50 protein-coding genes (2 of these 50 cut by a window edge) are annotated in these 57,086 nt (G+C 69.9%); 29 read left to right on the top strand and 21 right to left on the bottom strand.

The genetic code is table 11. The annotated features are described in order from the left end of the window. Positions 1-1,516, bottom strand: the beginning of a protein-coding gene (locus ACFWV8_RS10470; protein ID WP_384199559.1) for a tetratricopeptide repeat protein. 1,697 nt of this gene lie to the left of the window's left edge; 1,516 of the gene's 3,213 nt are visible here — the first part of the coding sequence; it begins with the start codon at positions 1,514-1,516; its stop codon lies off the left edge, out of view. Positions 1,517-1,971: 455 nt separating this feature from the next. On the opposite strand from ACFWV8_RS10470, the gene ACFWV8_RS10465 reads away from it, so the two are divergent. Further along, positions 1,972-2,490 (top strand): hypothetical protein, encoded by a 519-nt coding sequence (locus ACFWV8_RS10465; protein ID WP_384199635.1) that lies wholly within the window; start codon positions 1,972-1,974, stop codon positions 2,488-2,490. 77 nt (positions 2,491-2,567) lie between these two features. On the opposite strand, the gene ACFWV8_RS10460 is transcribed toward ACFWV8_RS10465, so the two are convergent. The 3 genes from ACFWV8_RS10460 to ACFWV8_RS10450 all read right to left on the bottom strand — a co-directional run bounded on the left by ACFWV8_RS10460 (position 2,568) and on the right by ACFWV8_RS10450 (position 6,377). Continuing rightward, complete coding sequence (locus tag ACFWV8_RS10460) at positions 2,568-4,595, bottom strand: SpoIIE family protein phosphatase (protein WP_384199557.1); 2,028 nt, start codon at positions 4,593-4,595, stop codon at positions 2,568-2,570. Between the two features lie 150 nt (positions 4,596-4,745). After that, positions 4,746-5,444: a GntR family transcriptional regulator gene (locus tag ACFWV8_RS10455; protein WP_384199555.1), complete on the bottom strand. Its 699-nt coding sequence runs from the start codon at positions 5,442-5,444 to the stop codon at positions 4,746-4,748. A 45-nt stretch (positions 5,445-5,489) separates the two neighbouring features. Continuing rightward, on the bottom strand, positions 5,490-6,377 hold the full coding sequence (locus tag ACFWV8_RS10450) for a dihydrodipicolinate synthase family protein (protein ID WP_384199553.1): 888 nt from the start codon (positions 6,375-6,377) through the stop codon (positions 5,490-5,492). A 184-nt stretch (positions 6,378-6,561) separates the two neighbouring features. Between ACFWV8_RS10450 and ACFWV8_RS10445 the strand changes: the two genes are divergently transcribed. Genes ACFWV8_RS10445 through ACFWV8_RS10430 form a run of 4 tightly spaced genes read left to right on the top strand, consistent with a single transcriptional unit; the run spans position 6,562 to position 11,693 of the window. Further along, positions 6,562-7,962, top strand: a complete 1,401-nt coding sequence (locus ACFWV8_RS10445) for an MFS transporter (RefSeq protein ID WP_384199551.1) — start codon at positions 6,562-6,564, stop codon at positions 7,960-7,962. Continuing rightward, on the top strand, positions 7,959-8,966 hold the full coding sequence (locus tag ACFWV8_RS10440; RefSeq protein WP_384199549.1) for a dihydroxyacetone kinase subunit DhaK: 1,008 nt from the start codon (positions 7,959-7,961) through the stop codon (positions 8,964-8,966). The genes ACFWV8_RS10445 and ACFWV8_RS10440 overlap by 4 nt, the downstream gene beginning before the upstream one ends. After that, complete coding sequence (locus tag ACFWV8_RS10435; protein WP_384199547.1) at positions 8,963-9,604, top strand: DAK2 domain-containing protein; 642 nt, start codon at positions 8,963-8,965, stop codon at positions 9,602-9,604. The genes ACFWV8_RS10440 and ACFWV8_RS10435 overlap by 4 nt, the downstream gene beginning before the upstream one ends. 34 nt (positions 9,605-9,638) lie before the next feature. Then, complete coding sequence (locus tag ACFWV8_RS10430) at positions 9,639-11,693, top strand: thioredoxin domain-containing protein (protein ID WP_384199545.1); 2,055 nt, start codon at positions 9,639-9,641, stop codon at positions 11,691-11,693. Positions 11,694-11,698: 5 nt separating this feature from the next. Here the strand turns inward: ACFWV8_RS10430 and ACFWV8_RS10425 are convergent, their stop codons facing one another. Next, positions 11,699-12,322, bottom strand: a complete 624-nt coding sequence (locus ACFWV8_RS10425) for a TetR/AcrR family transcriptional regulator (protein WP_384199543.1) — start codon at positions 12,320-12,322, stop codon at positions 11,699-11,701. 97 nt (positions 12,323-12,419) lie between these two features. Next, positions 12,420-13,043 (bottom strand): hemolysin III family protein, encoded by a 624-nt coding sequence (locus ACFWV8_RS10420; RefSeq protein ID WP_384199633.1) that lies wholly within the window; start codon positions 13,041-13,043, stop codon positions 12,420-12,422. A gap of 333 nt (positions 13,044-13,376) precedes the next feature. Here ACFWV8_RS10420 and ACFWV8_RS10415 point away from each other — a divergent pair, with 333 nt between their 5' ends. The 6 genes from ACFWV8_RS10415 (at position 13,377) to ACFWV8_RS10390 (ending at position 18,803) form a co-directional block, all read left to right on the top strand. Next, positions 13,377-15,251, top strand: coding sequence for a phosphoenolpyruvate carboxykinase (GTP) (locus tag ACFWV8_RS10415; protein WP_384199541.1), 1,875 nt, complete (start codon positions 13,377-13,379; stop codon positions 15,249-15,251). A 111-nt stretch (positions 15,252-15,362) separates the two neighbouring features. Then, a complete protein-coding gene (locus ACFWV8_RS10410) occupies positions 15,363-15,659 on the top strand; it encodes a hypothetical protein (RefSeq protein ID WP_384199539.1) in 297 nt (98 codons plus the stop codon). 161 nt (positions 15,660-15,820) lie between these two features. Next, on the top strand, positions 15,821-16,246 hold the full coding sequence (locus ACFWV8_RS10405; protein ID WP_384199537.1) for a VOC family protein: 426 nt from the start codon (positions 15,821-15,823) through the stop codon (positions 16,244-16,246). A gap of 111 nt (positions 16,247-16,357) precedes the next feature. Then, positions 16,358-17,053, top strand: coding sequence for a VanZ family protein (locus ACFWV8_RS10400; protein ID WP_384199535.1), 696 nt, complete (start codon positions 16,358-16,360; stop codon positions 17,051-17,053). A gap of 9 nt (positions 17,054-17,062) precedes the next feature. Next, positions 17,063-17,731: a response regulator transcription factor gene (locus ACFWV8_RS10395; protein ID WP_384199533.1), complete on the top strand. Its 669-nt coding sequence runs from the start codon at positions 17,063-17,065 to the stop codon at positions 17,729-17,731. After that, positions 17,724-18,803 carry a sensor histidine kinase gene (locus ACFWV8_RS10390; RefSeq protein WP_384199531.1) on the top strand — a complete coding sequence of 360 codons (1,080 nt, stop codon included), beginning with the start codon at positions 17,724-17,726 and terminating at the stop codon, positions 18,801-18,803. Before ACFWV8_RS10395 ends, ACFWV8_RS10390 begins: the two co-directional genes overlap by 8 nt. 17 nt (positions 18,804-18,820) lie before the next feature. On the opposite strand, the gene ACFWV8_RS10385 is transcribed toward ACFWV8_RS10390, so the two are convergent. Further along, positions 18,821-19,630 (bottom strand): class I SAM-dependent methyltransferase, encoded by an 810-nt coding sequence (locus tag ACFWV8_RS10385; RefSeq protein WP_384199529.1) that lies wholly within the window; start codon positions 19,628-19,630, stop codon positions 18,821-18,823. A 59-nt stretch (positions 19,631-19,689) separates the two neighbouring features. Here ACFWV8_RS10385 and ACFWV8_RS10380 point away from each other — a divergent pair, with 59 nt between their 5' ends. The 8 genes from ACFWV8_RS10380 to ACFWV8_RS10345 all read left to right on the top strand — a co-directional run bounded on the left by ACFWV8_RS10380 (position 19,690) and on the right by ACFWV8_RS10345 (position 24,530). After that, positions 19,690-20,403 carry a GntR family transcriptional regulator gene (locus ACFWV8_RS10380; protein ID WP_384199527.1) on the top strand — a complete coding sequence of 238 codons (714 nt, stop codon included), beginning with the start codon at positions 19,690-19,692 and terminating at the stop codon, positions 20,401-20,403. A 102-nt stretch (positions 20,404-20,505) separates the two neighbouring features. Beyond that, positions 20,506-20,934 (top strand): ATP-binding protein, encoded by a 429-nt coding sequence (locus ACFWV8_RS10375; protein WP_384199525.1) that lies wholly within the window; start codon positions 20,506-20,508, stop codon positions 20,932-20,934. Next, positions 20,931-21,317 (top strand): hypothetical protein, encoded by a 387-nt coding sequence (locus ACFWV8_RS10370; RefSeq protein WP_384199523.1) that lies wholly within the window; start codon positions 20,931-20,933, stop codon positions 21,315-21,317. Before ACFWV8_RS10375 ends, ACFWV8_RS10370 begins: the two co-directional genes overlap by 4 nt. Further along, entirely contained in the window at positions 21,314-21,583 is a 270-nt protein-coding gene (gene tgmA, locus ACFWV8_RS10365) for a putative ATP-grasp-modified RiPP (protein ID WP_384199521.1), read from the top strand. The genes ACFWV8_RS10370 and tgmA overlap by 4 nt, the downstream gene beginning before the upstream one ends. Continuing rightward, complete coding sequence (tgmB, locus tag ACFWV8_RS10360; protein ID WP_384199519.1) at positions 21,564-22,553, top strand: ATP-grasp ribosomal peptide maturase; 990 nt, start codon at positions 21,564-21,566, stop codon at positions 22,551-22,553. Before tgmA ends, tgmB begins: the two co-directional genes overlap by 20 nt. Continuing rightward, positions 22,546-23,676, top strand: a complete 1,131-nt coding sequence (tgmC, locus tag ACFWV8_RS10355; RefSeq protein ID WP_384199517.1) for an ATP-grasp peptide maturase system methyltransferase — start codon at positions 22,546-22,548, stop codon at positions 23,674-23,676. Before tgmB ends, tgmC begins: the two co-directional genes overlap by 8 nt. 137 nt (positions 23,677-23,813) lie before the next feature. Beyond that, positions 23,814-24,098: a hypothetical protein gene (locus tag ACFWV8_RS10350; protein ID WP_384199515.1), complete on the top strand. Its 285-nt coding sequence runs from the start codon at positions 23,814-23,816 to the stop codon at positions 24,096-24,098. A gap of 195 nt (positions 24,099-24,293) precedes the next feature. Then, positions 24,294-24,530, top strand: a complete 237-nt coding sequence (locus ACFWV8_RS10345) for a hypothetical protein (RefSeq protein ID WP_384199513.1) — start codon at positions 24,294-24,296, stop codon at positions 24,528-24,530. A 26-nt stretch (positions 24,531-24,556) separates the two neighbouring features. Here ACFWV8_RS10345 and ACFWV8_RS10340 read toward each other — a convergent pair whose 3' ends face one another. The 8 genes from ACFWV8_RS10340 to ACFWV8_RS10305 all read right to left on the bottom strand — a co-directional run bounded on the left by ACFWV8_RS10340 (position 24,557) and on the right by ACFWV8_RS10305 (position 31,822). Beyond that, on the bottom strand, positions 24,557-24,937 hold the full coding sequence (locus ACFWV8_RS10340) for a DUF6221 family protein (RefSeq protein WP_384199511.1): 381 nt from the start codon (positions 24,935-24,937) through the stop codon (positions 24,557-24,559). 62 nt (positions 24,938-24,999) lie between these two features. Further along, positions 25,000-25,386 (bottom strand): hypothetical protein, encoded by a 387-nt coding sequence (locus ACFWV8_RS10335; RefSeq protein ID WP_384199509.1) that lies wholly within the window; start codon positions 25,384-25,386, stop codon positions 25,000-25,002. A 70-nt stretch (positions 25,387-25,456) separates the two neighbouring features. Next, the gene (locus tag ACFWV8_RS10330) at positions 25,457-26,065 is read right to left on the bottom strand and encodes a hypothetical protein (protein WP_384199507.1); all 609 of its coding nucleotides are present in this window, start codon (positions 26,063-26,065) and stop codon (positions 25,457-25,459) included. Continuing rightward, complete coding sequence (locus ACFWV8_RS10325) at positions 26,052-27,647, bottom strand: extracellular solute-binding protein (protein WP_384199505.1); 1,596 nt, start codon at positions 27,645-27,647, stop codon at positions 26,052-26,054. The genes ACFWV8_RS10330 and ACFWV8_RS10325 overlap by 14 nt, the downstream gene beginning before the upstream one ends. 8 nt (positions 27,648-27,655) lie before the next feature. Further along, a complete protein-coding gene (locus tag ACFWV8_RS10320; RefSeq protein ID WP_384199503.1) occupies positions 27,656-28,879 on the bottom strand; it encodes a toxic anion resistance protein in 1,224 nt (407 codons plus the stop codon). 14 nt (positions 28,880-28,893) lie between these two features. Next, complete coding sequence (locus ACFWV8_RS10315; protein WP_384199501.1) at positions 28,894-29,997, bottom strand: hypothetical protein; 1,104 nt, start codon at positions 29,995-29,997, stop codon at positions 28,894-28,896. A 62-nt stretch (positions 29,998-30,059) separates the two neighbouring features. Then, positions 30,060-30,494 (bottom strand): hypothetical protein, encoded by a 435-nt coding sequence (locus ACFWV8_RS10310; RefSeq protein WP_384199499.1) that lies wholly within the window; start codon positions 30,492-30,494, stop codon positions 30,060-30,062. A gap of 116 nt (positions 30,495-30,610) precedes the next feature. Further along, positions 30,611-31,822, bottom strand: coding sequence for a pyridoxal phosphate-dependent aminotransferase (locus ACFWV8_RS10305; protein WP_384199497.1), 1,212 nt, complete (start codon positions 31,820-31,822; stop codon positions 30,611-30,613). Positions 31,823-32,004: 182 nt separating this feature from the next. On the opposite strand from ACFWV8_RS10305, the gene ACFWV8_RS10300 reads away from it, so the two are divergent. Beyond that, the gene (locus ACFWV8_RS10300; RefSeq protein WP_384199496.1) at positions 32,005-33,651 is read left to right on the top strand and encodes a choice-of-anchor I family protein; all 1,647 of its coding nucleotides are present in this window, start codon (positions 32,005-32,007) and stop codon (positions 33,649-33,651) included. 18 nt (positions 33,652-33,669) lie between these two features. Here the strand turns inward: ACFWV8_RS10300 and ACFWV8_RS10295 are convergent, their stop codons facing one another. Next, on the bottom strand, positions 33,670-34,530 hold the full coding sequence (locus ACFWV8_RS10295) for a helix-turn-helix domain-containing protein (RefSeq protein WP_384199494.1): 861 nt from the start codon (positions 34,528-34,530) through the stop codon (positions 33,670-33,672). Between the two features lie 158 nt (positions 34,531-34,688). Here ACFWV8_RS10295 and ACFWV8_RS10290 point away from each other — a divergent pair, with 158 nt between their 5' ends. Beyond that, positions 34,689-35,036 (top strand): DoxX family protein, encoded by a 348-nt coding sequence (locus ACFWV8_RS10290; protein ID WP_384199493.1) that lies wholly within the window; start codon positions 34,689-34,691, stop codon positions 35,034-35,036. A gap of 18 nt (positions 35,037-35,054) precedes the next feature. On the opposite strand, the gene ACFWV8_RS10285 is transcribed toward ACFWV8_RS10290, so the two are convergent. Then, positions 35,055-36,680 carry an amidohydrolase family protein gene (locus ACFWV8_RS10285; RefSeq protein ID WP_384199491.1) on the bottom strand — a complete coding sequence of 542 codons (1,626 nt, stop codon included), beginning with the start codon at positions 36,678-36,680 and terminating at the stop codon, positions 35,055-35,057. A 12-nt stretch (positions 36,681-36,692) separates the two neighbouring features. Next, positions 36,693-37,982 carry an amino acid deaminase gene (locus tag ACFWV8_RS10280; protein ID WP_329382379.1) on the bottom strand — a complete coding sequence of 430 codons (1,290 nt, stop codon included), beginning with the start codon at positions 37,980-37,982 and terminating at the stop codon, positions 36,693-36,695. Between the two features lie 93 nt (positions 37,983-38,075). Here ACFWV8_RS10280 and ACFWV8_RS10275 point away from each other — a divergent pair, with 93 nt between their 5' ends. From ACFWV8_RS10275 to ACFWV8_RS10255, 5 genes are all read left to right on the top strand, one after another. Then, entirely contained in the window at positions 38,076-39,224 is a 1,149-nt protein-coding gene (locus ACFWV8_RS10275; RefSeq protein ID WP_384199631.1) for a sugar kinase, read from the top strand. Further along, complete coding sequence (locus ACFWV8_RS10270; protein WP_384199489.1) at positions 39,221-40,009, top strand: IclR family transcriptional regulator; 789 nt, start codon at positions 39,221-39,223, stop codon at positions 40,007-40,009. The genes ACFWV8_RS10275 and ACFWV8_RS10270 overlap by 4 nt, the downstream gene beginning before the upstream one ends. Further along, positions 40,006-40,425 (top strand): RidA family protein, encoded by a 420-nt coding sequence (locus tag ACFWV8_RS10265; RefSeq protein WP_329382375.1) that lies wholly within the window; start codon positions 40,006-40,008, stop codon positions 40,423-40,425. Before ACFWV8_RS10270 ends, ACFWV8_RS10265 begins: the two co-directional genes overlap by 4 nt. Positions 40,426-40,552: 127 nt before the next feature. Continuing rightward, on the top strand, positions 40,553-42,031 hold the full coding sequence (locus ACFWV8_RS10260; RefSeq protein ID WP_329382373.1) for a gluconate:H+ symporter: 1,479 nt from the start codon (positions 40,553-40,555) through the stop codon (positions 42,029-42,031). 122 nt (positions 42,032-42,153) lie between these two features. Next, positions 42,154-43,461: an Nramp family divalent metal transporter gene (locus ACFWV8_RS10255; RefSeq protein ID WP_384199486.1), complete on the top strand. Its 1,308-nt coding sequence runs from the start codon at positions 42,154-42,156 to the stop codon at positions 43,459-43,461. A gap of 94 nt (positions 43,462-43,555) precedes the next feature. Here the strand turns inward: ACFWV8_RS10255 and ACFWV8_RS10250 are convergent, their stop codons facing one another. After that, positions 43,556-44,575: a chitinase gene (locus ACFWV8_RS10250; RefSeq protein ID WP_384199484.1), complete on the bottom strand. Its 1,020-nt coding sequence runs from the start codon at positions 44,573-44,575 to the stop codon at positions 43,556-43,558. A gap of 202 nt (positions 44,576-44,777) precedes the next feature. Beyond that, on the bottom strand, positions 44,778-46,457 hold the full coding sequence (locus tag ACFWV8_RS10245) for a chitinase (protein WP_384199629.1): 1,680 nt from the start codon (positions 46,455-46,457) through the stop codon (positions 44,778-44,780). Positions 46,458-46,860: 403 nt separating this feature from the next. On the opposite strand from ACFWV8_RS10245, the gene ACFWV8_RS10240 reads away from it, so the two are divergent. From ACFWV8_RS10240 to ACFWV8_RS10230, 3 genes are all read left to right on the top strand, one after another. Continuing rightward, on the top strand, positions 46,861-54,711 hold the full coding sequence (locus tag ACFWV8_RS10240) for an RHS repeat-associated core domain-containing protein (RefSeq protein ID WP_384199483.1): 7,851 nt from the start codon (positions 46,861-46,863) through the stop codon (positions 54,709-54,711). A 6-nt stretch (positions 54,712-54,717) separates the two neighbouring features. Beyond that, positions 54,718-55,170 (top strand): SUKH-3 domain-containing protein, encoded by a 453-nt coding sequence (locus ACFWV8_RS10235; protein ID WP_384199481.1) that lies wholly within the window; start codon positions 54,718-54,720, stop codon positions 55,168-55,170. Between the two features lie 685 nt (positions 55,171-55,855). Next, complete coding sequence (locus ACFWV8_RS10230; RefSeq protein ID WP_384199479.1) at positions 55,856-56,695, top strand: Dyp-type peroxidase; 840 nt, start codon at positions 55,856-55,858, stop codon at positions 56,693-56,695. A 154-nt stretch (positions 56,696-56,849) separates the two neighbouring features. Here the strand turns inward: ACFWV8_RS10230 and ACFWV8_RS10225 are convergent, their stop codons facing one another. Further along, a protein-coding gene (locus tag ACFWV8_RS10225; RefSeq protein WP_384199477.1) for a hypothetical protein crosses the window boundary here: on the bottom strand, positions 56,850-57,086 show its 3' portion. The gene runs 207 nt beyond the window's last position; only the last 237 of its 444 coding nucleotides appear in the window; the start codon falls outside the window, past its right edge; its stop codon occupies positions 56,850-56,852.

Here is a 57,086-nt window from a genome sequence, read left to right as displayed (position 1 = left end):
CGGTCAGCAGCCGCTCCGCCTCCTGCTCGTCCGTGGCGAGCAGCGCGGCGGCCGCCGCCGCGCCGAGCGAGGCGCGCCCGGCCAGCGCGAGACGCCGCAGCAGCCTGCGTGCCTGGTCGCTCTGGTCGCTGTAGCGCAGCCACATCGCGCGCTCGGCCGGGTCGACCGGGCCGTACGCCTCCAGATCCGTGGCCAGTTGCTGCGACGTACGCGAACCGAGCGACGAGCCCGCGATACGCAGCGCCAGCGGCAGCCCGCCGCACAGCTCACCGACCCTGTCGATGCTCTGCGCGTCGTACGGGCCGCCCTGGGGCTCTTCGCCGACGGCACGCAGCAACTCCTCGCAGCCCGCGCCGTCCAGCGCCTCCAGCGGCAGCTGGTGCACCCACGCCGGGGTGTCCGCCGGCAGCTCCACCGGCTGACGGGACGTCACCAGCAGGAGACTGTCGGACCGTTCGGGCAGCAGCGTGCGGATCTGTTCCGCGTCGGAGGCGTCGTCCAGCACGATTGTCACCGGCAGCCCGGTCAGATGCTGGTGGTACAGCTCGCTCAGCCGCCGTACCTGCTGCTCGGGCGACGACCGCTCACGGAACAGCAGTTGCTCACGCGGCGCGCCGAGCCGGTTCAGCAGATGCAGCAGCGCGTCCCTGGTCGACAGCGGCCCCTGGCCCGCGCCGCCGCCCCGCAGGTCCACCACGCACGCACCGCGGAACTGGTCCCTGAGCTGGTGCGCCGCCCGCACGGCGAGCGTGGTGCGGCCCGAGCCCGGCGCGCCGTACAGCACGACGACGGTCGGCCTGGTCTCCGTCGACGCGCGGGCCGCGTGCACCCAGCGCGCGATCTGGCCGATCTCCTCGCGCCGGCCCGCGAACGGGCCGTCGGGCGCCGGGAGATGACCGAAGGACTGCTCCAGGACGCTGCGCCGGCGGGCGGCGGCACTGCGGTCGGAACCGCGCAACTGCGGTACGACGGTGGGTTTCTTGGTGGTCCGCCGGGTCGCCTGGGTCAGGACCCGCTGCTGGTCCAGATACGGGCGGATGCCCCGTACCTCCAGCGCCGTCAGCCACTGAAGCCTCAACTGCTCGACGTTCCCCGCCTGTTCGGCGGCCCCGGCGCGGCCCGAAGAGCGGCCCGCGGAGGCCACGTTGGCGACGGCGGTCGCCGTACCGACGACCGCGACGATCACGCCCGTCCCGACCGCTGTCCCGGTACCGGTGCCGAGCCCGACATCGGCGACGGCGGCGGAGGCGGCGGCAACGCCCGCCACCAGCAGGGGCGTTCGCAGCGCGCCCCCGCCCAGCCGGTCGGACATGGTCCGCCGTTCGGCGTCGGCCCGGCCGAGCGCCGCCTCGTACAGCGCGTATTCGTCGGCCGCGGCCTCCGCGATCGAGTCCAGCGCGCCCCGCCCGCGCGCCAGAAGAACATTGCCGTCGATCCGACCGCCGGAGCGCCGCACCTCCTCCTCGACGGCGCGAACCAACAACCTCTCGGCCTCGGCGCGATGGCTGTCCCGCATATGTCTCCCCCTCCGAGAGCATCCCGGTACTTCGGCGTGCCCCGGCCCAGTGTCCTGCGCGGGGCGCGCGAGCGCGAGGCGGCGGGCCGTGCCCGCGGCGGCCGGTGCCGTCGCTCCGCGCCGGGTGCCAACGCGCGTCACTCCTGCGTATGTGTGTCCGTACGTCTTGCCCGCGCACCGCCTCTTTACGCGCGCGGCGGAAAGAGCCCGGCCGGTGGTCCGCCGCGTGGCCGGGGGAGGGGCCCGGCGCGGGCCTGCAACATGCTGCCGCGCCTTGTCGCTGCGGCGCCTTACGCATCGCGCGTAGATGTGCCATCTTGTCTGCATGACCGGCCGCGCCGTGCGCGCGAGGCTCAATTGACGCCGTATCAGGGCGAGTTGGGTGTTCGTGCTGGACGGTGCGGCCGGCCATGCTACGCGCGTAGTTGACCTCCCCGTCCCCCACCGAAGAGGAAATTACAGTGAACAAGGTCCTCAGAGGCACCGCGATCGGCGCCTCCGCCCTCGCCCTGGCCTTCTTCTCGTCCCCCGCACTCGCGCAGGCCGCGCCCGCCGACACCAAGGCCCCCGCCGGCGCGCTCGCCAAGCTCAGCCACGCCACCGCCGCCGCGCAGCTCGGCAACGCCGGCATCGGCATCCGGTCCAGCGGCGGCTGTTCGGACCGTAACAACCCGACCTGTACCTCCCTCGACCAGGTCAACTCCGCGACGATCCAGGGCGCGATCACCCTCAAGGGCGCCACCGGCTGCGCCATGACCGTCACCGGCGGCACGGAGACCGGCCACGCGTCGGGCACCTACAGCCACTGGAACGGCTACAAGCTCGACTTCGCCATGTCGAGCTGCCTGACCAACTACATCACCGGCACGTTCACCTCCATCGGCGGCAGCAAGTGGCAGTCGGCCTCCGGGAACATCTACTACAACGAGGTCAACCACTGGGACGTGACCTACCACAACTGCGGCGGCTGCTGACCGGCCCCACTCGCTGACCGGAAACTCGCAGGGCGCACCCTCGCACACGGGGGTGAGGGCGTGTCCTGCGGATTCTGTCAGCGCCTGTCCCGCGCGACGCGGAACGCCAGGACGGCGATGTCGTCGTCGGCCCTGCCCGACGGGGGGAGCAGCGCGGTGACGAGGCCGGTGAGGGACAGGCCGGGGCGGCGCAGACCGGTGGCGCGGTCGGCGAGGTGCCGCATGCCGTCGGAGATGTCGGTGCCGGGTGCCTCCACCAGGCCGTCCGTGTAGAACAGCAGGGTGTCGCCGTCCGTGAGGGTGTGCTGCCGGTCATGGCGCCGCACCTCCGGTGCGACACACAGGGGCGGGTCGGGGGATACGGCCTCGTTCAGATAGTGGGCCGGTCCGGCGGCGGGGATCAGCAGGGGCGGCGGGTGGCCCGCGTTGGACAGGGTGACGTTCCAGCGGTGGTCGTCGGCCGGCCGGAGCACGGCGTGCAGGGCGGTGATGAGCGCGGCGGTGCTGACGCCGAGGGCCACATGGTCCAGTCGGCTGAGCGTTCGCGCGGGGCTGCCCGGACCGTCGGTGTAGGCGAACGCCCGCAGCATGCTGCTGGCTTTCGTCATCTCCGTGGCCGCGTCGAGGTCGTGGCCGGCGACATCGCCGATGGAGAGGGTGACAGTGCCGTCGGGCATGACGATCGCGTCGTACCAGTCGCCTCCGATCTCCGCCGTCGTGCTGGCGGGCTGGTAGACGGCGGCCAGCTCGGCGCCGTCCACGTGTGGCGGCGTGATCAGGAAGGACCGCTGAAGGACCAGGGCGGTGTCGCGGACGCTCTGGAGTTCCAGGGTGCGCCGCAGCGGTTCCTGGACACGGTGGAGGACTTCTTCGAGCAGGCCGAGTTCCGCGTCGTCGGGCGGCGGGTTGCCGCGGCAGGTGGCGGCCGAGGCCAGGGCCACTGTCCGGCCGTCGACGACGACGGGCACGATCGCCAGGCTGGTGGCCTCCGCCTGGGCCAGCCATTCGGCCGACCTGCCGGAGATCAGGTCCCGCGGCGGGTCGCCCGGAGGGAAGGTGAGCAGCTTCGTCCGGCCGCTGCCGATCACCTTCTTCGCCGCGGTCCCGAGCACGAAGTCGTCCCTCGCCGCGGGAAGTGGCGGGAGGCCGGGGGCGAGCACGCTCCGTGCTCTGGTGGCGTGCGCGGTTCCGGCTCCGGGGGCCGATCGGGTGGGGTCGGTCTGCCGCAGCTGGAAGACGACGAAGGCGTCCGCGAGATCGGGCACCACGGCGGAGGCGGTGGCGGCGAAGGCCTCGGACAGGTCGTGCGCGGACGTCACGGCCGACGCGCGCTCCAGCAGCCGGTCCCGGGTCCGCACGCGCCACTGGTCCTCGGCATCGGTCACGGTGCCGATCCATTCGCGGACTTTCCCCTCGCGCAGGACGGGGACGGCGACGATCTTGATGTGCCGGTAGCGTACGGGGTCCCCTTCCTGCCGTACCCGTACGACGGCGTCGAGAAGTGCCTCCCCGCGGGCTGTGGCCTCCCACCGCTCGCCGAACCAGACACGGTCCTTCGGATGGATGGCGTCCATCCACGAGACGTTTGTCCCCCCGGGGTGCCACAGACCGCCGCCGGTGTCGCCGAGGCGGCCGACGAGGGCGGAGATCCCGCCGTCCGGGGTCATGAGCCAGACGACCTGCGGGACGGCGGAGAGCAGGGCTTCGTAGCGCGCGAGGTCCCCGCCGCCGTCCGCCGGGTCGTGCCGGCGGACGGTGGTGGCATCCGCCGGTCCGTCCGGGACCCTTGTCGCGAGCAGCAGGACGGCTGCCCCGTGCCGGGAGTCCACGGGCAGGCAGCTCACCACCCAGGTGCGCCGCGCGGACGGCTCGTCGGGCCCGGGGGCCTCGATGAGGACCGCCGACGGGTCGGAGCCGGCCCGATCCAGCGCGCGGAGCACGGGGCGCAGCCCCGGTCCGCTCAGGGCGACGCCCGCCTCCTGACCGGGACGCCAGAAGTCGAACAGCTCCCGGAAGGACCGATTGTGCTGCATCAGCCGATGCCGGGGGCCGGTGACCAGGGCAGCACCGACGGCGGCCTCTTCGAGGCTCTCGATCTCGAACATCCGGCCGCCTTCCTGATCGTCGGCTGCCCCATGACGATGTTCCCCCGGGACGGGGAAACGGGCATGCGCTGATCGCGGCGCCAGGTGTGTCGGCGCCCGTGACGGACCTCGCCCGTGACGGGCCTTGTCCGTGACGGACCTCGAAAGGGGTCAGGTGACGATGGAGTGGGAGGCCATGTCCTCCAGGGTCCACTCCTCGACTTCGACAAGGTGGATCGCCGCCGCCTCCCGCGCGCCGGAGACGTCACGGGCGGCCATCGCGTCCAGGATCTCCAGGTGCCGCCGGGTGGATCCGGCGAGGCGGTGCGGTCCGGTGGCCCCGAGGACGCGCAGCCAGTAGACGAAGGGCTCGACCGACTCCCGGGCGACGATCAGCCGGGTGTTGCCGGTGGCCTCGATGATCTCGCGGTGCAGCCGGGTGTCGCTGGCGAAGAACGGTTCGTAGTCGCCCCGTTCGGCGGCGCGCATCGCCTCGACGGCCTCCTCGCGCAGATCCGTGATCCGCTCGACGGGCATCGTCTCGGCGGCGACACCGGTGGCGAGCCATTCGAGGGCCTTCCGCAGCTGGCACACCTCGTGCACGTCCTGGCGCGAGGGCCGGGTGACGAAGGTGCCGGAGCGGGGACGGGTCTCCACGAGGCGGTCGTGCTCCAGGCGCACCAGCGTGTCACGCACCGGGGTGCGTGACACGCCGAACTCGGCGGCGATGGCCTGCGGGTCGATCCGGGAGCCCGGTGCGTACACCCCACTGGTGATCCGCTCGCAGAGGATCGAATAGAGCTGTTCGGAGATCGACTCCACGACCAGGGAGTTGCTCCCGGGACGGCCGCGGGCGGACGTGGTGGCCATGGTCCTCTCTCTCCCCGGGAAACGGGCTCGCTGCTCACTCGCTGCTCAGTCGATCAGGTTAGCCGCTCGCAGTGCGGCCCTGATGCGGTCGCGTTCGGCCTCGGTGGCGGGCTTGAAGGGCCTGCGGGGCAGTCCCGGGGAGCGGCCGAGCAGCTCCAGGGCGGCCTTGAGTGTCGCGGGCAGGTTCGGGGCGTCGATGGCCCGCCAGACCGTGAGGATGCGCTCGTGGAGTTCGAGGGCCTTGGTGTGGTCCCCGGCCTGCACGGCGTCCCACAGCTCGACGCTGAGCCGGGGAGTGACGGTCGGGATGGCGGCGAGCGCGCCGTGCGCGCCCATCACGAACGCCGGGTAGTGCAGGTCGTCCAGGGCGGCGAGCACCGTGAAGCGGTCGCGCAGCCGGTGCAGCAGATCGGCCAGGAGATGGATGTCGCCGCCCGACTGCTTGACGGCGACGACCTGCGGCACGTCGCGCAGCAGCTCGATGGTGTCCACCGGGACCAGGGCCCACGGGACGACGTTGTAGAGCACGATCGGCAGGTCCGTCGCCTCGCCGAGCTCGCGGTAGTGCGCGACCGTCTCCTCGGGGGAGGGCGCGAAGACGTAGTGGACGGGGGTGATCTGGAGCGCGTCGACCCCGGCCGCCTTCAGGGCGAGCGAGTAGCGCTTGGCCTGGGCGGTCGAGTTCTGGATGACGCCCCCGATGACCGGGACCCGGCCGGCGACCTCGTCGACGACGACCTCGCAGATCGCGACGCTCTCCTCCAGCGAGAGCGTCTGGCCCTCACCGGTGCTGCCGCAGGCGCAGATGGCCGTCACACCCTGGGCGAGCAGGTACTTCACCTCGCCGCGCAGCAGGTCGAGATCGACCTCGTCGGCCGCGTCGAACGGCGTGACCACGGTGGAGATCATGCCGCCGAGCTGTATGTCCTTCACGTGTCCTCCAGAGGTATTGCCGCACCCATTGCCGCACCCAGGCTCTGAATGTAATGTCTGATGCATCAGATATTAACACGCGGTCCCGTCAGGAGTACCGTCGCTTTCCGGACAAGGCTGCCCTCGCACGCGGCAGCGACGGAGCCGACCGCGTCGTCCGAGCCGCCATCGCAATGGAGCGAGCATGCCCGAACCGGCCTCCACCCCCGAAACGCGGGCGTCCCTGCGCAGAGTCGTCACCGCAAGCGCGCTGGGCACCACGGTCGAGTACTACGACTTCACCCTCTACGCGACGACCGCGGCATTGGTCTTCGACGATGTCTTCTTCCCCGACGCGTCCCCTCTGGTCGGCACCCTGGCCGCCTTCGCCACGTACTTCGTCGGCTACGCGGCCCGCCCGCTCGGAGGGATCATCTTCGGCCACTTCGGTGACCGCATCGGACGCAAGAACGTCCTCATCACCACCATGCTGATGATGGGGCTCGGCACCTTCGCGATCGGCCTGCTGCCCTCGTACGACAGCATCGGAATCGCCGCTCCCCTCCTGCTCGTCCTCATCCGCCTGATCCAGGGCCTGGGCATGGGCGGCGAGTACGGCGGCGGCGTCCTCATGGCCCTGGAGTACAGCCCGCCGTCCCGCCAGGGCTTCTTCACCTCACTGGTGCACATCGGAACCCCGGCCGGGGTCCTGATCCCGGTAGGTCTGGTGACCGTCCTGGACAGCACACTTCCCGCGGGCTCCTACGACTCCTGGGCCTGGCGGCTGCCCTTCCTGGTCAGCATCCTGCTCGTCGGTGTCGGCGTCTGGATACGGCTGCACGTCACCGAGAGCCCCGAGTTCGTCAAGATGCGGCAGGACCGCGAGGTCCAGAGCCTGCCGGTGCGCGAGGTCTTCACCCGGCGCACGCGGACGGTGGTCCTCTCCGTGCTCGCCAAGATCGCCGAGAGCGGTCTGTTCAACATCTACTACGTGGTGGCGATCACCTACGTCACCACCGAACTCGACCTGCCCAAGGGGCCGGTGCTGCTGGCCGTCCTCATCGCCTGCGCCGTCGAGTGCCTCACGCTGCCGGTCTTCGGAGCCCTGTCCGACCGCATCGGCCGGCGCAAGGTGTACGTCGCGGGCGCGCTCTTCCAGGCCGTCCTCGCGCTGCCCTTCTTCCTGCTGATCGAGACCGGCGAGTTCTGGGCGTACACCCTCGGCATGACCCTCGGGCTCGGTATCGGACACGGCGCGATGTACGGAGCCCAGGGCGCCCTCTTCTCCAACCTCTATCCGGTCAATGTCCGCTACACCGGGCTCTCCGTCACCCAGCAGATCGGCGCCACCCTCGGCGGCGGGCTCTCCCCGCTCATCGGCACGGCGCTGCTGTCCGTCGGCGACGGCCACTGGTCCTGGCTGATCGCCTACTGCGTGGGTGTGGCCGTCGTCTCCGGCCTCGCCGCCACCCGGCTCCGGCAGGGCGAGGCGTACGCCGCCCCCGAAGCGGTGACCGCCGAGCGCCGACCCGGGAGCACCGGGACACCCGGGAGCGCCGGGAATCCGGAGACACCCGGGAACCCGGAGAGGACCCAGGTCTCGTGAACAGGCTCTTCCTGCCCTCCGACCACGCCGTCGAGCAGGCCCTGACCGGCCTGGTGCTGTCCCACCCCGGCCTGCTGCGGCTCAACGAGGACCCGCTGTACGTCGCCGCCAGACAGCGGCACCCCGCCCGGCGCGTGGGTCTCGTCTCCGGCGGCGGCTCCGGCCACGAACCCCTGCACACCGGCTTCGTCGGCTCCGGCCTGCTGGACGCCGCCGTACCGGGACGCGTCTTCGCCTCCCCGCACAACCGCCAGGTCCTGGCGGCGTCCAGGGACGCCGCCGGCCAGGACGGCGTGCTCCACATCGTCAAGAACTACACCGGCGACCGCATCAACTTCGGCATCGCGGCCGAGCGCCTGCGCGCCGACGGCATCCCCGTACGCCGGGTCCTCGTGGACGACGACCTCGCCACCGAGAGCGACGAGACAGCGACGGGACGACGGGGCACGGGCGCCACCGTGCTGGTCGAAAAGCTGCTGGGCGGAGCGGCCGACACAGGGCTGGGCCTGGACGAACTCGCGTCACTGGGCGCGGAGTTCGCACTGGCCTCCCGCAGTGTCGCGGTCGCGTCCCGGGCCCAGACGTCGTTCTCGCGCGGCGGGGAAGCCTTCGAACTCCCGGACGGGACACTGGAGTACGGCGTCGGCATCCACGGCGAACGCGCGGTGTCCACCCTGGAACACCCCGGATTCGAGCCGCTCGTCGACCGGATGACCCGGCAACTGCTCGACGCCCTGCCGCCGGCCACCGGCTCCGTACTGCTGCTCGTCAACGGCCTCGGCGCGACGACCCTGCTGGAACTCCAGGCGATCCACGCCCGGGTGTCGGGTCTGCTGAAGCGGGGCGGTCCGGACGTGGCCGGGCGGATCGTCGGCACGTTCGTCCCCGCCCTCGACATGAGCGGCTTCTCCCTCACCCTCACCGCGCTGCGCGACGACTGGCACGCGTACTGGCACGCCCCCGCCCACACCCCGGCCTTTCCCACGACGGAGCCGCCCCGATGACCACCGACGCCCTGTCCGTCCTGACCGCCTTCGCCCAGGCGGCCCGCACCGCGCATCCGGCCCTCACCACCCTCGACCAGCTCTCCGGCGACGGCGACTTCGGCGACAACCTCCGCGAAGGGCTCGGCCTCGTCGCCGCCGCGCTGGCGGACCGGCCCGCCGAACCGCCCTTCGCCGTGGCCGCGGCCGTCTTCCTCGACGAGGTGGGCGGAACCAGCGGCCCGCTGCTGGGGCTGCTGTTCCAGGAGCTCGCCCGCGCCCATGCCGCCCATCCCGACGACGGACAGGAGGCCTGGCGGACGGGCGTCCGGGAAGGACTGGCCGCCATCCAGCGGGTCGGCGAGGCCGAACCCGGCGACCGGACCCTGGTCGACACCCTCGCCCCGGCCCGGGACGCCCTGGAAGCGGACGCCGGCCCGAGGGAGGTGGCCGATGCGGCGCTGGCGGGAGCCCGCGCCACCGCGGGCCTGCGCGCCCGACGGGGCCGTGCCTCCTACGTCGGGGAGCGGGCCATCGGCTCGCCGGACCCCGGCGCGCTGGGCATCGCGCTGCTGTTCTGGTGCCGTGCCCGGGTGGCGGGGGACGCGCCGGGCGAGCTGGCCGACCACCTGCCGGACACGGACGCCCTGCGGCGTTGAGTGAACGCCCAGCGGTGTAGGTAAGGATGGGGGCATGCCCAACCGACTCGCGCATGCCACGTCTCCGTACCTTCTCCAGCACGCGGACAACCCCGTCGACTGGTGGCCCTGGGAGCCCGGGGCCTTCGAGGAGGCCCGCCGGCGCGATGTGCCCGTCTTCCTGAGCGTGGGCTACAGCGCCTGTCACTGGTGCCATGTACTCGCCCACGAGAGCTTCGAGAACGAGGCGACGGCGGCATACATGAACGAGCACTTCGTCAACATCAAGGTGGACCGCGAGGAGCGCCCCGACGTGGACGCCGTCTACATGGAGGCGGTGCAGGCGGCGACCGGCCAGGGCGGGTGGCCGATGTCCGTCTTCCTCGACGCGGAGGGTCAGCCCTTCTACTTCGGTACGTACTTCCCGCCCGTGCCCCGGCACGGCATGCCGTCCTTCCGGCAGGTGCTCGAAGGCGTCAACTCCGCCTGGACCGACCGGCGTGAGGAGGTCGGCGAGGTCGCGGGACGGATCGTGGGAGAGCTCGCGGGCCGCTCCCTCGCCCACGGCGGCGGGGGCACCCCCGGCGAGGAGGAGTCGGCCCAGGCGCTGCTCGCGCTGACGCGGGACTACGACGAGAAGCACGGCGGGTTCGGTGGCGCGCCCAAGTTCCCGGCGAGCATGGTCGTGGAGTTCCTGCTCCGCCACCACGCCCGTACGGGGGCCGAGGGCGCGCTCCAGATGGCGGCGGACACCTGCGAGGCGATGGCGCGCGGCGGGATCTACGACCAGCTCGGCGGCGGGTTCGCCCGCTACTCGGTGGACCGCGAGTGGGTGGTCCCGCACTTCGAGAAGATGCTCTACGACAACGCGCTCCTGTGCCGCACCTACGCCCGGCTGTGGCGTGCCACCGGGTCCGATCTGGCGCGGCGCGTTGCGGTGGAGACCGCCGACTTCATGGTGCGTGAACTGCGCACCGCCGAGGGCGGGTTCGCCTCCGCGCTCGACGCGGACAGCGAGGACGGCAGCGGGAAGCATGTCGAGGGCGCGTACTACGTGTGGACTCCCGCGCAGCTCAGGGACGTACTCGGCGAGGCGGACGCGGAGTTCGCCGCGCGGTACTTCGGCGTGACCGAGGCGGGGACCTTCGAGGAAGGGGCCTCGGTGCTCCAACTCCCGCAGGGTGAGGGGGTGGTGGACGCGGCGCGGATCGAGTCCGTGCGGAGGCGGCTCGTTGAGGCGCGGGACACCAGGCCCCGGCCGGAGCGGGACGACAAGGTCGTGGCCGCCTGGAACGGGCTGGCGATCGCCGCGCTCGCCGAGAGCGGCGCGTACTTCGAGCGGCCGGATCTCGTCGAGCGCGCGACCGAGGCCGCCGATCTGCTCGTGCGCGTGCACATGGACGAGACACGGCGCCTGGCCCGTACCTCCAAGGACGGCCGGGTCGGCGCCAACGCCGGGGTCCTGGAGGACTACGGCGATGTCGCCGAGGGCTTCCTGGCGCTGGCCGGGGTGACCGGTGAGGGTGTGTGGCTGGACTTCGCGGGGTTCCTGCTCGACACCGTCCTGGACCAATTCGTCGGTGAGGGCGGGGTGTTGTACGACACGGCACACGACGCCGAGCCGCTGATCCGCAGGCCCCAGGACCCGACGGACAACGCCACGCCGTCCGGCTGGACATCGGCCGCGGGCGCCCTGCTCTCGTACGCCGCGCACACGGGCTCCGAGGCCCACCGCACCGCCGCCGAGGGAGCTCTCGGGGTCGTGAAGGCGCTGGGACCGCGTGCGCCGCGCTTCATCGGGTGGGGTCTGGCCGTCGCCGAGGCGCTGCTCGACGGGCCGCACGAGGTCGCGGTGGTGGGCCCGCGCGGCGACGCGGCGACGGCCGAGCTGCACCGTACGGCGCTGCTGGGTACGGCGCCGGGAGCGGTCGTCGCGGTGGGGGAGCCGGCCGGCGACCAACAGGCGGACGGGGAGGCGGAGTTCCCGCTGCTGGCGGACAGGCCGCTGGTGGCCGGCCGGGCCGCGGCGTACGTCTGCCGGGGTTTCGTGTGCTCCGCCCCGACGACGGAAGTCGACGTGCTGAAGGAGCAGTTGACCGTACGGGTGTAGCGCACCTACAGCGCGAGCCCGCCTTTGAGTGAGTTGAGTGCCCGGTCGATGAGCGCGGCCAGATCGTCCTTCTGGCCGTGCTCGGCCCAGTAGACCGTCACCTCGCGCAGCACCGCCACCACGGAAGCGGTGAAGATCCGCACCTCCAGATCGCCGGTCTCACGCCCCGTACGGTCCGCGACCGCGCGGCTCAGCAGGAGCGAGGTCTCCGCCATCGTCTCGGTCATCCTGGCCCGTACGGCGGGGATCTCCAGCATCACCTTGCCGCGCCGGCGCATCTCGTCGGGCTGCTCCGCGAGGATCGTCTCCACGGCCTGCTTAAGCACGGCCCGCATTGACTCCAGCGGTGGCTCACCGGCCGGCCGGGCGCGGATCGCCGCCTCCATGACCGGGTCGAACTCGTCGGTGAGGACGATGTCTTCCTTCGTCGGGAAGTAGCGGAAGACCGTGGAGGGGGAGACCTCGGCCGCCGCCGCGATCTGCTCGACGGTGGTCGCCTCGTAGCCCTGCTCGGCGACGAGCCGGTACGTCGCTTCGCGGATCGTGGCGCGGGTCTTCAGCTTCTTGCGTTCGCGCAGACCCAGTCGGGACCGCTGCTCGTCGGGTGGGGGAGACGCGGAGGCGGACATGCGGATCATTGTCGGGCATCGAGGCCACCGGCGTCGCGCCATGCGTCCTCGTGAGTGTTTCCATCAAATGGCAGTAACTCTCAAAAGCAGGTCCACGTCAGGAGTGCTGGGACGCCACCAGTGAGATCCCGACGTAGTGCACGACGAACGCGGCGAGCGTGAGTGAGTGGAAGACCTCGTGGAAGCCGAACCAGCGCGGGGAGGGGTTGGGGCGCTTGAGCCCGTAGATCACGCCGCCCGCGCTGTAGAGCAGTCCGCCCGTGACGATCAGGACGAGGACGACGATCCCGCCCGTACGCAGGAAGTCGGGCAGGAAGAAGACGGCCGCCCAGCCCATGGCGATGTAGCAGGGGGTGTAGAGCCAGCGCGGGGCACCGACCCAGAAGACCCGGAAGGCGATGCCGCCCGCGGCGGCGACCCAGACCGCCCAGAGCAGGGTGCGGCCGGTCGATTCGGGCAGCAGCAGCATGGTCAGCGGGGTGTAGGTGCCCGCGATGATCAGAAAGATATTGGCGTGATCCAGCCGTCTGAGTATGGCCTCGCCCCGCGGGCCCCAATTGCCGCGGTGGTACACGCCGCTGACCCCGAACAGCAGGCAGGCCGTGGCGGCGAAGATCGCGCAGGCGAACCGCGCCCTTGTGGTGTCGGCCATGGCGATCAGCGCGATGCCCGCGATCAGTACGGCCGGGAACATTCCCATGTGCAGCCAGCCGCGCATCATCGGCTTGACCGGAGTCGGCAGCTGGATCTCGGTCGGTCCCCCTTCGGGTTGCGGGGGGTTCGCGAGCGAGTCGGACGCGGGAGAAGTCATGTGTTCATGCTACCTACGGAACCGTAGGTAGCAGATGGGGATGGCCGCTTACCCGCCCCCCGTGCCGGCCGTACCTGAAGGGGAGATGGAGTGGTGATGCTCACGTGTGCGGCCCTCTGGACAGATGGGCGCGGGAGTCGGATGATCAAATGAGTGCGGTCGGCACCGGATGAGCGGCAACGAAGCGTCCGGGTCGTAGCCCCCACGGGGCATATACCTGTAAACCCTCATCAAGGAGCAACCGTGGCGCGCGACGCAGAGCTTTCCGGCGGAGACCCCCTCAATCCCGAGGCCCAGGCCGATCCGCGGGCCGGCCGGACCCGTCACCAGGAGCTGCTCTCCTGGGTCGACGAGATCGCGGCTCTGACCCAGCCGGACCAGGTGGTCTGGTGCGACGGCTCGGAGGCCGAGTACGAACGCCTCTGCGAAGAGCTCGTGGCGAAGGGCACGTTCACGAAGCTCGACCCGGTCAAGCGTCCCAACTCGTACTACGCGGCGTCCGACCCCACCGACGTGGCGCGCGTCGAGGACCGCACCTTCATCTGCTCGGAGCGCGAGGAGGACGCGGGCCCCACGAACAAGTGGAAGGCCCCGGCGGAGATGCGCTCCATCTTCACCGGCGAGCAGGGCGTCTTCCGCGGCTCGATGCGCGGCCGGACCATGTACGTCGTCCCGTTCTGCATGGGGCCGGTCGGCTCACCGCTCTCCGCGATCGGCGTCGAGATCACCGACTCCGCCTATGTCGCGGTCTCCATGCGCACCATGACGCGCATGGGGCGGGCCGTCCTCGACGAACTCGGCGACGACGGCTTCTTCGTGAAGGCCGTCCACAGCCTCGGCGCGCCGCTCGCCGATGGCCAGGCCGACGTGCCGTGGCCCTGCAACACCACCAAGTACATCTCGCACTTCCCCGAGGACCGCGAGATCTGGTCGTACGGCTCCGGATACGGCGGCAACGCGCTGCTGGGCAAGAAGTGTTACGCGCTGCGCATCGCCTCCGTCATGGCACGTGACGAGGGCTGGCTCGCCGAGCACATGCTGATCCTGAAGCTCACGCCGCCGCGCGGAGAGTCCAAGTACGTTGCCGCCGCCTTCCCTTCGGCCTGCGGCAAGACCAACCTCGCGATGCTGGAGCCCACCATCTCCGGCTGGACCGTCGAGACGATCGGCGACGACATCGCGTGGATGCGGTTCGGCGAGGACGGCAGGCTGTACGCGATCAACCCGGAGGCGGGCTTCTTCGGTGTCGCGCCCGGCACCGGTGAACACACCAACGCCAATGCCATGAAGACGATGTGGGGCAACTCCGTCTTCACGAACGTCGCGCTCACCGACGACGGCGACGTGTGGTGGGAGGGCATGACCGAGGAGCCGCCCGCGCATCTCACGGACTGGAAGGGCAACGACTGGACCCCGGAGTCCGGGACCCCCGCCGCCCACCCCAACGCCCGCTTCACCGTGCCCGCCGGCCAGTGCCCGATCATCGCGCCCGAGTGGGAGGACCCCAAGGGCGTCCCGATCTCGGCGATCCTCTTCGGCGGGCGGCGTGCCTCCGCCGTACCGCTGGTGACGGAGTCGTTCAACTGGCAGCACGGCGTCTTCCTCGGCGCGAACGTCGCCTCCGAGAAGACCGCCGCCGCCGAGGGCAAGGTGGGCGAGCTGCGCCGCGACCCGTTCGCGATGCTGCCGTTCTGCGGCTACAACATGGGCGACTACATGGCCCACTGGGTCAAGATCGGCGCCACGGCCACGGAGAAGGGCGACGAGTCCAAGCTCCCGAAGATCTACTACGTCAACTGGTTCCGCAAGAACGAGGCGGGGAAGTTCGTCTGGCCCGGCTTCGGCGAGAACAGCCGCGTACTGAAATGGATCGTGGAGCGCCTGGAGGGCAAGGGCGAGGGCGTCGAGTCCCCGATCGGCGTCCTCCCGGCGAAGGGCGCCCTGGACACCGAGGGCCTGGGCCTCTCGGACGCGGACCTGGACTTCCTGCTCACGGTCGACAAGGAGGTCTGGCGCGACGAGGCATCCCTGGTCCCTGACCACCTGAACACCTTCGGTACGCACACGCCGCCGGAGCTGTGGGACGAGTACCACGCGCTGGTGAACCGCCTGTCCTGATCCCCGCGCGCCCCGTCGGCGGGGCGCCCCTGACCACCCTCCGAAACCGGCCCCCGGAGCCCATCCCTCACGGCTCCGGGGGTCTCGGCGCGGGACGCTAGGCTCACGGCTGTGATTCGAGACCTGTACAACATCCGCCCGCTCGCACCTGAGCCGGGCCGCACCCCGCTGACCCCGGACGAGGAACGCCGCACGCGGGCAACGCTGTTCACCGAACTCGGCAACGCCATCGCCGACCACAACTGGACCCGCTTCCCGGCCCACACCCCGGAGGAACGCCAACGCCTGGTCGCCGTCGGCCACATGCTGAGCGCGCACTGGGGCATCCCGGTCACCGTCGAGGCGGAGGACGAGTGCCGGACGCGGCTCTCCCTGCCGGGCCACGAACTGCACCGCGCGGTGACCTGAGCCGTACCGCGCCGACCCCGCCGGACCGCTGACCGCGCCGTACCGCACCGCTGACTGCGCCGACCCCCGCCGGACCGCTGACTGCGCCGACCCGCTGAACCCCGGGCCCCGCCCCCGGGTTGGTCCGCCCCCGCGCCCGCCGCCCACGGCACAGTGGCCCCATGAACGCAGACGCCACGAATCTCCTGACCCATGCCCGCGCGGCGACCAGACTCCCGGCCCGGGACCTGAACCGGGCCCGCCGTTTCTACGCCGAGAAGCTGGGCCTGGACCCGGTGGACGAACGCCCCGGCGGTCTGCTCTACCGCTGCGCGGGCACGGACTTCGTCCTCTTCCAGTCGACGGGAGCCTCACCCGGCACGTTCACGCAGATGGCGCTTGAGGTGGACGACATCGAGACGGTCGTGGCCGAACTCCGGCGCCGGGGCGTGGTGTTCGAGGACGTCGACGTACCCGGACTCCGTACGACGAACGGTATCGCCGAGATCGAGGGCAACTACCCGAGCAAGGGCGCCAGGGGCGAACGCGGCGCGTGGTTCCGCGACAGCGAGGGAAACATGGTGGGCATCGGCGAACCCGTCCACTGACCGCCGGTCCGCGCCGGTTTCCGATGCCGGGGATCGCGTGTGTCGCGTGTATCGCGGGCGTATCGAAAACCGCATACGCCATGGCAACGGCCCGCCGGATCCAATGGAGGTATGAGCCACCACGCATCCCTGTCCGCACCGTCCCGCCGCACGGGCCGGACCGTGCTCCTCGGTCTGCTGATCCTCGGCCTGGCGAGCGCCTTGTTCGCTCTGCGGGGGCCGCTCATGATGCCCGCCCCGATGTGCATGGCCGGGCGGTGGGACCGCTGCTTCGGTACGTTCAACGGTGTGGCGCTCGTCATGGTGGTGACGCTGCCGTTGTCCGCGCTGCTGGTGTGGGCCCTGGCGCACCGTCGGCGGGCCGCCGGTGTCTCCTGGGCGTGGCGGAAGTCGCTGGCCGAGGTGGGCATGGTCCATGGGACGGTGCCGCTCCTGTGGATGACCCTGATGCCAGGCTCCGAGCCCGGCATCGCCCCCGCCCGGGTGAGCCTGGTGCCCCTGCGGGACCTGGTCACGATGGGGACGCTCGGAATCATCGGCAACCTGCTGATCTTCGCGGCGCTGGGGGCCTTCGCCCCGATCCGGTTCGCGGCGCTGGCGTCCGTCCCGCGGACCCTGGCGCTGGGTGCGGGCTGCTCGATCCTGGTCGAGACCGCGCAGTACGTCCTGCGGCTGGACCGGGTGTCCTCCGTGGACGACGTACTGGTCAACGCCACCGGCGCCGCACTGGCCGCGCTGGTGTCACGCCCCTGGTGGCACCCCCCGGCACAAACGCCCTCGGACCCGCTCCCCCCTTCCGCTGCTTAGGCTTCAAACATGCGCGTACTGATCGTGGAGGACGAGCCCTACCTGGCGGAGGCCGTCCGGGACGGGCTACGGCTGGAGGCGATAGCCGCCGACATCGCGGGCGACGGCGACACCGCCCTGGAACTGCTCGGCGCCAACTCCTACGACCTCGCGGTCCTCGACCGCGACATCCCCGGCCCCTCCGGCGACGAGGTCGCCCGGCACATCGTCGCCTCCGGCAGCGGCATCCCGATCCTCATGCTCACCGCCGCCGACCGGATCGACGACAAGGCGTCCGGGTTCGAGCTCGGCGCCGACGACTACCTCACCAAGCCCTTCGAGCTGCGGGAGCTCGTCATGCGGCTGCGCGCGCTCGACCGCAGGCGCGCGTACGCCCGGCCCCCGGTCCGCGAGATCGCGGGCCTGCGCCTCGACCCCTTCCGCCGGGAGGTCTTCCGTGACGGACGCTACGTCGCGCTCACCCGTAAGCAGTTCGCCGTACTCGAAGTCCTCGTCGCCGCCGAAGGCGGTGTCGTCAGCACCGAAGACCTGCTGGAACGGGCCTGGGACGAGAACGCCGACCCCTTCACCAACGCCGTCCGCATCACCGTCTCCGCCTTGCGCAAACGGCTCGGCGAACCCTGGATCATCGCCACGGTGCCGGGTGTCGGCTACCGCATCGGAAGCACGCGTGCGTAGACGCCCAGGACTCAGCGTCCGACTGAAACTCACCCTCAGCTACGCCGGGTTCCTCGCCGTCGCCGGCGCTCTCCTGCTGGCGGTCGTGTGGATGTTCCTGCTGCGCTACGTCCCCGACAACGCCCAGGGCCTCCTCGGGATCTCGCCCAACCGCTACCTCCTCGTGCGCACCTTCGCCCCCGCAGCGGCCGTGGCGATGGCCTTCCTGCTCGTGTTCGGCCTCGTCGGGGGATGGTTCATCGCGGGCCGGATGCTCGCACCGCTCACCCGGATCACGGCGGCGGCCCGACTGGCCGGGACCGGATCGCTGTCCCACCGGATCCGTATGGAAGGCCGCCAGGACGAATTCCGGGAATCCGCCGACGCGTTCGACACCATGCTCGAACAACTTGAGTCGCACGTCGCCGAACAGCGGCGGTTCGCCGCGAACGCCTCCCACGAACTGCGCACTCCGCTGGCCATCTCCCAGACACTGCTCGATGTCGCCCGCAGGGACCCCACGCGCGACCGGGCCGAACTCCTCGAACGCCTGCGGGTGGTCAATACCCGCGCGATCGACCTCACCGAGGCCCTGCTGCTGCTCAGCCGCAGCGACCGGGGAAACTTCACCCGCGAGAGCGTCGACCTCTCCCTTGTCGCCGAGGAGGCCGCCGAAACGCTGCTCCCCCTCGCCGAACGGCGCGGAATCACCCTCGACGTCACCGGCACGCCGACCCGGACCAGCGGCTCGGCGGAACTCCTGCTGCGGATGATGACGAACCTCGTCCAGAACGCCATCGTCCACAACCTCCCCGCGGGAGGCACGGTGACGGTCCACACCGAAGACCACCCCGGCGCGAGCGTGATCCGGGTCGAGAACACGGGCCCTTCGCTCCCCCCGGAACTGGTCCCGACCCTCACGGAACCCTTCCAACGCGCCACGGAACGCGCCCGCACGGACGAGCACGCGGGAGTGGGCCTCGGCCTCGCGATAGTCCACAGCATCGCCCGCGCCCACACGGCCACGCTCACCCTCACCCCCCGCCCGACGGGCGGCCTGACGGTGACGGTCCGCCTCCCCCGCTCGCGGTAGTCGCTACGCGACGCGGGTTACGCGGGCGCCCTCCCGACGGCCAGCAAGTGGGAGCTGGCCGCGAGAAGTTCGGGATAGGGCTCGGCCATCCGCGCCGCCGTCAGAACGGACTCGAAGAGAGCTCCACTCGGGTCGGGACCCGCGTGCTGCTCCACGGCCTTGAGGATGGACCACGCCGGTCCCTCGATCCCGAACACCGCCACGTCCACGAGGCCGACATCGCGCAATTCCCCGGCGAGTTCCTCGGCGCGGTGGAAGTAGGCGAGGGTGAAGCCGCGCTTGCCGTCGTGAACAGCCGTGCGGAGGATCGCGGAGATCGACGTCTGCATCCGCTCGGTATGCAGGTGCGCGTACGCGGTGTGCTCGAAGAGCGAGGCATACCTGTTGATCGCCCCGGCAGCCACCAGCCCACCGGGCCGCACCACACGCCGCGCCTCGGAGAGTGCCTGCCACCGGTCTGCCTTGTCGGGAAGGTGGTAGAGGGGCCCCAGCAGCTGCACCACGTCGTAGCTGGCATCCCCAGCCTCCAGCGCGCGGGCGTCCCCCAGCGACGAGGGACAGACTTTGGCTGCTTGCTCGACATGCCGGGCGACCGGGTCGATCAGGTCGACGTGATACCCGTCATCGACCAACCACCGGGCATGAACGCCCGTGCCACCTCCTACGTCCAGCACACGGGCGGGCGCCGGCGGGAGGAAGCGCCGTAGGAGCTCCCGCGTTCGCAGCAGTTCGAGCCGTCCGTCTGCCGACACGCTCAGCCGGGCACTCTCGTCGATGACCTGCGAGTAGAAGTGCTCGATCTCTGCTGCCAGCTCTGGCTTCGACATGGAATCAGTATTATGTGTACCGGTGGACCAGTCCAGAACAGCTATCCGCAAGGGGACCCATGGCGCTGTTGAAATACGAGGAAATCGCGGAATCGCTGCGCGCTCGGATCGCGGCAGGAGAGTTCGATGGTGAGATCCTGCCGTCCGGGCGTGACCTGGCGGAGCAGTGGTCGGTTTCGCGAGCCACCGCCATCAAGGCTATGGACGTCCTGCGGAGCGACGGCGTGGTGGAGGCCAGGCAGGGTACCGGCTTCGTCGTCGCCGAGACTCCCGTTGCGCGACCTGCGGGTGCCCGCCGGGCGGGATCGACACGCGTGACCGGCGGCATGCCGTTCCTGCGTGTAGGTGAGCCCGACTGGGCCGCGCCGCCGGCGCACGTGGCTACAGCGCTCGGAATGGACGCCGAGGTGAAGGCTCTGCGCCGGGTGCGCCTGCTGCAACTGCCCGACGGTAGCCCTTACAGCTATGTGCAGGCGTGGTTCCCGCCCGACGTGGCTGAGCCGTCGCCGCGGCTGACGCAGACGGCCCCTATCGCGGAAGGAACGACGCGGTACGTGCGTCGGCAGACCGGCCGATTCCCCGTGGAGGGGGTGGATGTGACCACCGTGCGCCTGGCGACGGAGGAGGAGGTCTCGCACCTCGCGCTCTCGGAACCCACCGCAGTGGCTGTGGTGCTGCACACGGCCTACGACCAGGAGCAGCGCCCGCTCGTCTGCGAGGAAGGTGTCACGCCGGGTGCACTCTACGAACACGTGGAGACATATGTGATGTAGCCGCATCGAGGATGCGGGCTGGGCCGGTGGACCGGTCCAGACTGACTCTTGTGTCGCTGACGCACACGGAACGTACTTGCTCCCTCACGATCCGAGGTCCCGATGGCTGTGACCGCCACCGCTCGCCCGACCCTCACCGAGCAGCCCGGCTACACCCAGACTCTGCGGTGCGCAGCACGGAGCGCCGCCCCGGCCCGATTGCTCGTCCGTACCGCGCTTCAGACCTGGGGCCTGGCACACCTCGCTGATACCGGGGGTCTGGTCGTGACGGAGCTGGTGTCCGACTCCGTCACGCATACGCGTACTTACTCGATCCGTGTAACCGTCTCCCGGCCGAGCGAGACATTCGTGCGCATCGCGGTAGCGGACAGCTCGAAGGCCATCCCGATGCTTCGCGTCTCGGCCGACGGCCATGACGAGGCCGGGCGAGGGCTCGCGATCATCGAGGCTTTGACCTGGCGGTGGGGCACGGACCTTCTTCCTCGGGGGAAACGGGTCTGGGGTGACCTCAGAATCGAGGTCGACCGGTGACTGAGGCCGCGCCCTGGGTGGGTGACCACGTACGTGACGACGTGTCGGGTCGGCTGGCGGTCATCACCGATGTGCGGAGGGGGGCCTACGTCCTGAGGCCCGTACAGGGCCCCGGCGAGTGGATCGCCGAGGATCCCGCACAGCTCCGCTTCATCGCTCCGGCGACCTTGACGCGGCGTACACGTGGGGGAGTCCCTCACGACGGAACCGCCGCCGAAGTCGAAGCCCTTGCCGAGGCCGGGGCCTTCTGGCGTCTGGTCCCCGAATGGGTTCCACGTGATGGATACACGACGCTGAGCCCCGCTGTCCTGCGGGACGTCGAGGCCGGGCTCAGGCGGAAGACACAGGGCTCGATCGAACCGAACAAGGAGGAAGAATCATGAACTTCACCATCGCACCAGCAGCGGACTCTCTCCCGCCGTGGGGAATGCGACGCCTGGTTCCGCTGCGAAACGGCGCGCCCTCCCGTTGGCGGTACGCGGGCCTCGATCCCCGTACCCAGACCGGCCGTTGGGTGGGCGACGACGGTGTGGTGACGCCCGCCGAACTGGGGAAGCACGGCACTTCCGTGAACACGTACCCGCCGACTCAAGTCGGAAAAGACGGCAAGATGGACTCCGACAGCGGCCATGACGCGACGCAGGATTAGGGGCGACGGCGTGAAGGGACGCCCGGTGCTGGTCGCGACCGAGTACGAGGACGCGACAGCCGATCTGGTTGTCGCGGAGCTGAACCGGCGCCGGGTGCCCGTGCTCCGGTTCGACCCCGGTCGGGACTTCCCGGCATCCGCCGTGCTCGCATCTCGTACGGGAGCGGCGGGTTGGGGCGGACGTCTCACCGTTGGGGAACGAACGGCAGACCTCGCAGATGTCCGCGCCCTCTACCATCGGCGCCCCAGCGCCTACGCGCCCAACGCCCATGATCAGACAGCCGACTTCATCGCGAAGGAGAACCGGCGTGGGCTCGGTGGAGTGCTCGCCGCCCTCTCCTCGTGCCTCTATCTGAGTCATCCGCAGGCCATTGCCCGAGCCGAGTACAAGCCTGCTCAACTCGCGGCGGCGATCCGGGAAGGATTCAACGTTCCGACGACCCTGATCACGAACGACCCCGCGGAGGCTCGCGCTTTCGCGCGGGAACATCGCACCGTCTACAAGCCGTTGCACGCCGGGGCGTACCACGTCGACGGTGAGCCCGCCGGCATCTGGGCGGCCCCCGTCGAGGCCCATGACATCGACACCGCCGTGAACAGGTGCGCGCACCTCTTCCAAGTCCGGGTACCGAAGACGTCCGACGTGCGTGCCGTTGTCGTGGGCCAGGAAGTCTTCTGTTGCCGGATCACGGCTCCGCGAGGCGTGGTGGACTGGCGTGCCGAGTACCGGAATCTGAGGTACGAGGCGGTCGAGTGTCCCGACGGCGTCCGGCTCCCGCTTCTTCGTTTCCTCGCCGGATTCGGCCTCAACTTCGGAGCCTTCGATTTCGCCGTGTCGGCGGACGACGAATGGTGGTTCCTCGAATGCAATCCCAACGGGCAATGGGCCTGGCTCGAAGAGGCGTCCGGCCTCCCAATCACATCGGCGATCGCGGACCTTCTGGAGATCGGAGAGCGTACAAGTGGCTGACAGCGGAGCTTCGTCGCGGGAACTACGGGCGGATCTGGTGCGGCGTCTCACAGAGCGTGGGACGCTACGGAGTCCCCGGTGGCGGGACGCGCTGACCGCCGTGCCCCGCGAGCGGTTCCTGTCCGACGGGTGGTTCGAGTACGACGACGGCGGCTGGTACCGGCCCGTCTTCCTCGGTGGGAGTCCGGAGCGGCTCGGGCGGGTCTACGAGGACGACACCCTCGTCACCCAGGTCGCCGAGTCCGTCGTCCCGCGTCAGGTCGAGGGGCGAATCTCCCATCGGCCCTCCTCCTCGTCCACCATGCCCGGGCTCGTCGTCCGCATGCTGGAGGCGTCTCGGGTGGCCGACGCCATGCGGGTGCTTGAGGTCGGAACCGGTACGGGCTATTCCACTGCCCTCCTCACTCACGCGCTCGGCGACGACAGCGTGACGTCCGTCGAGGTGGACGCCGATGTCTCGGCTCGGGCCGGGACGGCGCTCGGGGGGCTCGGGTACTGGCCCCGTCTTGTGGTGGGCGACGGACTGGAGGGGCATCGCGCCGGTGCGCCGTACGACAGGGTCATCGCCACCTGTGGGGTTCACACCGTGCCGTACGACTGGATCACGCAGACCCGGCCCGGCGGGGAAATCCTGGTGACGGTCGGCGGCTGGATGAATGCCTCCGAGCTGGTGCGGCTGACCGTGGCCGAGGACGGCACGGCGAGCGGGCCCGTACTTGGCGGGCACGTCTCCTTCATGCTCGCGCGGCCCCAACAGCCGCCCCCACTCGGGTTGTTGCCCGATTTCGATACGGCGGAGGTGGAGCCCACCGATGTCGGTGGTGATGCGCTGGACGACTGGACAGCACGCTTCGTCGCACAGTTCGCGGCCCCGCGCGCACAGTGGTTCACGCTGTCGCGCGACGGCCGGGACGAGCGTGTGCTCATCGACGTCGAAGCCGGTGCATGGGCGGTGCTGTCCGAGAAGGACGGGCGGTGGGTGGTCCGGCAGGGCGGGCCGGGTTCGGTACGACTGTGGGACGCGGTGGCGGAGTTGGTCACCCGTTGGCGACATGCCGGCCAACCGGCCGGAGGGCGATTGACGCTCCACGTGGGGCCGGACAGGCAGTCGATCGGTTGGTGATCAGCAGCGCGGTCGGATGACCACGTCCAGCAGCGGCTCCGCGGGAGAGCGCCGTTGGGTGCTCTTGTACTTCGAGTGGGGCGGGCGCGTACTTGTACGGCAGGGTGGAGTACGCCCCCGAGCGATACAAGCAGCAGATGCGGTCGAGCAAGAGCGGGGGATTCGCCGACGTGTTCCGGATGAACATCATGAGCACCCGCTCCTCCGCGGTGGTCATCGACGGCTGGAAAGTCACCGACGTCACATGCGGGAAGAGCACCGCGCAGACCATCGTCGAGATTCCCCCACAGGGCGGAGCCACCTACGAGGGGCTCCAGCTGCACATTCCGCCCTTCGCCGGGGAACCGGTGGTGTCCGATGACGCCGAGGGGCAGGGCGAGCCCTACTTCCGCACCCGCTATATCGAGGTCGGAGGCGGCTAGGGCGTGTTTGAGAAGTAGCGTCGTCCGCCCATCGGGCGGGGCCCACGGCGTCTGGTGCGTGCGATCGCAAGGCGGAGGATCATCCTCGTACTGGACGTACTTGGATGACTCCGACAACGCGGCGAGCGCGCGTGCCAGGCGTCGTGGGCCAGACGGGACTTCTCAAACACGCCCTAGCCCTCGGCCGGACTCAGGGTGCAGGCGATCGCACCACCGGGGCAGACGTGCGAGTGGGGCGTCAAGGTCCGCTACACCGACTCCTACCAGAACACTCGGTGGGTCCAGCTGAAGGACAACAAGGGCAAGGCCCTGCGGATCCGCACCGAGTCCCCTTCCGCGCACACCACGCAGAGGTGGGTTTTCATCGTCGCCCCCTGGCGGCTGTGCGACCGCGCGTCCGAAGCCTTCGGTATGGAGAGTTGCGTCCGCTAGGAGCTGTCGCGTAAACGATCTCCTTCTCAACAGCGCCGGGGGTAGTCAGGGTGATCGGCGTAAGGTGACGCGAGGTCGAGCAGGTCATCGCATGGCCAGGTCTCGCCGTCGTACTGGCAGTCATCGCGGTTGTCCCACGGTAGTTCGGGGTCGCCCGTGGCAGGACTGAGCACATGGCGGCTGAGCATGCGTCGCTTGGCCTCCACCTCCCGCAGGACACGAGCGGGGTCGTGCAGCGCGACGTGCAGGGCGATCGTGGGACGGAAGCCGGAGAGTTCTCCCTGGCAGAAGTCGACGGTGTGCCCGTGAGCGGTCCACTCCCCGCAGCCGTCACCGTCGCAGCGTCGGGCCAGGTCGGCCTCTTCATCCAACCGTGTGTGGAGGAACGTCACCAGGTCTTGGCTCATGAGGGTCATCCTGGACGATGTGCCAGGCCCGGTCGCCGGATTTCGGACCTTCGAGGGCGTCGTCACCGGGTGGGCATCCCGCCGTGGGGGCTGTTGACCACGATCGGCACAGACCCTTCAACGAGGTAGGGATGCTCGGGGAAGTAGTCGATGTGGAGGTGACCGCCCTCCTCCGCGGTGGCCATGTCCTGGAGGTTGGCCGCGAGGATCGCCCTGGCGCCGGGATCGCCGCTGATCACCAGGACCTGTCGCGAGGTGTCGAGCTCGATTCGAACCCCGGGGCCGGCAGCCCTCCTGACATCGATCCCCGCCAAGGCATCGCTGTCCGGCGGTGAGGTGGAGCCGATGGACCCGGTGCCCTCTGCCACCGCGGCTGCCAAGCCGGACAGTTCCTTCGCTGAAGCGGTGATATCCACTTCGCCGGACACGGGATCCGCAACGAGTCGCATGGGCGGCACTCCTTCGAGGTTGGAGTTCCATGATGGCGCTGGAGATCCGTGGCGATCCCCTTGCCCGCTCTCAAGGGCCCTGGTGGCGTTCCTCCAAGTAGTGGGTGTGGGACTCCTGGCGGCGGGACTCCGTCTCGTGGATCGCCGTCGCCAGTGCGTGGGCCTCGTCGTGGAGGAGGGTCAGCTGGCGTTCCAGGTGGTGGTCCGGGGGAGCCGCGTTGGGTTGGAGGCGGCTCCACCAGCGGGTGCGGACGTAGGCGTCCACCGATTCCGGGATGTCCTGGCGGATCGCGCGGGACAGGCTGTGCACCGCCTCCGGGTCGGTGATCAGGGCGTCGGCGACCCAGCCCGGGTCCAGCAGGGAGGCGATCAGCTCGTTCAGGTCGCTCAGCCGGGCGGTGGCCTGGGGTGGCAGGGACACCTCGGTCAGATAGTCCCTCAGCGTGGCGAAGTCCCTGCGGAGTTCCTCCAGTTGCTCGGCGGGCTGGGCGAAGTCCGGGGTGTCCGGGCGTTCCGGGGGTGCGATGAGGGCGCCCGCGCCGTACAGGCCCGCGACCACCACCGGCCAGTAGGTGCCCGCCAGGCCGGTGAGGGTCAGGCCCAGGCCCGCCAGGCCGAAGACGCAGCCGGTCAGGTTCTTCCGGGATTCGACGTAGCGCAGGACCCTACTGGTAGCCACGGATCTCCTCGAAGGCGCCGTCCAGGGAGCCCTTGTTCGCGTCGAACAGCCGGCCGCCCGTCAGTGTCGCGATCTCCGTCAGCTCCCGCCGGTCGGAGTCGCCGAACAGGATCGGGAAGACCGGCGTCTGGCGCTGGCCGGCGGGCAGGCCCCGGTAGAAGGCGTCGAAGCCGGGCGCCTCGTCCCCCGCCGTGTTCTCACCGTCCGTCATCAGGACGATCGAGGTGAACGAGGAGACGCCGGACTTCCCGGGACCGCCTATCAACCCGTACGCCTCCTGGAGGCTGCTGTAGATCGCCGTGTCGCCCTGCGCCGAGAGCCCCGCGATGTCCGCGTCGAGCGCGGCGACCGCCGCCGAGGGGTCGGCGGGGTCGACCGTACGCGTACGGATCTGCTTCACGGCCGAGCCGAACGGCATCAGCGTGACCTCCTCCCGCTCGCGGAAGTCGCCCGTCAGCTCGCCCAGCGCCGACTTCAGCCGGGCCAGTCGGGAGCCCTTCATCGAGCCGGAGGTGTCCAGGACGTACACCGTGCGCGAGGGGCGGCGGAGTTTGTTCTCGTACGCGTCGAGGAGGCCGTCGGCCACCGAACGCGAGCCGGGGAAGGGCAGTTCACGGCGGCCTTCCCGGCCGATGCCCTCGGCCGGTTTCACCGAGGTGACCACCGGGCGACGCAATGTCTGTGTGGTGATGGCCTGTTGGGCCTCCGGGCCGCGCAGATACTCCGTCAGATCGCGGCCCGCCTCACGCGCTTCGTCGTCGGCGGAGGTGAGCAGGGTGAACGGGTAGTCGGCCGTCACCACCCCGTCCTTGGGACGGATCACCGTCAGACGTGAGTCGGCGTCGCCGCCCTCGTCGCGGTTCAGGGACAGCAGCACCGACTCGTAGTTCACCATCGCGTCGACCGTGCCGCGCCGCTTGTACGCAGAGGCGAGCCAGCCCGACGAGCCGGAGGTCAGCTCCTGGCCGGCGAAGAACTCCCGGAGCCTCGGCGTCGCCTCGCGGATCTGGCCGTCGGTGAGCGCCGCCTGGGCGCCCGAGAGGCCGGAGGCGACCGAAACCAGCGCGGAGAAGCCCGAGTTGGAGCGGACCGGGTCGGTCATCCCGTACGTCAGTTTCCCCTCGGCCACCGCCCGGTGCACCTGCGACCAGGTGACCGTCTCCGGGTTCCAGCCGAGCCGCGACACCGTCGCCCCCTTGACGCCGAGCGCGACCGGCGAGGTCATCACCGGCGTCTCCGAGGAGATTTTCGAGCCGACCGCCGGGTCCAGCCGCAGATAGTCGTTGGACGACAGCCAGACCGCGTCGTACGCCCCGTCCGCCTTCCCGGAGGAGACGATCTCGGCGCCGTCGAGCGTCCCGACGTACGTCGGAGTCACCGTGATCCCCGTCGCCTCACGGGCCGCGTCCAACACCGGCTTCATGTCGGACAGTTCGCTGGAGGCCAGGACCCGCAGCGTGCGCGCGGGCCCCTTCCCGTCCGGTCCGGGGGAGGAGTCCCCGTCGCCGCCGTCACCCCCGCTCATGCAGGCCGTGCAGGCGATCAGCACGGTGGCCACGGCGGCCCATCCGGCCCCGCGCATGCGGCGCCTCATCTGCGACCGCCGTCGAGCACACCCGGGCCGTCCGCCGAACTCGACCGCGCGCGCTCCACGTACGCGCTCGCTGTCCGGAGCTCGGCCGTCAGGGACTCCACGGTGGCGGCCATCGACTCCGTCGCCTGGATCTTGTACGTGTCGATCGTCTCCAGCGTCCGGTAGATCTGCTGGAACGCCGCGCGCAGGGTCTCGGCCCCCACCGCCGGGTCGGCGGCGATGCGCTGGATCTCGCCGCTCTGCGTGGCGAGCATCTCGGCGTTCCCGCGGATCAGGTCCTCCGTCGTCGAACGCAACACGTTGACCTGCTCGGTCACCTTGCGCTGGTTCTCCAGCGCGGAGGCGAGCATGATCGCGATCCGCAGCGCGGACACGGTCGTGGTCGCGGCCCGGTCGACGCCCTTGATCAGTTCCTCGTTGTTCTTGCGGACGACGTCCATCGCCAGATACCCCTGGGCGCACACCGCGATCTGGGTGAGCAGGTCCTGGTACTTCTGCCGCACCGGGAACAGCACATCGGCGCGCAGCGCGTCCGCCGCCTCGGGACCGGTCATCTGCGTCTCGGCGATCCGCTGCTCGATCGCCCGGTCGAGGGCCTCGGTGAGGACCACGTACTCCTGGAGCTTGCCCATGGTCTCCCACAGGCGCAGCCGCTCGGTGTGCAACGCGGCGTTGTCGCGGCGCAGTTCGTCCTGGCCGCCGCGGAGCGAGCCGACGATCCGGTTCAGCGTGTGCTGCGACGAGGCGTACTTGGCGACGTGGTCGCGGAGCTTGCTGCCGCCAGGGAGCTTGGAGAGCAGCTTGCGCGCGCCGCGCGCCAGCCCGGTGTCCCGCGGGTCCAGGTCCTCGACGGTGCGCCGCAGTTCGACCAGCGAGGACGAGACGCGGCCCTGCGCGTTCTCCCCGTCACTGGCGAGCGAGCGCACGGTGCGGTCCAGCATGCGGTTGGACTGCTGGGCGGCGCCCCGGATGTCGCTCGCCCCCAGGGCGTCGATCTCATGGATCCGCGCGCCGAACTCGGGCGAGCGCGCGTCGAGTCCGGCCAGGGACCCCACGTACTCGGCGGCCCGCCGGGCCATTTCCTCCCGTACGGAGTTGTCGACCGGCACCAGTCCGGCCGCCTGCTCCGAGGGGACCGGCGGCACCGGCTCCGGCGGGGTCAGGATCAGGGCGGGAGCGGCGTCGGCGCCTCCGCCCGGGTGGGATGTGTCGCTGCTCATCTGCTCGTCCCCCGTCATGAACGGGCCCGCTCGGCCATCCTGTGCAGGACCTGGGAGGTCGGCACGGGCGCCTGTCGGACCCCGGTCAGTGTCTGGTTGAGGTAGGTGGTGTGGGCGGCCGTCGCGCCGGTGAACTCGGCGGCGGCGCCCTGCGGCCGGAAGCCGTGTTTGACCGCGAGCTCGCGCAGCCGCTTGTCGGTGGCCAGGACGTCGCCCAGCTCCCGCCCGTCCTCGTTGAGCGGTACGACGGTGTGGTCGCTGGAGACCGTGGTGTCCGGGTAGAGCACCACCAGATCGCCCACGTCCTGCTTCTGGAGCAGCAACGAGGCCACCTGCGACTCGTACACCAGCACCAGCGGATTGCCGACGCCGCTGATGAAGTCGCGGAACGGCGCGTCCGAACTCGTCTGCTGCGCGCCCTGGACGGCGGTCAGCTTCTTGAGGAGTGGAGCTGTACGCTTCACGGCCGCGTCGTCGGTGGCGACCCGGCCGCCGTCGGCGACGTACGACGCCGCCGCGAGATACAGCGCGCCCGAGTTGGACTGGATCGGGTCGGTGCTGGTGATGAAGACGGTGCCGGTCAACTCGGCATGCGCGGCTGACCCCTTGAGCTGCTGCCATGTCTTGTCGGCGCGGGCGGCGGCCAGATACGGGCCCATCCGCAGCGTCCCGCCCGCCGTGCCGTCGAGGGTTGCCAGGCCGTTGTCCGCGAGGACCTTGGCGGCCGACCGGTGCGCCACGACGACCAGCGGCGAGTAGAAGGGCCGGATGGGCGCGCTCGTGATCTTCGACTTCTTCCGCAGCTCGTCGGCCGGGGCCTTGGACGAGGGGAAGGCGAAGTCGAAGCCGTCGAGCGGCAGGTCCTCCATCGCCCAGGAGCCGGATGTCTCCGACTTCACGGTGAATCCCCGGGCAGCCAGGGCTTTCACGACCTCGGGGTCGGCGAAGAACTCCGCCTTCTCCGAACCGATCACTCCGCGCACGGTCTTCGTTGCCGGGCCCGGGTCCTGACTCTCTCGGCCTGCGACGACGGTTGCTGCTACCCCGCCGATCAGCAGCACCGCCAGGACGATTCCCACGATGCGTTTCACATGCGCAGAGTGCTCCCGGAAACCCACATTCCGCGCCGCGTCAGGTGGACGGAAGGTGAAGTACCCGTCCCGTTAAGGAACGTTGAACGTCAGCGGGCGTCCACGAGCCGCGGCTCGTGCAGCGCGGCCGTGTGCGCGTCCATCTGTTCGGCCGCGAGGATCGCCGCGGCCGTGTCGGCGCGCGAGGCGGCGACCACGAGCGCCCGGCCGGCCAGGGCGAGCGCGCGCCGGTGCAGCTCGGCCGCGTCGGCGTCGGAGGTGCCGGAGGTGTCGGAGGTGTCGGAGGTGTCGGAGGTGTCGGCTTCACGAGAGCGGGGCGCGCGGATCGGCGCGGCGCCCCGCAGCCTGGTCACCTGCTGGGCGATCAGCCCTGCCGCGTCGTCGAGCCCGAGGTCGTCGGTGACGGTCAGCAGCGCAGCGAGATGCCCGGCGAGCTGGATGTCCAGCTCCTCCTCGCGGCTGCGGTGCGGAAAATCGGTGTCGGCCATCGAGTGGACCGACTTGGTGCGGATCGGCTCATACATGGGGATGGCCTCCTGGTGTCGTCAGGAAGCCATCCTACATTGGAATCAGTCTAAAGTTGAGTCGAGTCAATCCTCGACGGTTGAGCCGGGGCGGGCCCCCAGCGGCCCGGCTGACGCTACGGCTGCGAGTAACCGTCCAGGAAGTTCCCGATCCGGGTCACCGCGTCCGCCAGCTCCGGCGCCGCCGGAAGCGTCACGATCCGGAAGTGATCGGGCTCCGGCCAGTTGAAGCCGGTCCCGTGCACGACCATGATCTTCTCGCGCTGCAGCAGATCGAGGACCATCTGCCGGTCGTCCTTGATCTTGAAGACCTTCGGATCGAGCCGGGGGAAGAGATAGAGCGCGCCCTTCGGCTTGACGCAAGTGACGCCCGGGATCTGCGTCAGCAGATCGTACGCCGTGTCCCGCTGCTCCAGGATGCGTCCGCCCGGCAGGACGAGTTCGTTGATCGACTGCCGCCCGCCCAGCGCCGTCGCCACCGCGTGCTGCGACGGCATGTTCGCGCACAGCCGCATGTTGGCCAGGATCGTCAGGCCCTCGATGTACGAGGTCGCGTGCGTCTTCGGTCCGCAGACCGCCAGCCACCCCGAGCGGAAGCCCGCGACGCGGTAGTTCTTCGACAGGCCGTTGAAGGTGAGGGTCAGCAGGTCGGGCGCGAGGCTGGCCGTCGGGGTGTGGGTCGCGCCGTCGTACAGGATCCGGTCGTAGATCTCGTCCGAGCAGACGATCAGGCCGTGCCTGCGAGCGATCTCGGTCAGCGCGAGCAGCATCTCGTCGCTGTAGACCGCGCCGGTGGGGTTGTTCGGGTTGATGATCACGATCGCCTTGGTACGGTCGGTGATCTTGCGCTCGACGTCGGCCAGGTCCGGCATCCACTCCGCCTGCTCGTCGCAGCGGTAGTGCACGGCCGTGCCGCCGGCCAGGGAGACGGACGCCGTCCACAGCGGATAGTCCGGCGCCGGTACGAGAACCTCGTCCCCGTCGTCGAGCAGTGCCTGCATCGACATCTGGATCAGCTCGGACACGCCGTTGCCGAGGTAGATGTCCTCGACGTCGAGCTCGATGTTCTTGGTCTGGTAGTGCTGCATGACGGCGCGGCGCGCGGAGAGCAGCCCCTTGGCGTCGCCGTACCCGTGCGCGTCGCCGAGATTGCGGAGGACGTCCTCCAGGATCTCGGGCGGGCACTCGAAGCCGAAGGCCGCCGGGTTCCCCGTGTTGAGCTTGAGGATGCGGTGGCCTGCTGCCTCCAGCCGCATCGCCTCGTCGAGGACGGGACCCCGGATCTCGTAACAGACATTGGCGAGCTTGGTTGACTGGATGACCTGCATGACCGTGAGCTTACGACCGGGTTACCGGGGGCGCCTGGTGTTTTTGACCACGTCCGTCCGCACTGTGAGACGGGCGGGCCCGGGATCACCCGCCGGGCCCCGCATTTTGTTGAGGCAGTGTTCACCGGAGAGGCCCGGTCAGTTCACCCGGCCAGCGGAGGTCCGCACAACGCTGAGCACTCATGAAGAAGCGCAGCACACTCCTTGCCCTGGCCACCGTCACGGTCATGGCCGCCACCACCGCTCTGCTGCCGTCGGCGCAGGCCACCGGCTCGCACGGGGGCGGCCACGGCCACGGGAAGCCCGGCCATCAGGGCGGCACGCTCGACCTGACCCTGCTCGGCCGCTACGAGAGCGGCAAGTTCGACGAGGGCGGCGCGGAGATCACCGCGTACGACTCCCGGACCCGCAAGGTCTTCACGATCAACGCGCAGGCCGGCACCGTCGACATTCTCGACATCCGGAATCCTGCCAAGCCCCGTAAGACCGGCGAGCTCGTCACCCCGGGCGCCAACAGCGTGAGCGTCCACGACGGTCTGGTGGCCGTCGCCCAGCAGGCCGAGGCCAAGACCGACCGGGGCACGGTCTCGTTCTTCCGCGCCTCCGACGGCCGCAAGCTGAAAGAGGTACGGGTCGGCGCCCTGCCCGACATGGTGACGTTCACCCCGAAGGGTGACCGCGTCGTCGTCGCGAACGAGGGCGAGCCCGACTCGTACTGCGCGCCGGGCGGCACCGAGGCCGCCGGGATCGACCCTGTCGGCTCGGTCGGCGTCATCGACCTGGACCGGGGCCGCGGTCGCGACGGCGAGCTGCGCCGCGCCACCGTGCGCACGGCCGGTTTCGAGAAGTGGGACCGCGAGAAGAAGGAGCTGAACCGCGACGGCGTCCTGATCTACGGCCCGAACGCCTCCGTCAGCCAGGACATCGAGCCCGAGTACGTGGCCGTGTCGAAGGACGGCCGCACCGCCTGGGTCACCCTCCAGGAGAACAACGCGCTCGCGCTTGTCGATCTGCGCCGCGCCGAGGTCGAGAAGATCGTCCCGCTCGGCGAGAAGGACCACTCCAGGCCCGGCAACGGCCTGGACGCCTCCGACAAGGACGGCGTCAACATCCGCACCTGGCCGGTCAAGGGCCTCTACAAGCCCGACGGGATCCACGCCTTCGGCGCGCGCGGCGGCGAGTACACCGTCAGCGCCAACGAGGGCGACGCCCGCGACTGGGACTGCTTCGCCGAGGAGGTGCGGGTCAAGGACGTCGAGCTGAACCCGAAGGTCTTCCCGGACGCCGCCGCGCTCCAGGAGGACGACGCGCTCGGCCGCCTCAACATCACCAGCACCTCGCCCACGGACAGCCAGGGCCGGGTCACCGAGCTGAACTCGCTCGGCGGCCGTTCGATCTCCGTACGCGACGAGCGCGGCCGGCTCGTCTGGGACTCCGGCGACGACCTGGAGCAGCTGACGGCGAAGGCGTTCCCGGCGGACTTCAACACCGACAACGCCGAGAACGACCCCGACAGCCGCAGCGACAGCAAGGGCCCCGAGCCGGAGGGCATCACCACCGGATCGGTGCGCGGCACGACGTACGCCTTCGTCGGCCTGGAGCGGCCGGGCGGCATCGCGGCGTACGACCTGAGCGACCCGCGCCGCCCGAAGGCCGCCGGTTACGTCAACTCCCGTGATTTCGCGGGCGACCCGGAGGCCGGCACGGCGGGGGACCTGGGACCGGAGGGCGTGCTCTTCGTCCCGGCGAAGGACAGCCCGACGGGTGACGCGCTGCTGGTCGTCGGCAACGAGGTCAGCGGTACGACGGCGATCTACCGGGTCCGCTGAGGCGGCGAAGGCGGCAGGTCACCCGGCGACGGCGCGCAGCGCGCCCGGCCTGCGGCCCGCGAGCGCGTCCAGCGCCGCGGCCGTGGGCTCGTCCGCCGGCAGATGGACGACGAGGCGGAAACCGTCCCCCTCGGGCAGCTCCAGGGTCTCGTCCGCCAGCCGCAGCTCACCCGCACCGGGGTGCGTCAGCCGACGTACCCCGGTGTGCTCGGGTGTACGCAGGGGCTGCTTCCACCGTTCGGTGAACCCGGCGCCCGCCAGCAGGGTCAGCTCATCGACGAGCGCGATCAGATCCGGGTCGTCCGGCAGGGAGTCGATCCTGATCCGGGCGATCAGATCGTCGGCGACGCGCTCCCACTCCGGGTACGCGTCGCGGGCCCGGGGATCGGTGAACATGAACCGCGGCAGGCTCGGCACGGGCGGTTCCAGCAGGCCCAGCGGGCCGAAGAGCCGCCCGTAGCCGCCGGTGCGGGCGACCACCTCGCCCAGCCGGTTCAGCAGCACGGCCGGCGCGGGCTCCAGCTGGTCGAGCAGGGCGCGCAGCGTGGGCCGCACCTCCCGGTCCGGCGGGCGGACCGTGCCGAGGCAGAGCTTGCGGCTGCCCATCGTCAGCTTCATGACATGCATCAGCTCGCCGCGCGCCTCGGTGGACAGCCGCAGCGCGTCGGCCAGCGCCGACAGGATCTCCGGGGAGGGGTGGCGGTCCCGGCCCTGCTCAAGCCGGGCCAGATACTCGACGCTGATCCCGGCGAGCATCGCCAGCTCGGACCGGCGCAGGCCGGGCGTACGGCGGCGGCTGCCGGCGGGCAGTCCCACGTCGGCGGGGCTCACGCTCTCGCGTCGCGACCGGAGGAACCGGCCAAGCTCACTGTCGCTCACCCGGGCAAATGTACGCCCGCGCGGGGGCGGATCGTAGCCCTCGCACTACCAGCCTCGTCCCGGCCTTCCTCCCGGCCGCCGGGGGGCACAGGGTGGGTCCGGACACCGGACCCCGGGCCGTGTCCGCAAAGTCCCGTACGTCTTCCGAGAGGCCCCCCGTGTTCATCGCCCACGCCGTCGTCGGCATCCTGCTCGCCGTCGCGCTCAGCGGCTCGGCATTCGCCATGGCGACCCGCAACGCCACGATCACCGCCAACATGACGAAGCTCGGCATACCGGACTCCTGGCTGCCGAGGCTCGCCTCACTCAAGGCGGCGGGCGCCGTGGGCCTGATCGCCGGTCTCTGGATCCCGTTCATCGGAGCGGCGGCGGCGATCGGCGTCGTCCTGTACTTCCTGGGCGCGGTCTACTACCACGTCAAGGCGAAGGACTACGTGATCGCGCCGCCGGCCGTCTTCGTCGTCCTGGCCGTCGCCGCGCTGGTCACACGGCTCACCACCGCGTAGCCGCCGGGGCCCCGGGGCTCAGTCCGTACGCCGTACCGACCGTCCCGCCAGTACGTCCGTGCGCCGCCCGTCCTCGATCACGAAGCGGCCGTCGATCAGTACGTGCGGGACGCCCACCGGGAGGGTGCGCGGCGCGGCGAAGGTCGAGCCCGCCGCCACCGTCTCCGGGTCGAAGAGCACCAGGTCGGCGCGGTAGCCCTCGCGGACCAGGCCCCGGTCCTTCAGCCGCAGGCGCGCCGCCGGGCGCGAGGTCAGATGCGCCACGCACTCCTCCAGCGACAGCACGCCCAACTCCCGTACGTACCGGCCGAGATACATCGGGAACGTGCCGTACGCGCGCGGGTGCGGTTTCGCGCCCTGGAGGATGCCGTCGCTGCCGCCCGTGTGCACCCGGTGGCGCATGATCTCCCGCACGTTCTCCTCGTGCCCGACGTGCTGGAGGATCGTCGAGCCGAGCCGGTCGTCGATCAGCAGCCTGCGGGCGGTCAGCCAGCCGCTCTCGCCGCGCAGCCGCGCCGTCTCGGCGATCGTCCGGCCGACATGAGCCGTGAGGGCCGGGTCGGCGACGCCGGAGATCTCGATGGTGTCCCACTCGATGGGCACCCCGTGGCAGCCGTCGGCGCCGATCTCCTCCATGTGATGGCGGATCCGCTCCGCCGTCGACGCGTCCCGCAGCCGCTCCAGGATCGCGTCCTGGCCGCCCGCGCTCGCCCAGCTGGGCAGCATCGCCACGAGCGTCGTACAGCCCGGGGTGTAGGGATAGGTGTCGAGCGAGATGTCGGCGCCGTCGTCCAGCGCCTTGTCCAACAGACCGATCAGATCAGGTGCCTTGCCCTTGTTCACGCCGAAGTTCATGGTGGCGTGGGCGAGATGGAGTGCGCAGCCGGCGGTCCGCGTGAGGTCGACCATCTCCTCGTACGCGCGCAGGGCGCCCGCGCCGTAACTGCGGTGGTGCGGGCAGTAGTAGCCGTCGTAGCGGGCCACCACCCGGCACAGCTCGGTGAGTTCGGCGTCGTCCGCGTACATGCCGGGGGTGTACGTCAGCCCCGACGACATGCCGACGGCACCCTGCTCCAGGGACTCCGCGACCAGTCGCCGCATCCGGTCCAGCTCGGCGGCGGTCGCCGGGCGGTCGTCCTGGCCCACCGCGTACATCCGCACCGTGCCCTGCGGCACGAGATAGGCCGCGTTGACGGCGATGCCCCGGCCGTCGAAGCCGTGGTCGAGCCGGTCCAGATACTCGCCGACCGACCGCCAGTCGAAGTCGACCGAGGTGTCCCCGGGCGCGCCGCCGTTCCAGCCGGTGATGGCCCTGCGGACCTCGGTGAGCGTGGCGTCGTCCACGGGGGCGTACGAGAGCCCGTCCTGGCCGATCACCTCCAGGGTCACGCCCTGCGCGGCCTTCGCCGAGTGGTCGGGGTCGCGCAGCAGCGCGAGGTCGCTGTGGGCGTGCATGTCGATGAAGCCGGGGGCGAGGGCGAGGCCGCCGGCGTCCAGGGTCCGCGCTCCGGAGAGCCGGGGCGCGGCGCCCGGCGCCGCGGGCCGGATCTCGGCGATCCGGCCGTCGGTGATCCCGACGTCCGCCCGGTAGGAGTCCTGGCCCGTGCCGTCGACGACAGTCACGTCCCGTATGACGAGGTCCATGGCGCGTGGCTCCTAGAAGAACGTACGGATGAAATCGGTGACCGTGCCGTCCGCGTCCGCCAGCGGGATCAGCTGCCACTTGTCGAACGACGTGCAGGGATGCGAGAGACCGAAGCCCACCCAGTCGCCGACCTCGATCACCGCGTCGGGAGAGGTGTGCAGCTTGCCGTGCTGGTCGGACAGGCCCGTGACCGTGATGCCGCGCGCCGGGCGGATCTCGCCGGTGCGCGCGTCGCGCACCACCTGCGCCTCCGGCAGGTCGAGGTCGTACGCCGCGTCCCGCTTGCCCGCGTTGACGAACGCCTGCTCGGCCGACGGGCGTGAGATCACCTGGGCCCAGAGCCGGAAGGCCGGCTGGAGCGCGCCCTCGGCCGGGATCCGGTTGAAGGGGGTCAGGCGCTTGTAGTGGCCGTCGTCGTGCGAGACGTACGCGCCGGAGCGCAGCAGTTTCAATACGGGCCGGGACAGCACCGGGATCTCGGCGAAGACGTCCGCGACCGCGTCGAACCACGCGCTGCCGCCGGCGCTGACGACCACCTCGTCCACGGTCCCGGAGAACCGGCCCGCCGCGTCGAACTCGGCGGCCAGCGCGGTCAGCCGGCGCAGCCACGCGCGTACGGAGTCGTTGTCGGCCTGCGGCACCTCGCCCTCGTAACCGGCGACGCCGACCAGCCGCAGCGTGCCGGTGGCCGCCACGGCGTCGGCGACCCGCGCGCACTCCGCTTCCTTGCGGACACCGGTCCGCGCGCCGTCGCCCGCGCCCAGCTCCACGACGACGTCCACGGGGCGCGAGCCGCCCGCCGCGCGCAGCGCCTCGTCCATCAGCTCGACGCCGCGCACGGAGTCGACGTAACAGATGAAGCGGAAGCCCGGGTCGCCGTCGAGCTCGGCGGAGAGCCAGCGCAGCGCGACCGCGTCGACGACCTCGTTGGCGAGGAAGATCCGCTGGATGCCGAACGCCCGGTAGACGCGCACCTGGTGGGGGAGGGCCGCGGTGATCCCCCAGGCGCCGTAGTCGAGTTGGCGCGCGAAGAGCTGCGGGGACATGGACGTCTTGCCGTGCGGGGCGAACGCCAGGCCGTGGCGCTCGGAGTACGTCTCCAGCAGGGCGAGGTTATGGGTGAGCGACTCGGCGGACAGGGCGAGGACCGGGGTGGTGAAGCCGCCGGTGAAGAGGTTGCGGTGCTCGGCGGCGAGCTCGGCGACGGTCAGACCGTCGGCGTCGGGCGGCAGCCCTTTGAAGCGGTGGTCGAGACGCTCGTTCCTCAGATCCTCTTCGCCGAGCCGTCCGTCGACCGCCATAGGGCCCTCCTTCACCGATCTCGTTGCAACATGTGCAACGCCCATTGCGTATAACGCTTGACGCTGTCTAACATCCGAGCCGTCGCCGGGTCAATGATGAGCCCCGGCGGCCCCGGCCGACAGACCAGCGGCCGGCGGATCAGCGGCCGACAGACGAGCGAGGAGCCCCGAGTGCCCGCACCGGTAGAAGCGGACCCGACCAGGCCCGGGGCCACCGAGGTCGTCTGCCTCGGCGAGTCCATGGTCACCTTCCTGCCCTCGCGCCCCGGCCGCCTCGCGGACGTCCCCGCCTTCACCCGCACCATCGGCGGCGCCGAGTCCAACGTCGCCTGCGCGCTCGCCGCCGCCGGACACCGGGTGAAGTGGATCAGCCGCGTCGGCGCGGACGGCTTCGGCGACCATCTCGTGGAGGCGATCGGCGCGTACGGCGTCGACACCTCCGGCGTACGCCGCGACGCCGACGGCCGCCCGACCGGCATCTACTTCCGTACGGCCACGGACCGCGCCACCACCGCCCACGAGGTCGCCTACTACCGCGCGGGATCGGCCGCTTCCGCCATGTCCCCCGCGATCATGGACCGCGGGGACCTCTGGTCCGGCCGTGTCCTGCACCTGTCCGGCATCACGGCCGCGCTCTCCGAGGACTGCCTCGCCCTGATGCGCGAGCTGGCCGAGCCCCGGGCGGGGCGCCCGCTGCTCTCCTTCGACGTCAACCACCGGCCCGCGCTCTGGGGCGACGACTCCGGTCCGCGCTCGGCCGCCCGGGTGCTCATCGACCTCGCGCGCGGCGCCGACCTCGTCTTCGTCGGCGACGACGAGGCCGCGCAGCTCTGGGACCTGCACGGCCCGGAGGCGATCCGCGAGGCGCTGCCCGAACCGGCGGCCCTGGTGGTGAAGGCGGGCGCGGACGGCGCGACGGCGTTCGTACGGGACGGCGAGAGCGACACCGTCACCTCCGTACCCGCGCTGGCCGTCGACGTCGTGGCACCCGTCGGCGCCGGCGACGCGTTCGCCGCCGGCTTCCTGTCCGCGACCCTCCGGGATCTGCCGGCCTGCGCCCGGCTGCGCCACGGCCATCTGACGGCCGCCGCCGTGCTCACCGACGCGGGCGACGTCTGCGTCCCGCCCGCCCGCGCACACGCCGACCGCCTCGCCGCACTGGACGACGCCGCGTGGGCAGCATTGCGCCTCGGCCCCGGCTGGACGTCGGGGACCTCACAGGAACCGGCGGGCACCTCATGAGCCAGACCGTCGACCGCGCGCTGAGCATCCTGCCGCTCCTCGCTCGGGGCCCGGCCGACCTCGGACAGGTCGCAGAGCGGCTCGGCGTACACAAGTCCACCGCCCTGCGGCTGCTGCGCACCCTGCACGAACACGGGCTCGTCTACCGCCAGCAGGACCAGCGCTACCGCCTCGGCGCCCGGCTCTTCGCCCTCGCGCAGGAGGCCGTCGAGAGCCTGGACGTACGCGAGATCGCCCACCCGCACCTGGTGGCGCTCGGCGAGAGCTGCGGCCACACCGTCCATCTCGCCGTCATAGAGGACAGCGAGGTCCTCTACATCGACAAGGTCGAGAGCCGCTATCCGGTCAGGATGTACTCCCGGATCGGCAAACCGGTCGCCGTCACCGTCGCGGCCGTCGCCAAGCTGCTCATCGCCGACCTGTCCGAAGCCGAACGCCGCGCGCTCGCCGAGCGGCTCGACTTCCCCATGTACACCCCCCGTTCGACACCGAACGCCGCCGCCTTCCTCAAGGAGCTGGCGACCGTACGCGAACAGGGGTGGGCCACCGACCTCGGTGGCCACGAGGAGTCCATCAACTGCATCGGGGCCCCGGTCCGCGGTGCGGACGGCCGGGTCGTCGCCGCCATGTCGGTGTCCGCGCCGAACGTCGTCGTCACCGCCGATGAACTCCTCGCCCTGCTCCCGCTGTTGCGCCGTACCGCCGACGCCATCAGCCGTGAGTACTCGGGAAACGCGCACCACCCGGCACCAGCGACCCCCGCTCTTCAGAAAGAGATCCCATGAGCGACCAGACCGCGAAGACCGCAGTCGTCCCCGCCACGCACGCCGCGCCGCCGGCCAAGTTCTCCCACGGCGTCCGCAAGGGCAACATCCTCCAGGTGGCCGGGCAGGTCGGCTTCCTCCCGGCCGTCCCGGGCGAGGCCCCGACCGTGGCCGGACCGACCCTGCGCGAACAGACGCTCCAGACCCTCGCCAACGTCAAGTCGGTGCTGGAGGCGGGCGGCGCGAGCTGGGACGACGTGATGATGCTGCGCGTCTACCTCACGGACGTCGCGCACTTCGCCGAGATGAACGAGATCTACAACGCCTACTTCGAGGAGCAGAACCTCAAGGACGCGCCGGCCGCCCGTACGACCGTGTACGTCGGCCTGCCCGCCGGACTGCTCATCGAGATCGACGCGCTGGCCGTACTCGGCTGATCCGGCCCCGTACTCCTCCCCGGTCAATCACCACCCCCGCACGGCACGGCGCCCCTTCCCCCGTACGCCATGGGCGCCGTGCCGCGATCCCCCCTGCTCCGATGCACGAATCAAGAGGTCCCCCCTCATGCTGCTCGCCGCCGAAGCACCCCCCGCCCCCGAGGTCCCGCCCCACACCGGTGGACTGCTTCTTCTCATAGACGGGACGGCCGGTCTGCTGACCGTCGCCGTCCTCGGAATCGTTCTCCTCCTCGTCCTGATCATCAAGGTCAGGCTCCAGCCGTTCGTCGCACTCCTCGGTGTCTCCATAGCCGTCGGCCTCGCCGCCGGGCTCTCCGTGACCGAACTCTTCGGCACGGTCCAGAAATCGGCCGCCGTCTCGATGATCGAGTCCGGCATGGGCGGCATCCTCGGCCATGTCGCGATCATCATCGGACTCGGCACCATGCTCGGCGCGATCCTCGAAGTGTCGGGCGGCGCCGAGGTGTTGAGCACCCGGCTGCTCAACCTCTTCGGTGAGAAGCGCGCCCCGCTCGCCATGGGCGTCACCGGTGTCGTCTTCGGTATCCCCGTCTTCTTCGACGTCGGCATCTTCGTCCTCGCGCCGATCGTGTACGCGGCGGCCAGGCGCTCCGGCAAATCGATCGTGCTGTACGCGATGCCGCTGCTCGCCGGCCTCTCCATGACCCACGCGTTCCTGCCCCCGCACCCGGGCCCCGTCGCCGCCGCCGGTCTCTTCGACGTCGACCTCGGCTGGGTCATCCTGATGGGCGTCGTCGTCGGTGTCCCGGCCGTGCTCGCCGCCTGGGTCTACGCGGCGTGGATCGGCAAGCGCCTCTTCGTCGACGTACCGCAGGACATGGTCGAGGCCGCGGCCGAGGCCAAGAAGGCCGTGGCCGCCGAGCAGCAGGCGTCCGGGGTCACCCCGCCCGAGAAGCCGGTCGCGCTCGGCACCGTGCTCGCGATCATCGGCACCCCGCTGCTCCTCATCCTGCTGGCGACGTTCTCCTCCATCGCCCTGGACCCGAGCACGCTCCGCTCGGTCGTCGAGTTCTTCGGCCACCCCTTCGTGGCGCTGACGATCGCGCTGGTCCTCGCGTACTACCTGCTCGGCATCCGGCGCGGCTGGTCGCGCCAGTCGCTGGAGACCGTCTCGACCGCGTCCCTCAAGCCGGTGGGCAACATCCTGCTGGTGGTCGGCGCGGGCGGCGTCTTCGGAGCCGTACTGAAGGGCAGCGGCATCGCCGACGCGCTCGCCGACACCTTCAACGACGTCGGTCTGCCCGTCATCCTGCTGGCGTGGCTGATCTCGGTCGTGCTGCGCGTCGCCCAGGGCTCGGCGACGGTCGCGATCGTCACCACGGCGGGCATCGTCGTACCGCTGGTCGAGGGCCAGTCCATGTCGCAGGCCCATCTCGCCCTGATCATCATGGCGATCTCGGCGGGCTCGATCTTCGCCTCGCACGTCAACGACGGCGGCTTCTGGATGGTGGCCAAGTACTTCGGCATCTCCGAGCGCGACACCCTGAAGTCGTGGACGGTGCTGGAGACGGTCCTGTCGGTCGCAGGATTCGTCGTCGCGGCCCTGCTCAGTCTGGTCATTTAGCCGCCGACCCACCCGTTCCGGGCGTAGAGACGGAGTCGAGTCCGCCGGGCCTCTTGCGCGATCTTCGGCGTCCCGCTTTGGTGACCCAAGTCACTTACGGGGACGAGTGTGGAGGTCGACGCATGGCAGATATCACCGACAACGGTACCGACACCGCCAAATCACTCCCACGCAAGTCGAGTTGGACCTACATCGGTCCCGGCATCGTCGTGGCCGCGACCGGTGTCGGCGCCGGCGACCTCGTCGCCACGCTCATCGCGGGCAGCAAGTTCGGCTACACGCTGCTCTGGGCGGCCGTCATCGGCTGCGTCGTCAAGATCTCCCTCGCCGAGGCGGCCGGCCGGTGGCATCTCGCTACCGGCCGCACGCTGTTCGAGGGCTGGCGCAGCCTCGGCCGGTGGACCACCGGCTACTTCGCGGTGTACGTGGTCGTCTGGGGCTTCATCTACGGCGCCACGGCCATGTCGTCCAGCGCGCTGCCGATCGTCGCGCTCTTCCCCGACGGCCCCGGCCTGAAGACCTGGGCGGTGATCACGGGCCTGGTCGGCCTGGTCTTCGTCTGGTTCAACCAGTACGCCGTCTTCGAGAAGGTCATGACGGCCCTGATCGGCATCATGTTCGTCGTGGTGGTGTACGTCGCGATACGCGTCACGCCCGACATCGGCGCGGGTTTCGCCGGTCTCCTGCCGGTGCTCCCCGACGGTTCGCTGCTCTTCACCCTGGGCCTGATCGGCGGTGTGGGCGGCACGATCACCATGGCCGCGTACGGGTACTGGGTCAACGCCAAGGGCTGGACCGACTCCGGCTGGATGAAGGTGATGCGGCTGGACAACCGCGTCGCCTACCTCACCACCGGCGTCTTCGTCATCGCGATGCTGATCGTCGGAGCCGAGCTGCTGCACGCCTCGCAGATCGCCCTCACCTCGGGCGACAAGGGGCTTGTCGATCTCGGGGAGATCCTGGAGGAGCGCTTCGGCGCCACGACGGCGAAGCTCTTCCTGGTCGGCTTCTTCGCCACGTCCTTCTCGTCGCTGATCGGGGTGTGGCACGGCGTCAGCCTGATGTTCGCCGACTTCGTGGAACGCTGGCGGTTGGACCGCAAGGGCGTCCCCGCCGGCGAGGGGACGGCGGGTGAGGTCGCGGCGGGCACGCGCGAGCGGTCGGTGCCCTTCCGCGCGTATCTGCTCTGGCTGACCTTCCCGCCCATCACGCTCCTCTTCCTGGACCAGCCGTTCGGCCTGGTCGTGGTCTACGGCGTGCTGGGCGCCTTCTTCATGCCGTTCCTGGCGCTCACGCTGCTGTGGCTGCTCAACTCCGCGCGTACGCCTCAGGAATGGCGCAACGGCATCCTGAGCAACGTGATGCTGGCGGCGGGCGGGCTGCTGTTCATCGTCCTGTGCGTGCAGCAGGTGCGGGATCTGCCCTGGTAGACAGCCGGTGCGAACACACGGTGGCGCCGTCGGGTTCCGACGGCGCCACCGGTCTGTGGGGGGTGGTTCGTGGGTGGTACGGGTGCTGGTGCGGTTACGGGAGGCCGTGCACGTGCGGGCCGACCGCCTTGGACCAGGCGTCGCCGGCCGTGGCGTCCCAGTTGGTGGACCAGGTCATCGCGCCGCGCAGGCCCGGGTAGGTCTTGGACGGCTTGAAGCTGCCGCAGTTGGTGCCCTTGGTCAGACAGTCCAGCGCGTTGTTGACGACGCTGGGCTCGACGTAGCCGCTGCCCGCGCCGCGGGTCGAGGCGGGGACTCCGATGCCGACCTGGGACGGGTCGAGGCCGCCTTCGAGCTGGATGCAGGCGAGTGCGGTGAGGAAGTCGACGGAGCCCTGTGAGTAGACCTGGCCGTCGCAGCCGAGCATCGAACCGCTGTTGTAGTACTGCATGTTGACGACCGTGAGGATGTCCTTCACGGCGAGTGCCGTCTTGAAGTACTCGTTGGACGTCGACTGCATGTCGATGGTCTGCGGCGCCATCGTCAGGACGAAGCCGTCCCCGGCCGTACCTGCGATCGACTTCAACGCCTGTGTCATATAGGTGGAGTTGAGGCCGTTCTCCAGGTCGATGTCGACGCCGTCGAAGCCGTACTCGTCCATCAGGCCGGACACGGATTCGGCGAAGGCGTTCGCCGACGCCTCGTCGTTGATCGAGACGGTGCCCTTCTCGCCGCCGATGGAGATGACGACCGACTTGCCCGCGGCCTGCTTGGCGGCGACGTCGGCCCGGAACTGCTCGTCCGTGTAGCCGCCGAGACCGGCCGAGTCGAGGGTGAAGTCGACCTGTCCGGGTGTGCCCGTGGCGTCCGCGAACGCGACGGCGATGATGTCGTACTCGTCCTGGACCTCGGCCAGCGTCTGGACGGCGGCACCGTTGTTGAAGTTCTGCCAGTACCCGGTCACGGCGTGCGCCGGTACGGCGGCGGGGGCGGCGACAGCGGTCGGCGCGGGCTCGTTGGCGGCGTTGGCCGCGGGTACGGCCAGTCCGGCTACGGCGAGAACGCCTGCCACGGCGAGGTACTTGAGCGTGCGGGGTCGCGCTTTCCTGTGCACTGCATGGCCTCCGTGGGGGGAGTTGTGGGGGCGGTACGAAACGGTGGCCACCGTTGGGGGTCCAAACTGGTCCAGACCATTGGCCTTGTCAAGGGCCTGGACGAGATGGGCCGTATCCGGCCGGGCCCGGCCGGGTCCGCAGCAGCGCCGCCGGGGGAGCGGCGGCGCTGCTGATCCGGGCGTAAGGGACCTCCGGCCGTAACTAGGGCAGGGCGTGGACGTGCGGGCCCACCGCGTTCGACCAGGCGTTGCCGGCCGTGGCGTCCCAGTTGGTGGACCAGGTCATCGCGCCGCGCAGAGCCGGGTAGGTCTTGGACGGCTTGAAGTTCCCGCAGTTGGTGCCGCGCGTGAGGCAGTTGAGGGCGTTGTTGACGATGGTCGGGGAGACGTAGCCGCTGCCGGCGCCGCGGGTCGAGGCGGGGACTCCGATGCCGACCTGGGAGGCGTCGAGGCCGCCTTCGAGCTGGATGCAGGCGAGTGCGGTGAGGAAGTCGACGGAGCCTTGCGAGTAGACCTGGCCGTCGCAGCCGAGCATCGAACCGCTGTTGTAGTACTGCATGTTGACCACCGTGAGGATGTCCTTCACGGCCAGCGCGGTCTTGAAGTACTCGGTGCCGGTGTTCTGCATGTCGATGGTCTGCGGCGCCATGGTGATCACGAGCTTCGAGCCGGCCTTGGCCGACAGCTGCCGGAGCGCCTTCGTCAGATAGGTGGAGTTGATGCCGTGTTCGAGGTCGATGTCGACCCCGCTGAAGCCGTACTCCTGCATCAGGGCGTAGGCGCTGTTGGCGAACGCCGTCGCGGAGGCGTCACTGTTGATCGTGACGTTTCCCTTCTCGCCGCCCACCGAGATGATCACGGACTTGCCCGCGGCCTTCTTCGCGGCGATGTCCGACTTGAACTCGGCGACTCCCGAGTAGCCCACGGCCGGGTCGAGGTTGAAGACGATCTGGCCGGGCGTGGTCGTCGAGTCGGCGAACGACACGGCGATGATGTCGTACTGCGCCTGGACGTCCCTGAGCTTCTGGACGGCCGCGCCGTTGTTGAAGTTCTGCCAGTACCCGGTCAGCGCGTGCCTCGGCACGGCGGGCCCGCCCGGGTCGCCGCCGCCGGGCGAGGTCCGGCCGCTGACGGCGGCCGACTTCGCGGACTCACCGGCCGCGTTGGTCGCCGACACCTGGAACTGGTACGAGGTGGCCGCCGCCAGTCCGGTCACGGTCGCCGAAGTACCGGTCGCCGTCTGGACCTTGGTGCCGTCGCGGTAGACGTTGTACCCGGTCGCGCCGGACACCGCGTTCCAGCTCAGCGCCACCGAGGAGGAGGTCACGGCCCCGACGCCGAGCCCGGCGGGAGTGGCCGGAGCCTGCGGGTCGGGATCCGGGTCGCTGCCCCCGCCGCCGTCCGGCCCGAAGACGGACACGTCGTCCACGAGGTACGGGCTCTGCCCGTACCAACCGTGCGTGTAGACGCTGACCGTACGCGTCGACGGGCCGGTCCTGAAGGTCGTGTTGAGCTGCTTCCAGCCGCTCTCGCCGGGCGTCCAGGTCGACACGTCGGTCGTCCCGGTGCCGCTGGCCCCGAGGTAGGCGTACCCGCCCTGCACCCAGGCGCTCAGCGTGTACGTCGAGTTGGGCTGCACGGCCACGGACTGCGAGCACTTGGCGTTGTCCTGCCCGGCGGGCGTCCCCCGCAGCGCCGCGGCCCCGGTCCGTACGGGAGACCCCACGACGGCCCCGCTCCCGGCGGAACAGGACCAGTTGGTGAGCCCGGACTCGAAGCCGGCGTTCTTCGCGACGTTGATGTCGGCGGCCTGGGCGACACCGGCCAACCCGCCCACACTCAGGGCCCCGGCGGCCAGTACGGCCACCACCCCGCCCAGCAGGCTCCGCGCCCGGCCGCCTCGTCTGCCGCCGCTGTCGGTGCTGCCGGGTCTGCGTCTGCCGTCGGGTACACGTTCCACTTGATGCCTCCGCTGGGGGATGTCGGGTTGGCGGTACGGATCGGGAACGGTGGCCACCGCCGGGCCCAGATACACGGCCCCGCCCTGGGCGTAAAAATGGTCCAGACCATTCAAGTTGTCAATACCTCTGACACGAGATTCGGGCACCTGTCGGTTCCGGTCGGCGTGGTCGAGTTCCAGCCGTTGGTAGGCATCTGATGACTCCGTGCGATCAATCCTCGTGCCACCGTGACCAGTTGTGTGTAACTTGTGACCGTCCGTGTGGGGAGTGTGGGCATTGTGAGCCTCTTGTGGGCTCAGCGTGTGTTGCTCTGGGGAGGGCGTTGTGAGGCGAGTCCTGGTACGAATACGACTGCTGACGGTGGGTCTGCTCGCGCTGGCCCTGTCGGTGGGCCTGGTGTCGGCCGAGGCGGCGCCACCGCCGCCACCGCCGTCGGCGCCCACCACGACTCAGGCTCCCCCGCTGGTGCCTCCGGCGGCTCCTGTGGGTCCGGTGGCTCCGGTGGGTGCGGAGGCCGCGGAGCCGACGACGAAGAACGCGGTGTACGCGTATGACGCGGTGTCGCGTCTGGTGGGTGTGACGGATCCGGCGGGGGAGACGGCCCGTTACCGGTACGACGCGGCGGGCAACCGCCTGGGCGTCGACCGGTTCCCGTCCACCGACCTCTCGGTTCTCTCCCTCGTACCGGTGAAGGCCGCGGCCGGGGCGACCGTGACGCTCTCCGGGACCGGCTTCTCGACGACGCCCGCTTCGAACGCGGTGTCGTTCGCGGGCCAAGCCGCGGAGGTCGTCTCCGCATCGGCGACGCGCCTGACGGTGAAGGTCCCGGCGGCGGCCGGGAACGGCAAGGTGTCGGTGACCACCGGCGGCACGACGGCCCAGTCACCGGAGACGTTCGCTCTCGCCGGGCCCGCGCCGGCCGTCACCAAGGTGGAGCCCGCGTCAGGGCTCGTGGGCACGAAGGTGGTCCTGACCGGATCGGGCTTCGCGCCGGCGGTGACGGACAACGTGGTGCGGTTTACCGGCGGCACCGTGGCCGAGATCGACACGCGGTCCGACAGCGCCCTGACCGTGACGGTCCCGGCAGGCGCGGCGACCGGTCCCGTCGAGGTGGCCACCCCCGACGGTCTCGTCACATCCGCCTCCAGCTTTCGCGTGGAATCTGGCGAGGGCGAGGGCGAGATCGAGACGTCCGAGGAGACGACGGTGGGGGACGAGACCCCGCCGACGGTGTCGGTCACCACTCCGGGCAATCGGGCGCAGGTGGTCTTCGACGCGGAGGCGGGCGACGACATCAACGTCGGATTCACCGAGTCGACGTTCAACTCGACTGTCACCGTGAGGTTCCTGGATCCGCAGGGCACGCGCCTGGAGTCCGCGGCCTACAACGGCCCGGCGGGCGACTGGGAGATGACGGACGTACCGGTCAGCGGCCAGTACACGGTGCTTCTGGACCCGGGCCCCGGCAACATCGGCTCCGTGAAGGTGACGGTATCGGCACCGCGTTCATCGGTGCTGAGCCTGACCGGAGCGGGTACCGACGCGCAGTTCACCCGGCCGGGACAGGATCACCTCCTCACCTTCCCCGCGGTCCTGGGTGACTCGCTGAGCCTGGGTATCGATGCGACCGAGCTGGCCAAGGCGACGTACGCACGTCTGTACGGTCCGGACGGAGCGGAGATCGACAAGGTCTACGTGACGGGCACGCGCATCGCGGGCCTGGACCTGGACATGCTGCCCCAGTCCGGCACGTACACCCTTCAACTCGACCCGGACGCCGCGGCCCTGGGCACCGTCAAGGTGACCGGATCCCACTACGCCGACGCGGGCATCCTCGACCCGGCCGGCCCGGCGCTCGACGTGTCACTCGCCCGGCCGGGTCAGCAGGGGCGCGCCCAGTTCGTCGGCACGGCGGGCCAGCGTGTGTCGCTCGGCTCCACGGCCACCGGTTTCGGCGCGGCGACCCGGGTTGAGATCCACCGCCCCGGCGGCGGACTGGTGGACTACTACCTTGTCCCCGACGGCGACGCCGGACAGTGGGACAGCGAACCCCTGCCCACGACCGGCACCTACACCGTCTTCGTGCGGCCGAGCAGCGCCCTGGGGACCGGTGAGCTGGCGCTGACGCTGTCGCGTCCGGTGGCCGTGCCGGCGTTGTCGGCCACGGCGGGCACCACGACGGCGACCGTGGGCCGGATCGGTCAGAACGCCGAATCGTCCTTCCAGGGGCAGGCCGGGGCCACGCTGTCGCTCGGCGTGACCGGCAACACCTTCGGGCAGTACGTCGATCTGACGGTCCTGGCGCCGTCCGGCGCCGAGGTGGTCGACGGACTGAACGTGACGGCCGGCGCTTCGGCGACGGTCCCGCTGCCCGCGCTGCCGGAGACCGGTACCTACCGGCTCGTCCTGGACCCGAACAAGGGCGCGGTCGGATCCGTGGGCCTCACGCTCTCCGCCGACGCCTCGGCCGCCCTCACCGTTGACACGGCCGGACTCGCGGCGACCGCGGCCCGTGCGGGACAGCAGATCCGGGCCCGGTTCACGGCGCCCGCCACGACCTCCCTCGGCCTGGGCATCACCGCGAACACCATCGCCGAATCCACGGAAGTCAGGCTCATCGGCCCCGACGGCGGGGCGGGCACGGTCGTCGGCCGCGCCGCGAGCAAGGCGTCCGAGGCGTTCTACCTGACAGGTCTGACAGCGGGAGCGTCGTACTCGCTGGTCTTCGAGCCCGCGAAGGCAGCGACCGGCGGGATGACGCTCTGGCTGTCAAAGCCCGTCAAGGCGGGCACCTTCACGACATCGGCACCCGCGCTCACCGGCGAGATCACCCGGCCCGGGCAGCAACTTGAGTTCACCGTCAACGCCGCCGGAGCGGCTTACGGCGCGGCCGTCACCTTCGGCAACACCACCCTCAGCACCACCTCACAGATGGTCCACCGGACGCCGAACGGGACAGAGACAGCCCTCGGCTCGCTCACCAAGTCCGCGGGCGAGGGGGACCTGCTGGCACCTCTGGCCACGGGCGCCCACCTGCTGTTCGTACGCCCCAACGCCCCGGCCACCGGGAAGACCACCGGCACGCTGGTACCGGACGCCGACGGCGGAGCGCTGACCACCACGGGCACGCGCAAACCTGTCACGATTGCCACGGCCGGCCAGAATGGCCACTTCACGTTCACCGGTACCCAGGGCCAGAAGCTCACCCTGGGGCTGAACACCCCACCCTCCGCCTGGGCGTTGTCGGTGTACGGCCCGGACGGCGAATGGCTGGTCGACGGGCGCTCGATGAGCGCGACCGCCGTCACCTACGCCCTGCCGACGCTCCCGGCCACCGGTACCTACACCCTGTCGGTCGACCCGAACACCCTCAAGACCGGCACCTGGACCCTCGGGCTGACCGCAGCCGCGGCCGTCGCCGGAGCAGCCGGCCCCGGCGCGTCGGCGGACAAGCCGAAGACCAGCACCGACGACACCACACCTCCGGCTCCCCGCGTCACTCCGAGTGGACCGGACGCCTGGCAACCGGACAAGGGAAACCTCGCCGGCTACGACTGGCTGACCCGGCGCGGCGACGCCCCCAAGAGCCCGGCCGCACTCCGCGCCCCGCCCGAAACGACCGCGCTGACGGGCCGTGTCCTCAAGCTGAACGGCAAGCCGCTGGCGAAGGTCACGGTGTCGGTCGGCAAGAAGTCGGCGAGGACGGACGCGCGGGGCCGGTTCCTGCTGAGCGGTATCTCCGAAACAGCGACAACACTGGTCGTCGAGGGCGCGAGCGCGAACAACTCCAAGCGTAGTTACGGCCGTTACGACATCAAGATCAGCCCGAAGGCGGGCTGGACGGTCGATCTCGGGTTCCCGGTGTGGATGACGCCGCTGGACACGAAGAACACGGTGAGGTTCGCGGCTCCGGCGAAGGCCGACGTCGTACTGAAGACCCCGAAGATCCCGGGTCTTGAGGTCCGGATACCCAAGGGCTCGGTGGTCCGCGACGAGGACGGTAAGCCGGTCACGGAGTTGGGGATCACGGCGATCCCGATCGACCGGCCGCCGTTCCCGCTGCCGGAGAACGGCATTGTGCCGGTGTACTTCACGGTGCAGCCGGGCGGGACGTATGTGTTCCCGAAGGGCGCGCAGATCGTCTACCCGAACTACACGCGTGAGGCCCCGGGCACCCGGGTGAAGTTCCTTGACTACGACCCGAAGAAGAAGGGCTGGCACGTCTACGGCACCGGTGAGGTGTCTGCGGACGGCTCCCAGGTCGTACCGGACAAGAAGACCCGCGTCTGGGCCTTCCACGGCGCCATGTTCAACGTCGCCGACCTGATCCCGTGGGAAGACACCTGGATCGAAGACGTCATCGACTGGCTCTCCGGCGACCCGGTCGAACTCTCCACGGGCCTGCTCACCGACTCCCGCACAGACCTCGCGGTCGCCGGTGCGAACGCCTCGGCCGACGTCACGCGCACCTACTGGCAGGGTGACAAAGAGAAGCGGGCGTTCGGCATCGGCCGCGACCTGTCCTACAACGCCTTCCTCCACTCCAAGAAACAGTGGCAGGAGGTCGACCTCTACCTGCCGGGCGGCAGCAAGACCCACTTCACCCGCACCTCACCGGGGACTAGCTGGACCGACGCGGAGTTCGAACCGCTGGACACCTCCTCCGACTTCCAGGGGTCGAAGATCACCTGGAAGGGATACAAGGGCGGCTGGGACCTCACCTTCCGCGACGGCACAGTATGGGTCTTCCCGCAGTACGCCGCGCTCAAGGAGATCCGCGACCGGCACGGGAACACCATCAAGCTGACCCGCCGGGACGGCAAGAAGGGCGAGATCACCCGCATCGCCACGTCCGACGGCCGGTGGATCTCGCTGGAGTACGACACCCAGCACCGCGTCGACACGGCGAAGGACAACACCGGCCGCACCACCTCGTACACGTATGACTCGGCGGGTCGTCTGGTGACGGTGACGGATCCGGCGGGCAAGGCCAGCCGGTACACGTACGACGGGACGTCGAACCGGATCAGGACGGCGGTCGACGCCCGTGGCATCACGTATATGACGAACGAGTTCAACGGCGACGGGCGGGTGGAGAAGCAGACGCTCACCGAGGGCGCTGAGTACTCGTTCGCGTACACGCAGACCGGCGCCGGGAAGATCACGTCGGCGAGTGTGACGCAGCCGGGCGGTTCGGTGCGGCGGGTGGAGTTCGACGCGGAGGGTTACGGCGTCAAGGACACGCAGGCGTACGGGAGTTCGCTGGCGCGTGAGACGTGGTACGACCGGGGTGCGAAGCACCGCATCGATGCGGTGACGGACCCGTACGGTCGGCGCACGGAGCTGACGTACGACGCGAACGGCTACGTCACGCGCACGACGGAGCTGGCGGGTACGGCGCAGGCGCGTCAGTCGGGTACGGCGGTGTACAACGGCCCGTACGACCAACCCACCTCCGTCACCGACCCGTTGGGCAACACGACGACTCTCGACTACGACGAGTCGGGTGATCTGCGGACGGTCACGGACCCCGAGGACCGGGAGACGACCCTCACGTACGCGCCGGACGGTCAGATCAAGACCGTCACCGACGCGTCGAACGCCGTCACTGAATACACCTACAGACACGGCGAATTGGTCTCCGCAAAGGACGCGGAAGGCCGTACCGGGGCCCAGTTCCTGGATGCGGCGGGCCGGCCGACGGTGGTGACGGACGAGGCGGGTTCGCGTACGACGCTCACGTACGACGCGCTGAATCAGACGCGGAAGATCACCGACCCGCTGGGCCAGTCGACCTCTCTGGACTTCGACGAGAACGGCAATCTCAAGACACTGACCGACGCCCGCCTGAACAGCACGAGTTGGGCGTACGACGACGCGGACCGTACGGAGTCGGTGACGGACCCGCTGGGCGCGCAGGCGTCGTTCGGTTATGACGTGGCGGGCCGGCTGACGAAGGCGACGAGCCGCTCGGGTCTGGTCGCGACGGCCGAGTACGACCTGCTGGGTAGGTCGAAGAACACCAAGTACGGCGTGAACGCGGCGGGTGTGGCCGAGTCCACGGCCACGTACGCGTACGACGCCGTCGACCTCCCGAAGACAATCACGGACACCCAGGCGGGCGACCAGAGCTTCGGCTACGACGCCTACGACCGGCTGAAGACGGTCACCGGCCCGACGGGCACGGTGAGCTACGACTACGACGCGGCGGACCGCCGCAAGGAGATGACGGCGGCCGGGACAACCACCACGTACGGCTACGACACCTCGAGCATCCTGACCTCTGTCACCTCGGGCGGGCAGGAGGTGCGGTTCGGTCTGGACGCGGTGGGCCGGGAGAAGACGGCGACCCTGCCGGGCGGCATCACCCGCACCACCACACTCGACAAGACGGGCGTGGTCTCCGGAATCGACTACACCCGCGGTACTGCCGACGTCGGCGACCTCACCTACACCCGCGACACCCGGGGCCTCCAGACAGGCCTCACCGGCAGCCTGGCCTCGGTCGCACTCCCGGCGGCGGACACGGGCGCGGTGTTCGGCAAGGACAACCGGGTCACCTCGTTGGGCGGCCGCTCCTTCACGTACGACGCGGACGGACAGCTCAAGTCCGACGGCAATCGGACGTACAACTGGAACGCGAGGGGCCAGCTCTCGGGCGTCACCCCCACCGGGGGCGGCTCAGCCGCGCTCTTCGGCTACGGCCCGCTGGGTATCCGCAGCTCGAAGAAGCTCGGCGACGCAACCCAGAAGTACTTGACCGACGGCTCCAACCCACTGGTGGAACAGGACGACTCGGGCGCGTCAAAGGCGACGGTCGCCACATCGGGCCTGGACGAGTACCTGACCCGCACGGAGAACGGTGCGACGCAGGTCTACCTGACCGACGCGCTGGGCACGGTGGTCGGGCTGGCGAACGCGGACGGCACGGTCGCGACGAGCTACACGTACGACCCGTACGGCCAGCCGGCGTCGTCGGGTGCGGCGTCGACGAACCCGTACACGTTCACGGGCCGCGAGTCCGACGGCACGGGCCTGCTGTATTACCGCAACCGCTACTACGACCCCGAGTCCGGCCGCTTCATCTCCCAGGACCCGATCGGCTACGCGGGCGGCACCAACCTCTACCAGTACGCCCTCAGCTCCCCGACCACGTACACCGACCCCACGGGCAACTCCCCGATGCTGGCCGGCTGCATCATCGGCGGCCTGAGCGAGGCAGGCCTGGACTGGCTGGGCCAGCGCCTGTCGGGCCGGAAGGTCAACTGGGGCCAGGTCGGCAACTCGGCGGCACTGGGCTGCGTCGGAGGCATGACCGGAGGCAAGTGGCTATCGCTGGGCAAGTGCGGGGGTAACAGCTTCACGGCCAACACTCCGGTCCTTCTGGCGGACGGTACCCGCAAACCGATCAAGGACATCCAGATCGGTGACGAAGTCCTGGCCATGGACCCGGAAACAGGTGAATCGGGCCCCCGCCCCGTCACGGCCCTGATCAAAGGCACGGGCGACAAACAACTGGTCGACATCACCCTCGACACGGGAAAGACCAGCACCCTCACCGCCACCGAGGGCCACCCCTTCTGGGTCCCCGCCCTCGGCCGCTGGATCGAAGCCGACGAACTCACCACCGGCCAATGGCTCCAGACCAGCACCGGCACCTGGACCCAAATCACTGCAGTCACCCACCGCACCACCTCAACGACGGTCTACAACCTCACCGTCGACGACATCCACACGTACTACGTGCTCGCAGGCGCCACACCGGTACTGGTCCACAACTGTGGCAGCGTTGTCGATGCAGTGTTGGGACGGGCAGAAGCTGTGGCGGACTTGTCAAACCGTCTCCGACCGGAAGTGATTGAAGCGTTGCAAATCGCAGGACATGCTCCCATCGTGGGAGTTAGCGACGGAGGGGTGGGCGGCCGACGGGTGCACCCCGTCATCCAAGGAATCCTCGATTCCATCCCGGCAGGCAGTCGTGGTAACAATCATGGGGGTTGTGGCTTGGTGCAGTGCTTGACGGAAGCTTTGGACGCTGGCCTTGATCCAACTGGAGCGACCGCTGCAGCGACTAGGGGGCGCGCCAGAACGAACAAGAACTTCAAGGTTCTCATTGGGCCGTGCCAGAGTTGCGAGGTTCTTGTGGAGCACTTCGGCATTGACTTTAAAAGGTAGGTCTAGATGCCCCGTTTCTCGGTAGAGGTAGAAAATGCTCTTCGGCGGGCGGGCTGGTTTCAGGATCGCCGAGTTAATCTAACCCGCTGGAAAGCGGCAATGCCGAATTTTGCCTGGAATGCGGCGGCGGAAGAATTCCTTGCGGAGTTCGGCGGTATTCGAGTGGAAGACGATGGGCCCGGAATCACATGTGCGCGAGAGCCGTTTGAGTTCGATCCGGAACTTGCCATCGGGGAGGAGGAGAGATTTTCGGAGCTTTCTGAATTTTTCGGTCTCGGATTCTTTCCGTTGGGGGAAGTGGGGCAGGGAGAATTCTTCCTAGCGATCGACGAGGAAGGAATCATCTATCTCCTGGGATCTTGGGCATTCAGGTTGGGCGTCGGGGATTTGGCGTTGGAGCATCTCGTTACGGGGGTGGCAGCGGAAAGACTTGACCTGCCGACCGGAAACTCTTCATAGCGACACCGTGCTCAGCACGGGCTGGCGCGACGGCGGTTGAGCTGGAGTATTGGGATGCATCCTGATTTGACAGGCTCCATCCCACGAACAGGACGCACAGATTTGGTGCCACGGATGAGCGGAAGCGAGATGATGTCAGGCACGATCGCATGGCGAGGCACGGACTGACGGAGAGGTGACGGTGTGCTGGTCGGTGCGCATCGAGCGGTGGGGTAAGTAGATTTCGTGGGCCTCGCTAATCCTTTCAGGACCTTTGACCAGTGTCCCAATAGGCGGCGCACCACTGTCGCCTCTCCTAGTCCACTGAACCAGGAGGACGTCGTGGCTATCAGGAATTCCCTCATCTTGAGGGGTAGTCGTGCCAATGCGGCCGCGCAGGGACTTGCTGGGGGCGAGTGAGATGGCTCAATTGCGGCGTAGGTCGCTGGTGATTTCCGGGGCAGCGATCGGGCTGGGTCTCGTGGGTGGGACTGCGGTCGTCGGTCATTTGGGTGAGAGCGAGTCAAAGGCTGATGCGGCCTCCGGTTCGGGCGAAGCAGGTGTTACGGCGCGGGCGCTGGGATCAGCGCAGCCAGAGGATTACGCGGGGATCGTGGCCCTTGATCGGCGGTCCGGTGAGGAAGTGGGGACTGTGGCAAAGGCCTTGGCTAGTGAGACGCGGTCTGCCGGTGGGCGCGACACTGTCGTGGGATTCGGGCTGGGGGCATCGTTGTTCGAGGGGGCCGGGGTGCGGGCGCTGCGGCAGTTGCGGGTGATGCCTTCCTTTGCGGGGGATCTGTTGGATCCGGCGCAGTCGCATGGTGACCTGCTTGTGCGTGTTGCGGGGGAGGACGCGGAGGTGGTGCGGAAGGCCGTCGCGGATATCAAGGCCGTTGCCGCCAGGACCGGTTGGGCCGTCCGCTGGAGCATCGACGGGTTCCGGGCGGAGAATCGGGTCGAGGGTGGCCGGGGGCTTGCCCGTAATCCTTTCAATTTCACTGAGGGGTTTGGTAATCCGGAGAACGAGCGGGAGGTCGCCGACCGGACCCTTGTACGGGAGGGGCAGGGTGAGCCGGAGTGGGCGGTTGGGGGGAGTTATCAGGTGGTGCGGGTCATTCGGTTCGCGACGGAGTTGTGGGACAAGGACTCCGTTCATGAGCAGGAGCGGATCATGGGCCGGCGGCGTGACGGGAGGTGGCTGGACGGGGCGCCTGTTGGTGAGGAGCCGAATTTCGCGGCCGACCCAAAAGGTCGGCGGACGCCGCTCGACTCGCATGTACGGCTTGCCGCCCCTGATCGCCGTAATCCGCCTCAGCTTGTGCGGCGCAGCTACAGCTACGACCGTGGCGATGGCGATACCGGGATCATTTTCTCCTGCTTCCAGCGGGACTTGGCCAAGGGCTTCGAGGCGGTCCAGAAGCGGCTTGAGGGTGAGGCGTTGGCGAAGTACGTCCTGACCACCGGTGGCGGCTACTTCTTCGTACCCCCGCCCTGCGACGCCTGGATCGACGCCCTCCGCGATGGCGGGCCCGGAACGCCGCAGTGACATCAGCCGCTGTCGCGGCGGGTGGCACCTCGCCGCGTTGGGCTGCGGGCACCTCGGCGCGCGCGGGCTTCCCGGGCGTTAAGGCGAGGCGCATCTGTCGGCCATGGACCGACAGCCCTGAGCCGTGTCCGGAAAGTTGCGCCCGGCCCCGCGCTCAGTCGTCCTGGAGCCGTTCCGCCGCGTAGCCCGACACCACGCCCACCACCAGGACCGCGTTCGACATGAGGATGCCCTCGGCCTCCAGGTCCTGCCACTGAAGCAGCATGTTCAGGGCCTGCGCGGCGATACCGACCGTGAAGACCGCCAGCGTGTGCTGCGGCTTCGAGTCACGGAAGGGCTCACGGTGGGACCGGCCCGCCGCCCAGGTGGCCAGGGCTATGCAGACCGCGTT

Source organism: Streptomyces sp. NPDC058665 (assembly GCF_042714995.1).
Lineage (GTDB): Bacteria > Actinomycetota > Actinomycetes > Streptomycetales > Streptomycetaceae > Streptomyces.
Note: the sequence above shows the minus strand (reverse complement) of the source record. Positions and strands in the feature narration are given on the sequence as shown.

What these genes read in the sequence shown, in the direction of transcription:
- ACFWV8_RS10300 (WP_384199496.1), top strand. Translation starts at nt 32,005, where the DNA reads ATGAAGAAGCGCAGCACACTCCTTGCCCTGGCCACCGTCACGGTCATG.
- ACFWV8_RS10350 (WP_384199515.1), top strand. Translation starts at nt 23,814, where the DNA reads ATGCGGTCGAGCAAGAGCGGGGGATTCGCCGACGTGTTCCGGATGAAC.
- ACFWV8_RS10445 (WP_384199551.1), top strand. Translation starts at nt 6,562, where the DNA reads ATGCCCGAACCGGCCTCCACCCCCGAAACGCGGGCGTCCCTGCGCAGA.
- tgmA (WP_384199521.1), top strand. Translation starts at nt 21,314, where the DNA reads ATGAACTTCACCATCGCACCAGCAGCGGACTCTCTCCCGCCGTGGGGA.
- ACFWV8_RS10325 (WP_384199505.1), bottom strand. Translation starts at nt 27,647, where the DNA reads ATGCGCGGGGCCGGATGGGCCGCCGTGGCCACCGTGCTGATCGCCTGC.
- ACFWV8_RS10425 (WP_384199543.1), bottom strand. Translation starts at nt 12,322, where the DNA reads ATGTCCGCCTCCGCGTCTCCCCCACCCGACGAGCAGCGGTCCCGACTG.
- ACFWV8_RS10395 (WP_384199533.1), top strand. Translation starts at nt 17,063, where the DNA reads ATGCGCGTACTGATCGTGGAGGACGAGCCCTACCTGGCGGAGGCCGTC.
- tgmB (WP_384199519.1), top strand. Translation starts at nt 21,564, where the DNA reads ATGACGCGACGCAGGATTAGGGGCGACGGCGTGAAGGGACGCCCGGTG.
- ACFWV8_RS10310 (WP_384199499.1), bottom strand. Translation starts at nt 30,494, where the DNA reads ATGTATGAGCCGATCCGCACCAAGTCGGTCCACTCGATGGCCGACACC.
- ACFWV8_RS10285 (WP_384199491.1), bottom strand. Translation starts at nt 36,680, where the DNA reads ATGGACCTCGTCATACGGGACGTGACTGTCGTCGACGGCACGGGCCAG.
- ACFWV8_RS10270 (WP_384199489.1), top strand. Translation starts at nt 39,221, where the DNA reads ATGAGCCAGACCGTCGACCGCGCGCTGAGCATCCTGCCGCTCCTCGCT.
- ACFWV8_RS10280 (WP_329382379.1), bottom strand. Translation starts at nt 37,982, where the DNA reads ATGGCGGTCGACGGACGGCTCGGCGAAGAGGATCTGAGGAACGAGCGT.
- ACFWV8_RS10265 (WP_329382375.1), top strand. Translation starts at nt 40,006, where the DNA reads ATGAGCGACCAGACCGCGAAGACCGCAGTCGTCCCCGCCACGCACGCC.
- ACFWV8_RS10420 (WP_384199633.1), bottom strand. Translation starts at nt 13,043, where the DNA reads ATGATGCGCGGCTGGCTGCACATGGGAATGTTCCCGGCCGTACTGATC.
- ACFWV8_RS10335 (WP_384199509.1), bottom strand. Translation starts at nt 25,386, where the DNA reads ATGCGACTCGTTGCGGATCCCGTGTCCGGCGAAGTGGATATCACCGCT.
- ACFWV8_RS10305 (WP_384199497.1), bottom strand. Translation starts at nt 31,822, where the DNA reads ATGCAGGTCATCCAGTCAACCAAGCTCGCCAATGTCTGTTACGAGATC.
- ACFWV8_RS10385 (WP_384199529.1), bottom strand. Translation starts at nt 19,630, where the DNA reads ATGTCGAAGCCAGAGCTGGCAGCAGAGATCGAGCACTTCTACTCGCAG.
- ACFWV8_RS10320 (WP_384199503.1), bottom strand. Translation starts at nt 28,879, where the DNA reads ATGAGCAGCGACACATCCCACCCGGGCGGAGGCGCCGACGCCGCTCCC.
- ACFWV8_RS10340 (WP_384199511.1), bottom strand. Translation starts at nt 24,937, where the DNA reads ATGAGCCAAGACCTGGTGACGTTCCTCCACACACGGTTGGATGAAGAG.
- ACFWV8_RS10375 (WP_384199525.1), top strand. Translation starts at nt 20,506, where the DNA reads ATGGCTGTGACCGCCACCGCTCGCCCGACCCTCACCGAGCAGCCCGGC.
- ACFWV8_RS10260 (WP_329382373.1), top strand. Translation starts at nt 40,553, where the DNA reads ATGCTGCTCGCCGCCGAAGCACCCCCCGCCCCCGAGGTCCCGCCCCAC.
- ACFWV8_RS10380 (WP_384199527.1), top strand. Translation starts at nt 19,690, where the DNA reads ATGGCGCTGTTGAAATACGAGGAAATCGCGGAATCGCTGCGCGCTCGG.
- ACFWV8_RS10275 (WP_384199631.1), top strand. Translation starts at nt 38,076, where the DNA reads ATGATGAGCCCCGGCGGCCCCGGCCGACAGACCAGCGGCCGGCGGATC.
- ACFWV8_RS10235 (WP_384199481.1), top strand. Translation starts at nt 54,718, where the DNA reads ATGCCCCGTTTCTCGGTAGAGGTAGAAAATGCTCTTCGGCGGGCGGGC.
- ACFWV8_RS10430 (WP_384199545.1), top strand. Translation starts at nt 9,639, where the DNA reads ATGCCCAACCGACTCGCGCATGCCACGTCTCCGTACCTTCTCCAGCAC.
- ACFWV8_RS10255 (WP_384199486.1), top strand. Translation starts at nt 42,154, where the DNA reads ATGGCAGATATCACCGACAACGGTACCGACACCGCCAAATCACTCCCA.
- ACFWV8_RS10400 (WP_384199535.1), top strand. Translation starts at nt 16,358, where the DNA reads ATGAGCCACCACGCATCCCTGTCCGCACCGTCCCGCCGCACGGGCCGG.
- ACFWV8_RS10460 (WP_384199557.1), bottom strand. Translation starts at nt 4,595, where the DNA reads ATGTTCGAGATCGAGAGCCTCGAAGAGGCCGCCGTCGGTGCTGCCCTG.
- ACFWV8_RS10455 (WP_384199555.1), bottom strand. Translation starts at nt 5,444, where the DNA reads ATGGCCACCACGTCCGCCCGCGGCCGTCCCGGGAGCAACTCCCTGGTC.
- ACFWV8_RS10435 (WP_384199547.1), top strand. Translation starts at nt 8,963, where the DNA reads ATGACCACCGACGCCCTGTCCGTCCTGACCGCCTTCGCCCAGGCGGCC.
- ACFWV8_RS10405 (WP_384199537.1), top strand. Translation starts at nt 15,821, where the DNA reads ATGAACGCAGACGCCACGAATCTCCTGACCCATGCCCGCGCGGCGACC.